The sequence below is a fragment of the Klenkia marina genome (genome assembly GCF_900101025.1).
Classification (GTDB): Bacteria; Actinomycetota; Actinomycetes; order Mycobacteriales; family Geodermatophilaceae; genus Klenkia; species Klenkia marina.
This window is the reverse complement of the sequence record NZ_FMUH01000010.1, coordinates 1-55730: the sequence shown is the minus strand read 5'-3', so window position 1 is coordinate 55730 and position 55730 is coordinate 1. Positions and strand designations below refer to the sequence as shown.

60 protein-coding genes, 2 tRNA genes and 1 pseudogene are annotated in these 55730 nt (G+C 74.9%); 36 read left to right on the top strand and 27 right to left on the bottom strand.

Annotated elements, in window-relative coordinates; all coding sequences use genetic code 11:
* A pseudogene (locus BLP29_RS20480) lies at positions 1-401 on the top strand (cytochrome ubiquinol oxidase subunit I); the annotation flags it as partial.
* Between the two features lie 154 nt (positions 402-555).
* Positions 556-1788: a phosphoserine phosphatase SerB gene (gene serB / locus BLP29_RS20475; protein ID WP_243470142.1), complete on the top strand. Its 1233-nt coding sequence runs from the start codon at positions 556-558 to the stop codon at positions 1786-1788.
* A gap of 1 nt (position 1789) precedes the next feature.
* Here serB and BLP29_RS20470 read toward each other — a convergent pair whose 3' ends face one another.
* On the bottom strand, positions 1790-2368 hold the full coding sequence (locus BLP29_RS20470) for an isochorismatase family protein (protein WP_092808095.1): 579 nt from the start codon (positions 2366-2368) through the stop codon (positions 1790-1792).
* 76 nt (positions 2369-2444) lie between these two features.
* Positions 2445-3728 carry a nicotinate phosphoribosyltransferase gene (locus BLP29_RS20465; protein WP_092808075.1) on the bottom strand — a complete coding sequence of 428 codons (1284 nt, stop codon included), beginning with the start codon at positions 3726-3728 and terminating at the stop codon, positions 2445-2447.
* 25 nt (positions 3729-3753) lie between these two features.
* On the opposite strand from BLP29_RS20465, the gene clpS reads away from it, so the two are divergent.
* Both clpS and BLP29_RS20455 read left to right on the top strand, forming a co-directional pair.
* Complete coding sequence (clpS, locus tag BLP29_RS20460; RefSeq protein ID WP_092808073.1) at positions 3754-4050, top strand: ATP-dependent Clp protease adapter ClpS; 297 nt, start codon at positions 3754-3756, stop codon at positions 4048-4050.
* Complete coding sequence (locus tag BLP29_RS20455) at positions 4047-4529, top strand: DUF2017 family protein (protein ID WP_165839472.1); 483 nt, start codon at positions 4047-4049, stop codon at positions 4527-4529. Before clpS ends, BLP29_RS20455 begins: the two co-directional genes overlap by 4 nt.
* On the opposite strand, the gene BLP29_RS20450 is transcribed toward BLP29_RS20455, so the two are convergent.
* Positions 4468-4827 carry a hypothetical protein gene (locus tag BLP29_RS20450; RefSeq protein ID WP_092808071.1) on the bottom strand — a complete coding sequence of 120 codons (360 nt, stop codon included), beginning with the start codon at positions 4825-4827 and terminating at the stop codon, positions 4468-4470. The two genes, BLP29_RS20455 and BLP29_RS20450, sit on opposite strands and share 62 nt — an antisense overlap.
* 88 nt (positions 4828-4915) lie before the next feature.
* On the opposite strand from BLP29_RS20450, the gene BLP29_RS20445 reads away from it, so the two are divergent.
* The 7 genes from BLP29_RS20445 to ligD all read left to right on the top strand — a co-directional run bounded on the left by BLP29_RS20445 (position 4916) and on the right by ligD (position 10056).
* Positions 4916-5389 (top strand): M67 family metallopeptidase, encoded by a 474-nt coding sequence (locus tag BLP29_RS20445; RefSeq protein WP_091063169.1) that lies wholly within the window; start codon positions 4916-4918, stop codon positions 5387-5389.
* Between the two features lie 157 nt (positions 5390-5546).
* Positions 5547-5822, top strand: coding sequence for a MoaD/ThiS family protein (locus tag BLP29_RS20440; RefSeq protein ID WP_092808069.1), 276 nt, complete (start codon positions 5547-5549; stop codon positions 5820-5822).
* A 27-nt stretch (positions 5823-5849) separates the two neighbouring features.
* Positions 5850-6800, top strand: a complete 951-nt coding sequence (locus BLP29_RS20435; RefSeq protein WP_092808067.1) for a PLP-dependent cysteine synthase family protein — start codon at positions 5850-5852, stop codon at positions 6798-6800.
* 85 nt (positions 6801-6885) lie between these two features.
* Positions 6886-7566 carry an HAD-IA family hydrolase gene (locus BLP29_RS20430; protein WP_092808091.1) on the top strand — a complete coding sequence of 227 codons (681 nt, stop codon included), beginning with the start codon at positions 6886-6888 and terminating at the stop codon, positions 7564-7566.
* A gap of 11 nt (positions 7567-7577) precedes the next feature.
* A complete protein-coding gene (murI, locus tag BLP29_RS20425) occupies positions 7578-8384 on the top strand; it encodes a glutamate racemase (protein ID WP_092808065.1) in 807 nt (268 codons plus the stop codon).
* Entirely contained in the window at positions 8381-9121 is a 741-nt protein-coding gene (locus tag BLP29_RS20420) for an MBL fold metallo-hydrolase (protein ID WP_092808063.1), read from the top strand. The genes murI and BLP29_RS20420 overlap by 4 nt, the downstream gene beginning before the upstream one ends.
* The gene (ligD, locus tag BLP29_RS20415; protein WP_092808061.1) at positions 9121-10056 is read left to right on the top strand and encodes a non-homologous end-joining DNA ligase LigD; all 936 of its coding nucleotides are present in this window, start codon (positions 9121-9123) and stop codon (positions 10054-10056) included. Before BLP29_RS20420 ends, ligD begins: the two co-directional genes overlap by 1 nt.
* Before the next feature lie 98 nt (positions 10057-10154).
* Here the strand turns inward: ligD and gndA are convergent, their stop codons facing one another.
* Genes gndA through BLP29_RS20400 form a run of 3 tightly spaced genes read right to left on the bottom strand, consistent with a single transcriptional unit; the run spans position 10155 to position 12554 of the window.
* Entirely contained in the window at positions 10155-11591 is a 1437-nt protein-coding gene (gene gndA, locus BLP29_RS20410; protein ID WP_092808059.1) for an NADP-dependent phosphogluconate dehydrogenase, read from the bottom strand.
* A gap of 30 nt (positions 11592-11621) precedes the next feature.
* Positions 11622-12107 carry a thioredoxin-dependent thiol peroxidase gene (gene bcp / locus BLP29_RS20405; protein WP_092808057.1) on the bottom strand — a complete coding sequence of 162 codons (486 nt, stop codon included), beginning with the start codon at positions 12105-12107 and terminating at the stop codon, positions 11622-11624.
* Positions 12108-12149: 42 nt separating this feature from the next.
* Complete coding sequence (locus BLP29_RS20400; RefSeq protein WP_092808055.1) at positions 12150-12554, bottom strand: YjbQ family protein; 405 nt, start codon at positions 12552-12554, stop codon at positions 12150-12152.
* 36 nt (positions 12555-12590) lie between these two features.
* On the opposite strand from BLP29_RS20400, the gene rph reads away from it, so the two are divergent.
* Both rph and rdgB read left to right on the top strand, forming a co-directional pair.
* Entirely contained in the window at positions 12591-13313 is a 723-nt protein-coding gene (rph, locus tag BLP29_RS20395; RefSeq protein ID WP_092808054.1) for a ribonuclease PH, read from the top strand.
* Complete coding sequence (rdgB, locus tag BLP29_RS20390; RefSeq protein WP_092808052.1) at positions 13310-13912, top strand: RdgB/HAM1 family non-canonical purine NTP pyrophosphatase; 603 nt, start codon at positions 13310-13312, stop codon at positions 13910-13912. Before rph ends, rdgB begins: the two co-directional genes overlap by 4 nt.
* 18 nt (positions 13913-13930) lie before the next feature.
* On the opposite strand, the gene BLP29_RS20385 is transcribed toward rdgB, so the two are convergent.
* From BLP29_RS20385 to BLP29_RS20375, 3 genes are all read right to left on the bottom strand, one after another.
* Entirely contained in the window at positions 13931-14548 is a 618-nt protein-coding gene (locus tag BLP29_RS20385; protein ID WP_092808050.1) for a hypothetical protein, read from the bottom strand.
* The gene (locus tag BLP29_RS20380; RefSeq protein WP_207798644.1) at positions 14545-17430 is read right to left on the bottom strand and encodes a glycosyltransferase; all 2886 of its coding nucleotides are present in this window, start codon (positions 17428-17430) and stop codon (positions 14545-14547) included. The genes BLP29_RS20385 and BLP29_RS20380 overlap by 4 nt, the downstream gene beginning before the upstream one ends.
* Before the next feature lie 96 nt (positions 17431-17526).
* Positions 17527-17610 (bottom strand) — tRNA-Leu (locus BLP29_RS20375).
* Positions 17611-17664: 54 nt separating this feature from the next.
* Here BLP29_RS20375 and BLP29_RS20370 point away from each other — a divergent pair.
* From BLP29_RS20370 to BLP29_RS20350, 5 genes are read left to right on the top strand one after another with little or no spacing between them, the layout of a single operon-like run.
* Positions 17665-17895 (top strand): DUF3618 domain-containing protein, encoded by a 231-nt coding sequence (locus BLP29_RS20370; protein ID WP_092808048.1) that lies wholly within the window; start codon positions 17665-17667, stop codon positions 17893-17895.
* Between the two features lie 18 nt (positions 17896-17913).
* Entirely contained in the window at positions 17914-18411 is a 498-nt protein-coding gene (locus BLP29_RS20365; RefSeq protein ID WP_092808046.1) for a DUF427 domain-containing protein, read from the top strand.
* A gap of 30 nt (positions 18412-18441) precedes the next feature.
* Positions 18442-18735, top strand: coding sequence for a metal-sensitive transcriptional regulator (locus BLP29_RS20360; protein WP_092808044.1), 294 nt, complete (start codon positions 18442-18444; stop codon positions 18733-18735).
* A 10-nt stretch (positions 18736-18745) separates the two neighbouring features.
* A complete protein-coding gene (locus BLP29_RS20355) occupies positions 18746-18952 on the top strand; it encodes a heavy-metal-associated domain-containing protein (RefSeq protein ID WP_092808042.1) in 207 nt (68 codons plus the stop codon).
* Complete coding sequence (locus BLP29_RS20350) at positions 18949-21153, top strand: heavy metal translocating P-type ATPase (RefSeq protein WP_207798643.1); 2205 nt, start codon at positions 18949-18951, stop codon at positions 21151-21153. Before BLP29_RS20355 ends, BLP29_RS20350 begins: the two co-directional genes overlap by 4 nt.
* 13 nt (positions 21154-21166) lie before the next feature.
* Here BLP29_RS20350 and BLP29_RS20345 read toward each other — a convergent pair whose 3' ends face one another.
* Positions 21167-21787 (bottom strand): TetR/AcrR family transcriptional regulator, encoded by a 621-nt coding sequence (locus tag BLP29_RS20345; RefSeq protein WP_092808040.1) that lies wholly within the window; start codon positions 21785-21787, stop codon positions 21167-21169.
* A gap of 129 nt (positions 21788-21916) precedes the next feature.
* On the opposite strand from BLP29_RS20345, the gene BLP29_RS20340 reads away from it, so the two are divergent.
* Positions 21917-23005 (top strand): EAL domain-containing protein, encoded by a 1089-nt coding sequence (locus tag BLP29_RS20340; protein ID WP_092808037.1) that lies wholly within the window; start codon positions 21917-21919, stop codon positions 23003-23005.
* Between the two features lie 12 nt (positions 23006-23017).
* Here the strand turns inward: BLP29_RS20340 and BLP29_RS20335 are convergent, their stop codons facing one another.
* Both BLP29_RS20335 and BLP29_RS20330 read right to left on the bottom strand, forming a co-directional pair.
* Complete coding sequence (locus BLP29_RS20335) at positions 23018-23602, bottom strand: histidine phosphatase family protein (RefSeq protein WP_092808035.1); 585 nt, start codon at positions 23600-23602, stop codon at positions 23018-23020.
* Positions 23595-24809, bottom strand: coding sequence for an MFS transporter (locus BLP29_RS20330; protein WP_207798642.1), 1215 nt, complete (start codon positions 24807-24809; stop codon positions 23595-23597). Before BLP29_RS20330 ends, BLP29_RS20335 begins: the two co-directional genes overlap by 8 nt.
* A gap of 58 nt (positions 24810-24867) precedes the next feature.
* On the opposite strand from BLP29_RS20330, the gene BLP29_RS20325 reads away from it, so the two are divergent.
* From BLP29_RS20325 to BLP29_RS20315, 3 genes are read left to right on the top strand one after another with little or no spacing between them, the layout of a single operon-like run.
* Positions 24868-25725 (top strand): aldo/keto reductase, encoded by an 858-nt coding sequence (locus tag BLP29_RS20325; protein WP_092808033.1) that lies wholly within the window; start codon positions 24868-24870, stop codon positions 25723-25725.
* Between the two features lie 32 nt (positions 25726-25757).
* Entirely contained in the window at positions 25758-26912 is a 1155-nt protein-coding gene (locus BLP29_RS20320) for an acyl-CoA dehydrogenase family protein (RefSeq protein WP_092808031.1), read from the top strand.
* A complete protein-coding gene (locus tag BLP29_RS20315) occupies positions 26905-27582 on the top strand; it encodes a PaaI family thioesterase (RefSeq protein ID WP_133379341.1) in 678 nt (225 codons plus the stop codon). The genes BLP29_RS20320 and BLP29_RS20315 overlap by 8 nt, the downstream gene beginning before the upstream one ends.
* On the opposite strand, the gene BLP29_RS20310 is transcribed toward BLP29_RS20315, so the two are convergent.
* The 3 genes from BLP29_RS20310 to BLP29_RS20300 are packed head-to-tail and all read right to left on the bottom strand — an operon-like array spanning position 27579 to position 30572.
* The gene (locus BLP29_RS20310) at positions 27579-28649 is read right to left on the bottom strand and encodes an NAD-dependent epimerase/dehydratase family protein (protein WP_092808027.1); all 1071 of its coding nucleotides are present in this window, start codon (positions 28647-28649) and stop codon (positions 27579-27581) included. The two genes, BLP29_RS20315 and BLP29_RS20310, sit on opposite strands and share 4 nt — an antisense overlap.
* Positions 28650-28666: 17 nt before the next feature.
* A complete protein-coding gene (locus tag BLP29_RS20305; RefSeq protein WP_092808025.1) occupies positions 28667-29737 on the bottom strand; it encodes a winged helix DNA-binding domain-containing protein in 1071 nt (356 codons plus the stop codon).
* Between the two features lie 7 nt (positions 29738-29744).
* On the bottom strand, positions 29745-30572 hold the full coding sequence (locus BLP29_RS20300) for an alpha/beta fold hydrolase (RefSeq protein WP_207798641.1): 828 nt from the start codon (positions 30570-30572) through the stop codon (positions 29745-29747).
* An 85-nt stretch (positions 30573-30657) separates the two neighbouring features.
* Here BLP29_RS20300 and BLP29_RS20295 point away from each other — a divergent pair, with 85 nt between their 5' ends.
* Positions 30658-31056, top strand: coding sequence for a VOC family protein (locus tag BLP29_RS20295; protein WP_092808023.1), 399 nt, complete (start codon positions 30658-30660; stop codon positions 31054-31056).
* A gap of 51 nt (positions 31057-31107) precedes the next feature.
* Positions 31108-31821: a uracil-DNA glycosylase gene (locus BLP29_RS20290; protein ID WP_243470141.1), complete on the top strand. Its 714-nt coding sequence runs from the start codon at positions 31108-31110 to the stop codon at positions 31819-31821.
* A 27-nt stretch (positions 31822-31848) separates the two neighbouring features.
* Here BLP29_RS20290 and paaZ read toward each other — a convergent pair whose 3' ends face one another.
* From paaZ to BLP29_RS20265, 5 genes are all read right to left on the bottom strand, one after another.
* On the bottom strand, positions 31849-33906 hold the full coding sequence (gene paaZ / locus BLP29_RS20285; protein ID WP_092808019.1) for a phenylacetic acid degradation bifunctional protein PaaZ: 2058 nt from the start codon (positions 33904-33906) through the stop codon (positions 31849-31851).
* Entirely contained in the window at positions 33903-34505 is a 603-nt protein-coding gene (locus BLP29_RS20280) for a TetR/AcrR family transcriptional regulator (RefSeq protein ID WP_092808017.1), read from the bottom strand. Before BLP29_RS20280 ends, paaZ begins: the two co-directional genes overlap by 4 nt.
* The gene (gene paaK / locus BLP29_RS20275) at positions 34502-35833 is read right to left on the bottom strand and encodes a phenylacetate--CoA ligase PaaK (protein ID WP_207798640.1); all 1332 of its coding nucleotides are present in this window, start codon (positions 35831-35833) and stop codon (positions 34502-34504) included. The genes BLP29_RS20280 and paaK overlap by 4 nt, the downstream gene beginning before the upstream one ends.
* Before the next feature lie 67 nt (positions 35834-35900).
* Entirely contained in the window at positions 35901-36563 is a 663-nt protein-coding gene (locus BLP29_RS20270; RefSeq protein WP_243470140.1) for a dihydrofolate reductase family protein, read from the bottom strand.
* 77 nt (positions 36564-36640) lie between these two features.
* Positions 36641-37174 carry a DinB family protein gene (locus BLP29_RS20265; protein WP_092808015.1) on the bottom strand — a complete coding sequence of 178 codons (534 nt, stop codon included), beginning with the start codon at positions 37172-37174 and terminating at the stop codon, positions 36641-36643.
* A gap of 101 nt (positions 37175-37275) precedes the next feature.
* Here BLP29_RS20265 and paaA point away from each other — a divergent pair, with 101 nt between their 5' ends.
* The 6 genes from paaA to idi all read left to right on the top strand — a co-directional run bounded on the left by paaA (position 37276) and on the right by idi (position 41728).
* The gene (paaA, locus tag BLP29_RS20260) at positions 37276-38226 is read left to right on the top strand and encodes a 1,2-phenylacetyl-CoA epoxidase subunit PaaA (RefSeq protein WP_092808013.1); all 951 of its coding nucleotides are present in this window, start codon (positions 37276-37278) and stop codon (positions 38224-38226) included.
* A complete protein-coding gene (paaB, locus tag BLP29_RS20255) occupies positions 38223-38609 on the top strand; it encodes a 1,2-phenylacetyl-CoA epoxidase subunit PaaB (RefSeq protein ID WP_092808011.1) in 387 nt (128 codons plus the stop codon). Before paaA ends, paaB begins: the two co-directional genes overlap by 4 nt.
* A gap of 94 nt (positions 38610-38703) precedes the next feature.
* Entirely contained in the window at positions 38704-39615 is a 912-nt protein-coding gene (gene paaC, locus BLP29_RS20250) for a 1,2-phenylacetyl-CoA epoxidase subunit PaaC (RefSeq protein ID WP_092808009.1), read from the top strand.
* Between the two features lie 7 nt (positions 39616-39622).
* On the top strand, positions 39623-40120 hold the full coding sequence (paaD, locus tag BLP29_RS20245) for a 1,2-phenylacetyl-CoA epoxidase subunit PaaD (RefSeq protein WP_092808007.1): 498 nt from the start codon (positions 39623-39625) through the stop codon (positions 40118-40120).
* Positions 40120-41187, top strand: a complete 1068-nt coding sequence (gene paaE / locus BLP29_RS20240) for a 1,2-phenylacetyl-CoA epoxidase subunit PaaE (RefSeq protein WP_243470139.1) — start codon at positions 40120-40122, stop codon at positions 41185-41187. The genes paaD and paaE overlap by 1 nt, the downstream gene beginning before the upstream one ends.
* Positions 41188-41197: 10 nt before the next feature.
* A complete protein-coding gene (gene idi / locus BLP29_RS20235) occupies positions 41198-41728 on the top strand; it encodes an isopentenyl-diphosphate Delta-isomerase (protein ID WP_243470138.1) in 531 nt (176 codons plus the stop codon).
* Here idi and BLP29_RS20230 read toward each other — a convergent pair.
* Positions 41725-42666, bottom strand: a complete 942-nt coding sequence (locus tag BLP29_RS20230; protein WP_092808003.1) for an ATP-binding protein — start codon at positions 42664-42666, stop codon at positions 41725-41727. The two genes, idi and BLP29_RS20230, sit on opposite strands and share 4 nt — an antisense overlap.
* Positions 42667-42858: 192 nt before the next feature.
* Between BLP29_RS20230 and BLP29_RS20225 the strand changes: the two genes are divergently transcribed.
* Positions 42859-43602 carry a class I SAM-dependent methyltransferase gene (locus tag BLP29_RS20225; protein WP_092808077.1) on the top strand — a complete coding sequence of 248 codons (744 nt, stop codon included), beginning with the start codon at positions 42859-42861 and terminating at the stop codon, positions 43600-43602.
* A gap of 28 nt (positions 43603-43630) precedes the next feature.
* A complete protein-coding gene (locus BLP29_RS20220) occupies positions 43631-44671 on the top strand; it encodes an FAD-dependent oxidoreductase (RefSeq protein ID WP_092808001.1) in 1041 nt (346 codons plus the stop codon).
* 1 nt (position 44672) lies between these two features.
* Here the strand turns inward: BLP29_RS20220 and BLP29_RS20215 are convergent, their stop codons facing one another.
* Genes BLP29_RS20215 through BLP29_RS20205 form a run of 3 tightly spaced genes read right to left on the bottom strand, consistent with a single transcriptional unit; the run spans position 44673 to position 48861 of the window.
* A complete protein-coding gene (locus tag BLP29_RS20215; protein WP_092807999.1) occupies positions 44673-47045 on the bottom strand; it encodes a SpoIIE family protein phosphatase in 2373 nt (790 codons plus the stop codon).
* Positions 47042-47713, bottom strand: a complete 672-nt coding sequence (locus tag BLP29_RS20210; RefSeq protein ID WP_207798639.1) for a biliverdin-producing heme oxygenase — start codon at positions 47711-47713, stop codon at positions 47042-47044. The genes BLP29_RS20215 and BLP29_RS20210 overlap by 4 nt, the downstream gene beginning before the upstream one ends.
* On the bottom strand, positions 47710-48861 hold the full coding sequence (locus BLP29_RS20205; protein WP_092807997.1) for a PucR family transcriptional regulator: 1152 nt from the start codon (positions 48859-48861) through the stop codon (positions 47710-47712). The genes BLP29_RS20210 and BLP29_RS20205 overlap by 4 nt, the downstream gene beginning before the upstream one ends.
* A gap of 95 nt (positions 48862-48956) precedes the next feature.
* Here BLP29_RS20205 and BLP29_RS20200 point away from each other — a divergent pair, with 95 nt between their 5' ends.
* Entirely contained in the window at positions 48957-49883 is a 927-nt protein-coding gene (locus BLP29_RS20200) for a proline dehydrogenase family protein (protein WP_092807995.1), read from the top strand.
* A gap of 93 nt (positions 49884-49976) precedes the next feature.
* Complete coding sequence (gene pruA / locus BLP29_RS20195; protein WP_092807993.1) at positions 49977-51602, top strand: L-glutamate gamma-semialdehyde dehydrogenase; 1626 nt, start codon at positions 49977-49979, stop codon at positions 51600-51602.
* On the opposite strand, the gene BLP29_RS20190 is transcribed toward pruA, so the two are convergent.
* Positions 51590-52132, bottom strand: a complete 543-nt coding sequence (locus tag BLP29_RS20190; protein WP_092807991.1) for a gluconokinase — start codon at positions 52130-52132, stop codon at positions 51590-51592. The genes pruA and BLP29_RS20190 overlap by 13 nt on opposite strands.
* A 47-nt stretch (positions 52133-52179) precedes the next feature.
* On the opposite strand from BLP29_RS20190, the gene BLP29_RS20185 reads away from it, so the two are divergent.
* Positions 52180-53331 carry an MFS transporter gene (locus BLP29_RS20185; protein ID WP_092807989.1) on the top strand — a complete coding sequence of 384 codons (1152 nt, stop codon included), beginning with the start codon at positions 52180-52182 and terminating at the stop codon, positions 53329-53331.
* On the opposite strand, the gene BLP29_RS20180 is transcribed toward BLP29_RS20185, so the two are convergent.
* Both BLP29_RS20180 and BLP29_RS20175 read right to left on the bottom strand, forming a co-directional pair.
* On the bottom strand, positions 53318-53722 hold the full coding sequence (locus BLP29_RS20180) for a hypothetical protein (RefSeq protein WP_092807986.1): 405 nt from the start codon (positions 53720-53722) through the stop codon (positions 53318-53320). The genes BLP29_RS20185 and BLP29_RS20180 overlap by 14 nt on opposite strands.
* 63 nt (positions 53723-53785) lie before the next feature.
* Positions 53786-53861: transfer RNA gene (locus BLP29_RS20175), tRNA-Lys, on the bottom strand.
* A gap of 170 nt (positions 53862-54031) precedes the next feature.
* On the opposite strand from BLP29_RS20175, the gene BLP29_RS20170 reads away from it, so the two are divergent.
* Positions 54032-55336, top strand: a complete 1305-nt coding sequence (locus BLP29_RS20170; RefSeq protein WP_243470137.1) for a L,D-transpeptidase — start codon at positions 54032-54034, stop codon at positions 55334-55336.
* Positions 55337-55730: the final 394 nt, after the last annotated feature.

The following is a 55730-nucleotide window of genomic DNA, read 5'->3' as shown; positions in this document are numbered from 1 at the left end:
AGGGCATGCCCCGCCGCTACGCCGACTACCTGCCAACTGATGGGTTCACCACCCTGAACACGATCTCCACGATCGGCTCGTTCGTGCTGGGGGCCTCCACCATCCCGTTCCTGTACAACGTGGTGAAGTCCTGGAAGTACGGCCAACTCGCCCTGCGCGATGACCCCTGGGGCCACGGCAACTCCCTGGAGTGGGCCACCAGCAGCCCCCCGCCCCGGCACAACTTCCTGGAGATCCCCCGCATCCGCTCCGAACGCCCCGCCTTCGAGCTGCACTACCCCCACCTGCGCGACCGCCTCGAAGCCGAAGCACACGCAGGCAAGAAGCACGGGCCGTACGCCAGCGAGCTGCTGGACGGCACCGGCAAGCGCGCCGGGGCCAACGACCCCGACCCGCTGTAGACCAGCTCCGCACGACGACGCCCCGCAGGCCACCCGGCCGGCGGGGCGTCGCCGCGTCCGGGGCCGGGGTGGGCGTGCGGGGTGCGCGTGCAGGGTGCGTGCGGGCGCAGGGTGTGTGCGGGGCCGCACCGAGCCGTCGGGCACGATGTCGCCCGTGACCGGCCCCGAGCAGGACGCCCCCGCCCCCGCCGTCCCCCACGCCGGGGCGCTGCTGACCGTCACCGGAGCCGACCGCCCCGGCGTCACCGCCCGGCTCTTCGGCGCCCTCGCGGAGGTCCCCCGGCTCGAGGTGGTCGACGTCGAGCAGGTGGTGGTGCACGGCCAGCTGGTGCTGGGTGTGGTGGTGCACGAGCACGGAGGCGACGACGACGACGCCCTGGTCGCCCGACTGGCCGGCCCGGCCGCAGCGGTGGGGCAGGCCACGGGTGTGCAGGTGCAGGTCGAGCCCGCCGGCGGCGCCCACGGGCTGGCCGACGACGGCGTGCGCCGGCACCACGTGATCGTGCTGGGGCGCCCGGTGCCGCCCGGCGCCGTGGGCGGGGCGGCGCGGGCCATCGCCGAGGTCGGCGGCAACATCGATGCGATCCGGCGGCTCTCGGACTACCCGGTCACCAGCTTCGAGCTCACCGTCTCCGGCGCCGAGGCTGGTGCGCTGCGGGCCGCCCTCGGCGCGGTCGCCGCCGCCACGGGGGCCGACGTCGCCGTCGAGCAGGTCGGGCTGGCCCGGCGCAGCAAGCGGCTCATCGTGCTCGACGTCGACTCGACACTGGTGCGCGGCGAGGTCATCGACGAGCTGGCCGCCCGGGCCGGCCGGGCGGCCGAGGTCGCCCGCATCACCGCGGCCGCGATGAACGGCGAGCTGGACTTCGAGCAGTCGCTGCGGGCCCGGGTGGCCGCGCTGGCCGGGCTGCCCGTGGCCGTGCTCGACGAGGTCCGTGAGCACTTGGTGCTCACCCCGGGGGCGCGCACGCTCATCCGCACCCTGCAGCGGCTTGGCTTCCGCTGCGGCATCGTGTCCGGTGGCTTCACCCAGATCACCGACCCGCTCGCCGCCTCGCTGGGGCTGGACTTCGCCGCCGCGAACACCCTCGAGGTGGCCGACGGCGTGCTCACCGGCGGATTGGTGGGGGAGATCGTCGACCGGCCCGGCAAGGCCCGCGCGCTGGCCCGGTTCGCCGCCGAGCACGGCATCCCGCTGGAGCAGACCGTGGCGGTCGGCGACGGCGCCAACGACCTCGACATGCTCAGCACCGCCGGGCTGGGCATCGCCTTCAACGCCAAGCCGTTCGTGCGGGAGCAGGCGCACACCGCGCTGAACCAGCCCTACCTCGACGCGGTGCTGCAGGTGCTGGGCTTCACCCGCGACGAGGTGCTCGACGCGGTCTGAGTCAGAACCGCTGGGGCTCGCCCTCCAGGGCCACGCCGGCGGAGCTCAGCTGCTCGAGTGCGGCCGCCGTCGTCCCCTCGGCCACGCCCACCGTCAGCGGGAGCAGCACGCGGGTGGCGAAGCCGGCGCCGACCGCGTCGAGCGCGGTGGCCCGTACGCAGTGGTCGGTGGCGATGCCGACGACGTCGACGGCGTCCACCCCGCGCTCGCGCAGCCAGGCCGCGAGGCCGACACCGCCGGCGGCGCCCTCGAAGCCGGAGTAGGCGGCGGCGTGCTCGCCCTTGTCGAACACGGCCTGCAGCAGGCCGCGGTCCAGGTCGGGGTGCAGCTCGACCCCGCCGGTGCCCACCACGCAGTGCTCGGGCCAGGTGTCGACGAAGTCGGGGGAGTCGGAGAAGTGCGCGCCGGGGTCGACGTGGTGGTCGCGGGTGGCCACCACGTGCGCGTACTGCCCGCGCTCGAGGCCCTGACCGGCGTGCACGGTGATCGCGCGGGCGACGGCGGCCCCGCCGGCGACGGCGAGGCTGCCCCCCTCGCAGAAGTCGTTCTGCACGTCGACTACGACCAGGGCGCGGCTCATGCCGCCCATCTTGCCCGTCGGCCCCGTCCGGAGGCTCGCCCGAGGTACGAGGGACGAGGAGGACGGGGTCCTTCCGTCATGAGCTGACGGTGTCGATGGCCGGCTCGCCGCGGGAGAGGGACCACGCCTCGGCCGGCAGAGCCGTGCGGGCACGCTCGTGGTGGTCGCGGGCCGCGCGCAACCGAGCCGCGGGGTCCAGGTCGTCGACCAGCCGGCCGCCGCGCACCAGGGGCACGAGCAGGTCGCGGTCGCCGTCGCGTGCCTGCACCGGATGCGGGGAGACCACCTCGGCGGTGGCGGTGCCGGCCGCGTCGTGCCGGCGGACGGCGTTCTTCCGCCCGCCCACCGAGCGCTTGCCTTCGGCGGTCTTGGCCACCGGCACCCCGTCGCGCTCGACCAGCTTGTAGACCATGCCGGCCGTGGGGGAGCCCGAACCGGTGACCAGCGAGGTGCCCACCCCGTACCCGTCGACCGGGGCCGCGGCCAGCGCGGCGATGGCGTACTCGTCGAGGTCGCTGGTGACGGTCACCCGGGTGCGGTGCGCGCCGAGGGAGTCCAGCAGGGCGCGCGCCTGCACCGCCAGGTCGCCGAGGTCGCCGGAGTCCAGCCGCACGGCGCCCAGCTCGGGGCCGGCCACCTCGATCGCCGTCCGGATGCCCCGCATCGTGTCGTAGGTGTCCACCAGCAGCGTGGTGCCGGTGCCCAGGGTCTGCACCTGGGCGCGGAACGCGGCGGCCTCGTCGTCGTGCAGCAGGGTGAAGGCGTGCGCGCTGGTGCCGGCGGTCGGGACGCCGTAGCGGGCGCCGGCGGCCAGGTTCGAGGTCGACCCGAACCCGACGAGCCAGGCGGCCCGGGCGGCGGCCACCGCGGCTTCCTCGTGGGTGCGCCGGGACCCCATCTCGATGCAGGGCCGACCCCCGGCCGCGCCGACCATGCGTGCCGCGGCCGAGGCGATCGCGCTGTCGTGGTTGAGCACCGAGAGCACCAACGTCTCCAGCAGCACGGCCTGCCCGAACGGCGCGCGCACGCTGAGCACCGGGCTGCCCGGGAAGTACACGTCGCCCTCGGCGTAGCCGTCGACGTCGCCGGTGAAGGCGAAGCCGGCCAGCCGGTCGAGCAGGGCCGGGTCGGTGAGCCCCTGCTCGCGCAGCGCGGCGAGCTCGGCGTCGCCGAACCGGAAGTCGGCCAGGGTCTCGAGCAGGCGACCGGTGCCGGCCAGGACGCCGTAGCGGCGTCCGTGCGGCAGCCGACGGGCGAACACCTCGAAGGTGCAGTCGCGGTCGGCCGTGCCGTCGGCGAGGGCGGCGGCGAGCATCGTGAGCTCGTACCGGTCGGTCAGCAACACCGGGCGGAGGGCCATGGGCAGGCAGCCTAGAGTGGGGCCGATGGCCGGACCGCTCGCCCCCGAGAGGGCCCCCGAGACCACCACGGACGCCGAGCACGAGCTCGACCGTCCGTGGGTGACCGTGGTCTGGGACGACCCGGTCAACCTCATGACCTACGTGACCTTCGTGCTGCAGGAGCTGTTCGGCTACGACGAGCAGAAGGCGACCACCCTGATGCTGCAGGTGCACCACGAGGGCAAGGCCATCGTGAGCTCGGGCCCCCGCGAGCGCATGGAGCACGACACCAGCCGGCTGCACGCCTACGGGTTGTGGGCCAGCTACCAGCGCGACTCGTGACGCCCTTCCGCCGGCGCGGCGACCGCATGGAGGCCGGCTTCGTGCCCGCCGAGTCCGCCGTCCTCACCCTGCTGCTCGACGAGCTCGAGCAGCTGCTCGCCGGGGACGGCGGCGCCGTCGGCGACCCGGTCGTGGCCAGGCTGTTCCCGGCCGGGCACGCCTCGGACCCCGAGCTCGCCCGCGACTACCGCGAGCTCACCGAGTCCTCGCTGCGCGAGGGCAAGGCCGAGGACCTGGCACTGGTGCGGGCGACGATCCCGGTCGAGGGCGGGGCGGTGCGGCTGGACGTCGACCAGGCGCGCTCGTGGCTGCGCACCACCAACGACCTGCGCCTGGCGCTGGGCGCCCGGCTGGGCATCACCGCCGAGGGCGCCCCCGAGGACACCGACGAGGCACAGCTGTCGGTGTACCACTGGCTCACCGCGCTGCAGGGCTCGCTCGTCGACGCGCTCGTGGCCGGCGGGAGCCGCCCGAGGTGAGCACCACGAGGGCGGCCAGCAGCAGGTCCAGCACGAACGCGACGTAGACCAGGCTCGGCACGTCGTGCAGGTCGCGCACCAGCGCCCCGATCGAGGCGACCAGCACCAGGGCCGAGAGCACCAGGATCGCCAGCAGGCCGAGGGTGCGTCCGAGCAGGACGACCACGAACTCCGAGCGGCTGCCGCCGGCGGACCGGACGCTGCGCGGACCGCGGCGGGTCAGCCGACGGGCGCCGAGCACCAGTGCCGGCAGGCACAGCACGACGACACCGGCGGCCATCAGGACGAGGATCAGCACGGGGGCACCACGATCCCGGACCGTACCGGTTCCCCCGTGCAGGCCACCTCGTTCGGCGGCGTCCCGGGCCGCACGTAGACTGCGGCCCGTGCTGCGCATCGACCGGGCGTCCTACGACGCGATCGTCGCGCACGCACGCCGTGACCACCCCGACGAGGCATGCGGCGTCGTGGCCGGCCCCGAGGGCAGCGACCGGCCAGAGCGGTTCATCCCCATGCTCAACGCCGCCCGGTCGCCCACGTTCTACGAGTTCGACAGCGCCGACCTGCTGAAGCTCTACCGCGAGATGGACGACCGCGACGAGGTCCCGGTCGTCGTCTACCACTCGCACACCGCCACCGAGGCCTACCCCTCGCGCACCGACATCAGCTACGCGTCCGAGCCCTTCGCCCACTACGTGCTGGTCTCCACGCGCGAGCACGGCGACCAGACCGGTCTGGTCGGCGACGACGTCGAGCTCCGCAGCTTCCGGATCGTCGACGGCGTCGTCACCGAGGAGGACGTCGACGTCGTCGAGTCCTACCTCTTCGGGCACTCGCCCACCACCGTCGTCTACGACTGAGGAAGGACCCCCTCGCCCCCCACGACGTGCTCCGCACGCCGCGGGACCCTGCGAGGGGGCCGGCGGAATGACGGTCAGGCGCTGACCGTTCCGTCCCGTAGAGACCACCCTCGCTGCGTGCTGCGCGAGGTGACCCCACCCCACGAAAGGCACCGCCATGGCCATCGAGGTCCGGATCCCGACCATCCTGCGCACCCACACCGGCGGCAACAAGACCGTCACCGGCTCGGGCGACACCCTGGCCGCCCTGGTCGACGACATCGACGGCCAGCACCCCGGCATCAAGGGCCGCCTGGTCACCGACGAGGGCAAGCTGCACCGCTTCGTCAACGTCTACGTCAACGACGAGGACGTCCGCTTCACCGGCGCCCTGGACACCGCGCTCAAGGACGGCGACTCGGTCACCATCCTGCCCGCCGTCGCCGGCGGCTGACCCCACCTCTCCCCGGAAGGTCCCCCCGTGGCCCGCTTCTCCTCGCTCGTCGACTCCCTCGGCGGCACCCCCCTCGTGGGGCTGCCGTCGCTGTCCCCGACGGCCGACGTCCGGCTGTGGGCCAAGCTCGAGGACCACAACCCCACCGGGTCGATCAAGGACCGGGCGGCCATCGCCATGATCGAGGCCGCCGAGAAGGAGGGCCGGTTGCACCCCGGTTCGACGATCCTCGAGCCGACCAGCGGCAACACCGGCATCTCGCTGGCGATGGTGGCCCGGCAGCGCGGCTACCGGCTGATCTGCGTGATGCCGGAGAACACCTCGGTCGAGCGGCGCCAGCTGCTGGAGATGTACGGCGCGCGGATCATCAGCTCGCCGGCCGCCGGCGGCAGCAACCAGGCCGTGGCCCAGGCCAAGGAGCTGGCCGGGCAGAACCCGGACTGGGTGATGCTCTACCAGTACGGCAACCCGGCCAACGCCGAGGCGCACTACACCGGCACCGGCCCCGAGATCGTGGCCGACCTGCCCTCGATCACCCACTTCGTCGCGGGGCTGGGCACCACCGGCACGCTCATGGGCGTCGGCCGCTACCTGCGCGAGCACAAGCCCGGCGTCCAGGTCATCGCGGCCGAGCCGCGCTACGGCGAGCTGGTCTACGGGCTGCGCAACATCGACGAGGGCTTCATCCCCGAGCTCTACGACCCCGAGATGCTCGACGGCCGGTTCTCCGTCGGCCCCGACGACGCCGTGCACCGCACCCGCCAGCTGGTCGAGCGCGAGGGCATCTTCGCCGGCATCTCGACCGGGGCGATCCTGCACGCGGCGCTGGGCATCGCCGACAAGGAGGTCGCGGCCGGCCGGAAGGCCGACATCTGCTTCATCGTGTGCGACGGCGGGTGGAAGTACCTCTCGACCGGGGCCTACGCCGGCACCCTCGACGAGGCCACCGCCGCGCTGGAGGGCCAGCTGTGGGCCTGAGGAAGGACCCCCGTGCCCCCCACCGCTCGCACGCTCGCCGCGGGCCCCTGCACGGGGGCCGTACCTGCATGACTGGATGCTCCGCATGACCACCCCCCTGGCCCCCGACCTGCACGTCCCCGCGCGCGGGATCCTGTTCGACAACGACGGGGTGCTGGTGGACTCCCTGCCGGCCGTGGAGAGCGCGTGGTCGCGCTGGGCCCACGCGCACGACCTCGAGCCCGAGCAGGCGCTGTCGATCGTGCACGGCCGTCGGGCGGTCGACACCGTGGCGGCGCTGCTCCCGGCCGAGCGCCGTACGGCGGCCGTCGAGCTGATCGACGCCCTCGAGATCGAGGACGCCGGCATGGTCGCCGCCATGGCCGGTGTCCCCGCCCTGCTGGCCATGCTCCCCCCGGGCACCTGGGCCGTGGTCACCAGCGGCACGCGCGCGCTGGCCACCGCCCGGCTGGGGGCCGCCGGCATCCCCGTGCCCGAGGTCTTCGTCACCGCCGACGACGTCGCCGCCGGCAAGCCCGACCCCGCCGGGTACCTCGCCGCCGCGGCCGGGCTGGGCCTGGCGCCGGCGCACGCCCTGGTCGTGGAGGACAGCCCGAGCGGCATCGAGGCCGGGCAGGCCGCGGGCTGCCCGGTGCTGGGGATCGGCGAGGAGGCGCTCGCCAGCGGTGCCGACGTCGTCGTCCGCGACCTGGCCGGGGCCCGCTGGGCCGGCGACGGACTGCTGCTCCCGGCCGCCACCGTGCTGAGGGGCCCGGGTCGGCACTAGCCTTCCCCCTGATGGGGACCGTGCCGAGCGCTGACGCACCGATCGGGGTGTTCGACTCCGGCGTGGGTGGGTTGACCGTCGTCCGGGCGGTGCTGGACCAGCTGCCGCACGAGGCGGTGCGGTACGTGGGCGACACGGCGAACGGGCCCTACGGTCCGCTGCCGATCGCCGAGGTGCGCCGGCACTCCCTGGCCGTGATGGACGACCTGGTCGAGGCGGGGGTCAAGATGCTGGTGGTGGCCTGCAACTCGGCCAGCGCCGCGTGCCTGCGCGACGCGCGCGAGCGCTACGACGTCCCGGTGGTGGAGGTCGTGCTGCCCGCCGTCCGCCGGGCGACCGCGGCGACCCGCAGCGGCCGGGTCGGGGTGATCGGCACGACCGCGACGGTGACGTCGGGCGCCTACGCCGACGCCTTCGCCGCTGCGCCCCACATCACCGTGACCAGCGCCGCCTGCCCGAGCTTCGTGGACTTCGTCGAGCGCGGGGTCACCAGTGGCCGGCAGCTGCTGGGGCTCGCGCAGGCCTACCTCGAGCCGCTGCTGGCCGCGGACGTGGACACCGTGGTGCTCGGCTGCACCCACTACCCGCTGCTCACCGGCGTGCTGTCGCTGGTGCTCGGCCCGGAGGTGACGCTGGTGTCCAGCGCCGAGGAGACCGCCCAGGACGTCTACCGGGTGCTGACCGGGGCCGACCAGCTGCGCCCCGACGACGCCCCGCCGCCGCAGCACGCCTTCCTCGCCACCGGTGACCCCGAGCCGTTCGCCCGGCTGGGCCGCCGTTTCCTCGGCCCGGTCGTGGACACGGTGGTGCCGGCATGAGGCTCACGGTCATCGGCTGCTCGGGCTCCGGGCCCGGGCCGGACTCCCCGGCGTCGTCCTACCTGGTCGAGCACGAGGGGTACCGGCTGGTGCTCGACCTGGGCAGCGGCGCGTTCGGGGTGCTGCAGCGGGTGCTGCCGCCCGACGAGGTCGACGCCGTGCTGCTGTCGCACCTGCACGCCGACCACTGCCTGGACGTCGCGCCCTTCACCGTGTGGCGGCGGTACTCGGGCCTGGCCACCCGGGGCCCGGTGCCGCTGTACGCCCCGGTCGGCGCCGACCGGCGGCTGCGGTTGGCCTACGACCTGTCCGACGGCCCCCTCGACGACGTGTTCGAGGTGTTCGGCATCGGCGCGGGTTCCTTCGAGCTCGGCCCGTTCCAGGTGCAGACGGCCCGCACCGCCCACCCGGTCGAGTGCTACGCCTTCCGGCTCACCGCGGGCGGACGGTCGCTGGTCTACACCGGCGACACCGGCGCGTGCCCGGGCGTCGTCGAGCTGGCCCGCGGCGCCGACGTCCTGCTGGCCGAGGCCGCGCACCCCGACGTCCCCGGCCTGCCGCCGGACCTGCACCTGACCGGCCGCGAGGCCGGCGAGCACGCCCGGGACGCCGGCGTCGGCCGGTTGCTGCTCACGCACGTGCCGTCGTGGGTCGACCCGGCCGCGCAGCTGGCCGACGCCACGGCGGTCTTCGCGGCCAGCGAGCTGGTCGCCCCGCTCGGGGTGTACGAGGTCTGATGGACGGCGTCACCTTCTCCTCGCTCGACGACGAGCTCGGTGACGGCCTGGGGGTGACCAAACGGGCCCTGGTGGAGCACTACGACGCCTTCGCCGACCGCCTGGTGCCGCTGCTGTCGGGGCGGCCGCTCACGATGGTGCGCATCCGGCCGCGGGCGGCGGCGTTCGTGCAGCGGGACATCCCGAAGGGGGCGCCGGACTGGGTGCGCACGGTGGCCACCTGGTCCGACCGCACGCGGCGCGAGGTGCACCAGGTGCTGGTGGAGGACCGGCGCACGCTGCTGTGGCTGGCCAACCAGCGGGCCGTCGAGCTGCACGTGCCGTTCTCCCCGGTGGTCGACGGCGCGTTCGCCGCGCCGACCGGGCTGGTGCTCGACCTGGACCCGCCCGACGACGGACCCTTCTCGCAGGTGGTGGCGGTGGCCCAGCTCGCCCGCGAGGCGCTGGCGGCGGTGGGGTTGGCGGCCGCGGTGAAGACCAGCGGGTCGCGCGGGCTGCACGTCGTGGTGCCGGTGCAGGGCTCGCCGCACGAGGACGTCGCCGCGGCCACCCGGGCGCTGGCCGCCCGCACGGCGGCCCTGGACCCCGACGTCGCGACGACGGAGTACGTGGTGGCCGACCGGGGAAGCCGTGTGTTCGTGGACTCCACCCGATCGGGGCGGGGCACGATCGCGGTCGCCTGGTCCCCCCGGGCGCGCCCCGGCCTGCCGGTCTCCGTGCCGGTCGCGTGGGATGACCTCGACGAGGTCACCCCGCAGGGCGTCACCGTCGCCGACGCGGCCGCCCGGTTCCCCGACGACCCCTGGACGGCGTCGCTGCCCGCCCCGCAGGAGTTGCCCGCCGACCTGGTCGCCGAGGGCCACACCATCCCGGTCGCCCGGGTCGCCGCGATGCACGAGGGCAAGCGCCGCAAGAAGGCCGCCGAGGGCGGCTGACCCGCCCGGACGTCCGGTCGAGTGTGCAGGTGCGGTCGTTCCTGTCGGCGCGGCGGCGCGTGTCGGCGACCGCAACTGCACAGCCGGGGCGCGCGAGGTCAGGCCTCGACCTCGCTGCGGTCCTCCGACCACGTCGTGTGGAACGAGCCCTCGGCGTCGACCCGGCGGTACGTGTGCGAGCCGAACCGGTCGCGCAGCCCCTGGATCAGCGCGGCGGGGGAGCGCTCGGCCCGCAGCCCGTCGTAGTAGGCCAGCGCGCTGGCGAAACCGGGTGCCGGCACACCGTGCCGTGCGGCGCCGGCGACGACCTGGCGCCAGCCCTCCTGCGCCTCGGCCACGGCGTCGCGGAAGTACTCGTTGGTCAGCAGCGTCGTGAGGTCGGGCTCGTCGGTGAACACCTGCCGCACGCGGTCCAGGAAGGCCGCCCGGATGATGCACCCGTCCCGCCAGATCGCGGCCAGCGCGGCCCGGTCGACGTCCCAGCCGTGCTCCTCGGCCCCGCGGGCGATCTGGTCGAAGCCCTGCGAGTACGCCACCACCTTCGCCGCGTACAGCGCCTGCCGCACCGACTCGGTGAACGCCTCGCGGTCGGCGACCTGGTCGTCCCAGTCGCGCCCCGGGCCCGGCAGCACCTTCTGCGCGGCCTCGCGCTGCTCGCGGTGACCCGACAGCGCCCGGGCGAACACCGCCTCCGCGATGCCCGACACCGGGGTGCCGAGGTCGAGGGCGGACTGCACCGTCCAGCGGCCGGTGCCCTTCTGCTCGGCCTCGTCGAGCACGACGTCGACGAAGGGCTGACCCGTGCGCTCGTCGGTGTGCCGCAGCACGTCGGCGGTGATCTCGATCAGGTACGACTGCAGGTCGCCCTCGTTCCAGGTGGCGAACACGTCGCCGATCTCGGCGGGCGTCATGCCCAGCCCCTGCCGCAGCAGGTCGTAGGCCTCGGCGATGAGCTGCATGTCGGCGTACTCGATGCCGTTGTGCACCATCTTCACGAAGTGGCCGGCGCCGTCGGTGCCCACGTGGGTGCAGCACGGCTCGCCGTCGACGTGCGCGGAGATGTCCTCCAGCACCGGCCCCACGATCGCGTACGCCTCGGCCGAGCCGCCGGGCATGATGCTCGGCCCGTTGAGCGCACCCTCCTCGCCGCCGCTGATGCCGCAGCCCACGAAGTGGATGCCGCGCTCGGCCAGCTCACGCGTGCGCCGGATCGTGTCGGTGTACCGGGCGTTGCCGCCGTCGACCAGCACGTCGCCCTCGGCCAGCAGCGGCGCCAGCTCCTCGACCACGGCGTCGGTCGGGTCGCCGGCGGCGACCATGATGATGACGGTGCGCGGCTGGTCGAGGGCGTCGACGAGCTCCTGCGGGCTGGCAGCGGCGACGAAGTCGCCCTCGTCGCCGTGCGCCTCGAGCAGGGCGTCGGTGCGCGCCTGGGTGCGGTTGTGCACCACCACCTGGTGGCCGTGCCGGGCGAGGTTGCGGGCGAGGTTGGCGCCCATGGTCGCGAGGCCGGTGACCCCGATCTGTCCGCTCATGCGTTCGGTCGTGCCCGACCGAACGTCGGGCTAACCGAGACCGAGGTCTCGTCGCAGCTTGGCGACGTGCCCGGTGGCCTTGACGTTGTAGGCCGCCTTCTCGATGCGGCCCTCGGCGTCGACCACGAAGGTCGACCGGATCACGCCGACGACCTCCTTGCCGTACAGCTTCTTGGGCCCGTAGGCGCCGTAGGCCTGCAGGACCGACGTGTCCTGGTCGGACACCAGCGTGATCGACAGCGACTCCTGCTCGCGGAAGCGCTGGAGCTTCTCGGGGGCGTCGGGGGAGATGCCGATGATGTCGAGCCCGGCCTCGGCGAACTCGCCGGCCGCGGCGGTGAAGTCGACCGCCTGGGTGGTGCAGCCCGGCGTCAGCGCGGCGGGGTAGCAGTACACGACCACCCGGCGCCCGCGGTAGGACGACAGCGACACCTCGGTGCCGTCGGGACCGGGCAGGGTGAAGTCGGGCGCGGGGTCACCGGGGGACAGGCGGGTGGCGGCAGCGCTCTCGGTCATGCGGGCATGGTGGCAGACCCCACCGACACCGACGGCGCCCGGTCAGCCGCGCAGGAAGCTGAACCGCACGTGCCGCGTGGGGTTGTCGCCGTTGGTGTCGACGAAGCAGATGCGCTGCCAGGTGCCCAGCGCCAGCCGCCCCTCCAGCACCGGCACGGTGGCGTGCGGCGGCACGAACGCCGGCAGCACGTGGTCCCGGCCGTGCCCGGGGGAGCCGTGCCGGTGCCGCCACCGGCCGTCGGTGGGCAGGAGGACGTCGAGCTGGGCGAGCAGGTCGTCGTCGCTGCCGGCGCCGGTCTCGATGATCGCGATGCCCGCCGTGGCGTGCGGCACGAACACCTGGAGCAGGCCATCGCCCTCGGCCCGCACGAAGTCGGCGCACTCGTCGGTCAGGTCGACGACGGCCGGGGCGCCGCCGGTGCGCAGCTGGCGCAGTTCTGATCGCATGGGACCAGTCTTCCCCGCCCACTACCCTCGATCCACGTGACCCGCCCCGACGGCCGCAGCGCCGACCAGCTCCGCCCGGTGACCATCACCCGCAACTGGCTCGACCACGCCGAGGGCTCGGTGCTGGTCGAGTTCGGCCGCACCCGCGTGCTCTGCGCGGCCAGCGTCACCGAGGGCGTGCCGCGCTGGCGCCGTGGGTCGGGCCTGGGCTGGGTGACCGCCGAGTACTCGATGCTGCCGCGGGCCACCCACACCCGCAGCGACCGCGAGTCGGTCAAGGGCAAGATCGGTGGCCGCACCCACGAGATCAGCCGGCTCATCGGCCGCTCGCTGCGCGCCTCGATCGACCTCTCGGCGCTGGGCGAGAACTCGATCGCCCTGGACTGCGACGTCCTGCAGGCCGACGGCGGCACCCGCACAGCGGCCATCACCGGTGCCTACGTGGCGCTGGCCGACGCCGTCGCCCACCTCGGCGAGCGCGGCAAGCTGGCCAAGGCCCAGCCGCTGGTGCAGTCGGTCGCCGCGGTCAGCGTCGGGGTGATCGACGGTGAGCCGCGCCTGGACCTCGCCTACGAGGAGGACGTGCGCGCCGGCACCGACATGAACGTGGTGTGCACCGGGGACGGCGGGTTCGTCGAGGTGCAGGGGACGGCGGAGGGCGCGGTGTTCGACCGGGCCACCCTCGACCAGCTGCTCGACCTCGCCGTCGCCGGCTGCGCCGAGCTCACGCTCGCCCAGGCCGAGGCGCTGGCGAAGTGAGCCGGCTGCTGCTGGCCACGCGCAACGCCGGCAAGCTCACCGAGCTGCAGCGGCTGCTGGAGACCGCCGTCCCCGGGGTCGAGGTGGTCGGGCTGCGCGACGTCCCCGAGTACCCCGAGGCGCCCGAGACCGGCGCGACGTTCGAGGAGAACGCGCTGCTCAAGGCGCGCGAGGCGGTGCGGTGGACCGGGTTGCCCTCGGTCGCCGACGACTCGGGCATCGCCGTCGACGCCCTGAACGGCATGCCCGGCATCCTGTCCGCCCGCTGGTCGGGCCGGCACGGCGACGACCCGGCCAACACCGCACTGCTGCTGGGGCAGCTGGCCGACGTGCCCGACGAGCGGCGCGGCGCGGCGTTCGTCTGCGCCGCGGCGTTGGTGCTGCCCGACGGCACCGAGCGGGTGCTGCGCCGCGAGTGGCGCGGGGTCGTGCTCCACGAGCCGCGGGGCAGCAACGGCTTCGGCTACGACCCGGTGTTCCTGCCCGACGGCCTCGACCGCACGTCGGCCGAGCTCGAGCCCGCCGAGAAGGACGCCGCCAGCCACCGCGGCCAGGCGTTCGCGGCCCTGCTCCCGGTGGTGGCCGAGCTGCTGGGCTGACCGCCCGGCGCCGGCGGGTCAGCGGTGGGCGGTCCAGGTGATGAACGCGATCGCCGCGGTGACGAACACCGGCGGGAAGGCCAGCACCAGGAAGGCCGCGACCACCCGGTCGGTGCGCCACCGCACCGCGAGCCGCGACGGCAGCGAGGTCGGCGCGGAGCTGCTCAGCGCCCGCTGACCTGCCTCGCCCACCGGGGCCGAGCGCACCGCCTGCCAGGCCTCGACCCGCGCCCACCCGGGCGCCAGCCCGCAGACCACGGCCATGACGGCCAGGGCCAGCAGCGCCGGCGCCAGCCAGCCGGGCTCCAGGACGACCACGCCCGCCGCCCCGGCCCCCGCGGCGAACCCGGCGATGGTGATGGCGCCGAAGCAGAAGACCAGGCCGAACACCACGACGGTCGACAGGCACATGCCCACGCCCAACAGGTGCGGGGGCACCCCGACCAGGACACCGGCGACCAGCTCGGCGACCAGCACCGCCAGCACGGCCAGCAGCACGACGCCCATCCGCACGCGGATCGGCTCCCGGGGGGCGGCGACGGCACCCGGGACGGCGACGGCAGCCGGGACGGCGACGCCACCCGGGACGGCGACGGCACCCGGGACGGCGCTGCTGGGGGACAGCGACGCGCTCACTCGTCCGGCCCCCGGTCCAGCCAGGACAGCAGACCGCGACCGGCCGGGGCTGCGTTGGCGGCGTGCCGGGCACGCCGGGACGCGGCGGGGGCGGCGGGGGTCGGCGCGGGAGCGGGCGGGGCGGGCACGGCGGGCAGCAGCCGCACGACGGTCATCCCCGGGACCGGGGGGCGCCCGGTCGTGGGGCGGGCCTCGTCCGACCCGACGGCCGGGGGCGCGGCGGGCTGACGGGTGGGGACCACGGCCGGCAGCGGGCCCCGCCGGCGGGCCGGCCGGTCGACCGGGGCCGGCACGGCGGGCAATGCCCGCACGGGGGGCCGCGTCGGCGGCTCCGCGGTGAGCTGCCCGGGGACCTGCCCGACGGCGGCTGCGGCGACCCGGTCGACGGCGGGTCGCCGGGGAACGGGACGGAGCGGGGGCAGCGGACGGCGCGCACGGCGGGCGGGGACCGGCGGGACGCCAGGTGCGCGGTCCGGGCCACGGTCCGGTGCACGTTCCCGCGCACGGTCCGGTGCGGGGGCCGCTGGACGGTCGGGCACGAGGCCAGGGGCCAGCTCGGCGATCAGGTCGCGTTCGTCGAGCACCTCGAGCTCGGCCTGCAGCACGGCCAGGTCGTCCAGGTCCAGGGGGCGCATCAGGTCCTCGGCGGGGTCGGGGTGGGGGACGTGGTCCGGCGGCGGGGCCGCACCGGGTGCGACCGGGGCGTGGGTGCCGCCCGGCACGGAGGCGGTGGCGCGCGGCTCGTCGCGCCGGGGCGCGGCGGCAGCGCCGGCGGCCGGGGGGACGGCGACCGGGGGGACGGCGGCAGGGGCTGCCAGCTCGGCCAGCGCCTGGGCGGTGGGGACGCGCCGGTGCGCCGAGGCCACGGCGGCCACCGTGGCCGAGGCGGCCGACGACCCGGCGGGGAGCTCGGCCGGGCGGGTCGTCGTCACCGCCGCCGCGCCGTCCTCGCCGTCCTCCTGGGTGTGGCTGGTGAGCCCGTGCTGGGTCTTCTCCCAGTAGAAGGGCTTGGTCACCAGCTGCCAGGCGGCCTTGTAGGAGGCTACCGAGTGCAGCATCCAGTACAGCGGCGACAGCAGCGCGTAGGCCACCAGGCCGTAGCTGCGGCGCTTGAACCCGGCCAGCAGGCTGAGGTAGACGATGAGGCCGTTGCCCACGAGCAGGTTGGCCAGGCTGACGTACTGCAGCCAGGGCGGGAGCGCCGGGCTGAACTGGTGCGGGAAGGCCAACCAGAGGATGAACAGCACCCACAGGATCGGCGTCAGCAGGAACGTGGCCGGGGTGCCGCCGATGGTCAGCAGGAACCCGATCGTCTGGCGCAGCCCGATCGCCCGCACGAGCTTGAGCGGGTGCCGGCTGTGCACCAGGAACGTCTGCATGTAGCCCTTGATCCAGCGGCTGCGCTGCCGGATCCAGTTGCCGACGGCCATGTTGGCCTCTTCGTAGGTGGTCGAGTTGACCACCGCCACGCGCCCGCCGCGGGCCGAGGCGCGCACGCCCAGGTCGGCGTCCTCGGTGACGTTGAAGGGGTCCCAGCCGCCGAGCTCGCGCAGCATGTCCGCGCGGAAGTGGTTGCTCGTGCCGCCCAGCGGGATGGGCAGCCGCATGGCGTCCAGGCCGGGCAGCGTGTAGTCGAACCACGAGCTGTACTCGAGGGTGAACATGCGGGTGAGCAGGTTCTCCTCGGCGTTGAAGTAGTTCAGCGCCGCCTGGACGCAGACCAGTTCCTCGCCGCCCTTGGCGAACGCGACCACCGACTTCTTGAGCTGGTCGGCGTCGGGGCGGTCCTCGGCGTCGTAGATGACCACGAGCTCGCCGCGGGCGAAGGACAGCCCGACGTTGCAGGCCCGGGGCTTGGTCTTGGGCATCGAGTGCGGCACGACGAGGATGCGCACGATGTCCGGCGGTGCGGCGGCCAGTGCGGCCTGCAGCGTCTCGGGGTCGTCCTCCTCGAGCAGGAGCAGGATCTCCAGCTTCTCGCGCGGGTAGTCCAGCGCCGACAGGTTGCGCATGAGCAGCCCGACGATGCCGGCTTCCTTGTAGACCGGCACGAGGATCGTGTAGCGCGGCAGCTCGGCGTCGGTGAGCGCCGCGACCTCGGCGTCGGTCACCTGCTCCACGGTCTCCGACGCGGTGCCCACGGTGCTGATCAGCGCCTTGGCGCCGACGGAGAGGCCGATGGTGACGTTGATGATCGCCAGCAGCACGACGACGGTGGTCGGGAAGTCGAGCACGAGCCCGACCACGACGGCGAGGACGGCGAGCACCGCGCTGAGCACCTGGGGCCAGGTGAACACGGTCGACGCCGACTCCTCGGGCCGGCGCTCGGCCAGCGAGGACACCGCCTCGTGCACGACCTCGTCCCGCCACACGGTGCGCAGGGCGCGCTGGACGTCCCAGTCGGTGGTCACCTGCTGGTGCACGCGGCTGATCCCGGTGCGCTCGAGCACCTCGCGCTCGACGTCGGCGCTCGGCCGCCCGGAGGACGCGACGACCACCTGCAGCTCGCCGTCGTCGGTCCGCTCGGTGCGCAGCGGCACCCACATCTCGCGGGCCAGCATCGGGTAGGGGAACAACTGGGCCAGGTCGGTGTCGACGTCGACCGGGTCCACGAAGGCCATCTCGGCGCCCCAGACCTCCGCGAGGGCGACGTAGAGCTGACGACGGGTGATCCACTGCTTGGCCAGCAGCACCGAGCCCAGCGGCTCGCCCACCCGGCGGGCCTGGGCGAGGCCGGCGTCCAGCTGCTCGGCGGTGATGGTGCCGTTGTCGCGGAGCACGTCGCCGAGCCGGCGCTCGGCGACCGCGGGTCGCGCGGTCGGCGCAGCCCCGGTGGGGCCCGCAGCGGGTGCTCCGGTGTCGTGGTCCAGTCCCGTCGTCACACAGGTGGACTCGGCAGGGGGCCGGCGGTGGACCAGCCCGACCCGGGTGCCGTCACCCGCCCGGGTGACACCCGGGGGGAACCGTGGGGGGAACCGTGGTGCGGGAGAGGGGAGTCGAACCCCTACGCCCGAAGGCACCAGGACCTAAACCTGGCGTGGCTGCCGTTACACCACTCCCGCGCACGGGGGAGTCTAGGAGCGGTGGGACGGCGGCGGACGTGGCAGGCTGTCGGCGTGCCACGCAGCCCCGAGCAGATCCAGCAGGAGATCGACGCCGCCCGTGAGTCCCTGGCGGCCACGTTGGACCAGCTGGTCTTCCGGGGCAGCCCGGGCCGGTTGAGCGACCAGGCCAAGGCGCGCGTACAGCTGTGGCTGACCAGCCCGGCCGGTCAGGCGACGCTGGCCGCGGCCGGGCTGTTAGTGACGTTCGTCGTCGTCCAGAAGGTCCGGCACCGCAACCGGTAGGCGGGCACACTGGGGCGGGTGAGGCACCCGCACCCCGACCCCGTCGGCCCCGGTCAGGAATCGGTCTGGGACTACCCCCGCCCGCCCTCGGCCGACGTCACCCCGCGGCGCATCGAGGTGGTGCTCGGCGGCCAGGTGGTCGCGCGCACCGACCGGGCGGCCCGGGTCTGCGAGACCAGCCACCCGCCGGTCTACTACGTCCCCCGCGAGGACGTCGCCGACGGCGTGCTGCAGCGCGCCGAGGGCGCGAGCTGGTGCGAGTGGAAGGGCGTGGCCACCTACTGGGACGCCGTGGTCGACGGCGTCCGCCACCCGGCCGTCGGCTGGTCGTACGAGAACCCCACCGAGGGCTACCGCCACCTGCGCGGGGCCGTGGCGTTCTACCCGTCCAAGGTCGACCGGGCCACGGTCGACGGCGAGGTCGTGCGCGCGCAGGCCGGCGACTTCTACGGCGGGTGGATCACCGACGAGGTGGTGGGCCCGTTCAAGGGCGAGGCCGGCACCCGCGGGTGGTAACCCCTACCCCCTAGGGGTACCTTCGACCGCATGGCCGGTTACGAGGGCAACAAGGAGCAGGTGCTCGCGCGGTTGAAGCGCGTCGAGGGCCAGGTGCGCGGCATCTCCCGCATGGTCGAGGAGGACACGTACTGCATCGACGTCCTCACCCAGGTGTCCGCGGCCACGAAGGCCCTGCAGGCCGTCGCCCTCGGGTTGCTCGACGACCACCTCGGCCACTGCGTGCGGCAGGCCGTCGCCAGCAGTGCCGAGGACGACGGCGCCGCCGCCGACGCCAAGATCGCCGAGGCCTCCGCCGCCATCGCCCGGCTCGTCCGATCCTGAGGGGGACCCCATGACCACGCTCGACTACACCGTCACCGGCATGACCTGCCAGCACTGCGTCGCCTCGGTCACCGAGGAGGTCTCCGAGGTCGCCGGCGTCACCGACGTCGACGTCGACCTCGACACCGGATCGCTGCGCGTCACCGGCTCGGACGTCGACCCCGCGCAGGTGCAGGCAGCCGTGGTGGAGGCCGGGTACTCCGCCACCCCGGCATGAGCACCACCGCCGAGCCGACCGAGGTCCGGCTCGACATCACCGGCATGACCTGCGCCAGCTGCGCCAACCGCATCGAGCGCAAGCTCAACAAGGTCGCGGGGGTGCAGGCCAGCGTCAACTACGCCACCGAGGCGGCCACCGTCCGGTACGACCCGGGCACGGTCGACACCGGCACCCTGCTGGCCACCGTGTCCGCCGCCGGGTACACCGCCCGCCTCCCCGCGCCCCCGGCCGACGACGCGCCGGCCACCGAGGGCGAGCCCGCCGAGGACCGCGACCTGCGGCAGCGGCTGGTCGTCTCCGCCGCCCTGGCCCTGCCGGTGCTCGTGCTGTCGATGGTCCCGGCGCTGCAGTTCGAGAACTGGCAGTGGCTGGCGCTCACCCTGGCCAGCCCGGTCGCGGTGTGGGGCGCCTGGCCCTTCCACCGCGCTGCGGTGGTCAACGCCCGGCACGGCGCCAGCACCATGGACACCCTGGTCTCGATCGGCATCGTCGCGGCCTACCTGTGGTCGCTCTACGCCCTGTTCCTCGGCGGGGCCGGGATGCCCGGCATGCGCATGCAGTTCCACCTGCTCGCCGAGCAGGGCGCCGGCTCGGGCGAGATCTACCTCGAGGTCGCCAGCGCCGTCACGGTGTTCCTGCTGGCCGGGCGGTACGCCGAGTCCCGGGCCAAGCGCCGGTCGGGCGAGGCCCTGCGCACGCTGCTGGCGATGGGTGCCAAGGACGCCGCGGTGCTGCGCGACGGCGTCGAGGTGCGGGTGCCGGCCGAGCAGTTGGTGGTCGGCGACCGCTTCGTCGTCCGGCCCGGGGAGAAGATCGCCACCGACGGCGTCGTCGTGTCCGGGTCCTCGGCGGTCGACGTGTCGATGCTGACCGGCGAGCCCGTACCGGTGGAGGTCGGCGAGGGCGACCGGGTCACCGGGGCCTCGATCAACTCCGGCGGCCGGCTGGTGGTGGAGGCCGACCGCGTCGGCGAGACCACCACGCTGGCCGCGCTCGGTCGCCTGGTCACCGCCGCGCAGAGCGGCAAGGCGCCGGTGCAGCGACTGGCCGACCGGGTGTCGGCGGTGTTCGTGCCGGTGGTACTGCTCGTCGCGCTGGCCACCCTGGTGGTCTGGTTGCTGGTCACCGGCGACGTCGCGGCGGCCTTCACGTCCGCGGTCGCCGTCCTGGTCATCGCGTGCCCGTGCGCGCTCGGGCTGGCCACGCCCACCGCGCTGCTGGTGGGCACCGGCCGCGGGGCGCAGCTGGGCATCGTCATCAAGGGCCCCGAGGTGCTCGAGTCCACCCGGGCCGTCGACACCGTGGTGCTGGACAAGACCGGCACCGTGACGACCGGGCGCATGTCCCTGCTCGAGGTGCTCGGCGACCCCGCCGCCCTGCGCCTGGCCGCCGCGGTCGAGGCGGCGTCCGAGCACCCCATCGCCCGAGCGGTCGTCGCCGGCCACCCGGATCCGCTGCCCGAGGTGACGGGCTTCGTCGCCGAGGCCGGGCACGGCGTGCGCGGCACCGTGGAGGGCCACCGGGTGCGCGTGGGCCGAGCCGCGGCACCGGCCGAGCTGGCCGGGGCCGTGTCGGCCGCGGAGGCCGCCGGCCGCACCGCCGTCGCGGTCGAGGTCGACGGTGCGGTGCGGGCGGTGCTCGTCGTGGCCGACACCGTGCGGCCGACCAGCCGGGCAGCCGTGGCCGAGCTGCGGTCGCTGGGGTTGGCGCCGGTGCTGGTCACCGGCGACGCCGCCGGCCCGGCCGCGGCCGTCGCCCGGGAGGTCGGGTTGGACCCCGACGCCGGCGAGGTCGTGTCCGGCGTCCTGCCCGAGGGCAAGGTCGACGTCGTCCGCGACCTGCAGGCCCGCGGCCGGGTGGTGGCCGTGGTCGGCGACGGCGTCAACGACGCCGCCGCGCTGGCGACCGCCGACCTGGGCCTCGCGATGGGCACCGGCACCGACGTCGCCATCGAGGCCGGCGACGTCACCCTGGTGCGGGCCGACCTCGCCGCCGCGGCCGACGCCGTGCGGTTGGCCCGGCGCACGCTGTCGACCATCAAGGTGAACCTGGTCTGGGCGTTCGGCTACAACGTCGCGCTGATCCCGCTGGCCGCGCTGGGGTACCTCAACCCCCTGCTGGCCGGGCTGGCCATGGCGGCCTCGTCGGTGCTCGTGGTCGCCAACAGCCTGCGGCTGCGCCGGTTCGGCCGGCCCTGAGGGCCGGCCGGCCTCACCCGGGAGCGCCCGCCCGGGCCAGGGGCAGGACGACGGTGTCCAGCACGGTCTCGACGTAGGCCTCGTCGAGGGGCTCGCCGGTCAGCAGCCAGCGCTGCACGACCAAGCCGGACGCGGCCTGGGCGACCGCGGAGGACGCCGCGCCGGGGGCGACCTCACCGCGGGCCTCGGCGCGCCGCCAGACCTCGGCGAGCCCGTCGCGCCACTCCGCGAGGGGGCCCTCGCGGAAGGCCTGGGCCAGCGCCGGCTGGTGGGGGAGCGTGGACAGCAGCGACAGCGACGCGGCGCCGGTCGGCCCGTTCACCACGTCGACCAGCGACCGGAGCATCACGCGGAGGTCCTCGGCCAGCGAGCCGGTGTCGGGGGTGGGCGTGCCCTCGCGGCTCATCTCGGCGATGGTGTCGACGACGAGGTCGGACTTGGTGCGCCACCGGCGGTAGATGGTCGCCTTGCCGACACCGGCCTCGGCGGCGACGGCGTCCATCGTGAGCGAGTTGTAGCCCACCTCGGCGAGCAGGCGCAGGATCGCGGCGCGGATGACGCCGTCGCGGGAGGGGTCCCGCGGCCGGCCGCCGCGGTTGGGACGGCCGGCCTGCTGCATGGTGGGTGTAGCCATGCCAAGACTTTAGACCGTTGACTGTTGGGCACGAGGAGGTTGTGGTCGGCCTTTACGGTTGAGTTCCGGTACCTGGCGACTCCTGCGCGCCTGTGGCGCCCCCCGCCCCGGGTGCGCGATCCTCGGCTCGTGTCCGTCGGCCACGCGGTGCCCGCCCCGCGCTTCCCGCTCCCGGGTCGGGTCGCACGGCTCCTGCTGGCCAGCCCGGTGGAGCACGTGCTGCCGGTCGTCGTCCGCGCCGCCACCGAGCTCGGGCTCAACGCCGAGCGCGCGCCGGGCCTGGTCGACGTCGTCGACGACAGCAGTCCGCTGGACGCCGGCCGCTTCGACCGGCTGCTGGCCCGGCTGGCCCGCGAGCTCAGCGTGGCCGAGACCGACGTCGTCCGGGTGGCCACCGACCCCGGCGACGACGACGGCATCGCCTTCGCCGCCCAGCTCATGGCCGCCCCCACCCTGTCGGTGGAGCTGGCCCGCCGCGGGGTCACCGCCGAGGTCGGGTTGCTGACCGAGGCCGAGCTGTTCCCCGTCTACCAGCCGGTGGTGGACCTGGCCGACGGCCGCACGACCGGGTACGAGGCGCTGCTGCGGGGGCGGGTCGACGGCCGCGAGGTCGGTGGCGGGGACCTGTTCTTCCTGGCCGCCGCGGCCGGGTGGGGCGACCGGCTGGACCGGTTCGCCCGTGAGGCCGCCGTCGTCGGCGCCGCGCCGTGGCTGGGGCCGGCCGACCTGTTCGTCAACAGCAGCCCCGAGGCGGTCTACCGGCCCGAGGTCTGCCTGACCGGCACCGTGCAGGCGGTGCGCGCGGCCGGCATCGCCCCGCACCAGGTGGTCTTCGAGGTGGTGGAGGCGCACGCGGCCCGCGACCGCGGCCACCTGCTGGCGGTACTGGAGCACCACCGGGCCCAGGGCTGGCGGGTCGCCCTCGACGACGTCGGCGTCGGGTGGTCGAGCCTGGCGCTGGTCTCGGCGCTGCGCCCGGACGTGGTCAAGCTCGACAAGGCGCTGGTGGCCCGGCTGGACAGCGGCGCCGCCCGGGCGGTGGTGGGCGGGCTGGTGGAGGTGGCGCACTCGCTCGGGGCGGTCGTGGTCGCCGAGGGCGTCGAGACCCAGGCGAGCGCCGACCGGGCCCGCCAGCTCGGCGTCGACCTGGGCCAGGGCTGGCTGTTCGGCCGCCCCGCCCGCGCTGCCGACCTCGTCCCCGAGCCGCTGGCCGGCTGAGCCGGGCCCCGGTCAGCCGGCCTGGTTCCAGCCGGACAGCACCGGGCGGTCGTGCTCGTGGCCCAGCGCGCCGAAGGACCCCGCGTGCAGGGCGAACATGGCCCCGGCCTCCGGCGCCAGGCCCAGCCAGCGGGCGGTGAGGATGCGCAGCACGTGCCCGTGCGCGACCAGGGCGACGTCGCCGTCGGCCAGCAGCGGGCGCACGCGGTCGAGCACCCGGTCGCAGCGTGCGGCCACCTGGGCGAGTGTCTCGCCGGGGGTGTCGCCGGGCTCGGTGCCGTCGGTCCACAGCGACCAGGTGCGGCCCAGCTCGGCGGAGATGTCCGGGGTGGTGCGGCCCTCCCAGCGGCCGTAGTCGACCTCGACCAGGTCGTCGTCCACGGTGTCGGTGGGCAGCCCGGCCAGCTCGGCCGTCGTGCGGGCGCGCAGCCGGGGGCTGACCCGCACCTGCACGAACCGGCGTCCGGCCAGCGGGCCGCGCAGCGCCCGGGCCTGCTGCTCGCCCTCGGGCAGCAGCGGCAGGTCGGTCACCCCCGTGTGCTGCCCGGACAGGCTCCACTCCGTCTGCCCGTGCCGGACGACGACGACCTCACCCACGGGAGCTCCTCTCCTCGGTGCGGCCACCGGCGGACGGTCCGCCGGCCACCGCCATGACCACGATCGCACCCAGCACCACCAGCATCGGCACCGTCCAGGCACCCGAGACGTCGTGCGCGGCCCCGACGACCAGCGGGCCGGTAGCGGCGACCGCGTACCCGCCGCCCTGCACCATCGCCGAGGTCCGCCGGTTCTCGGCGAGGTCGCGCGAGCGGGCCACGATCGCGATGAACACCACCGTCAGACCACCGCCCTGGGCCACCCCGGCCAGCGCGCACCACAGCGGCCACAGGCCGGGCGCCGCGAGCAGCCCGACCGGCAGGGTGGCCCACGTGGCCGTGACGGCCAGCAGGACCGCCGACGGACGGCGCCACCACGCCACCAGCGCGGGGACGGCGAAGGCCCCGGCGACGGCGAACACCTGGAACAGCGAGCTGCTCACCCCGGCGGCGCTGCGGGACAGGCCCTGCTCGTCGGCCAGCAGCGTGGGCAGCCAGGCGGTGACCCCGTAGTAGCTGAAGGCCTGGGCGGCGAAGGCCAGCGTCAGGCCCCACACCGCCGGCTGGCGCCAGACCGGCCGGGCGTCGGCGGGGGGTGGCGGGGGCGGTGGTGCCCCGCCCGCGCGGGCGGCCTGCCGGCGCAGTCCCGCCGTCCAGACCAGGCAGGCGACCCCGACCAGCAGCCCCCACGAGGCCAGTGCCCACCGCCAGCCCACCAGGTCGGCCAGCGGGGCGGTGAGGGTGGTGGTCAGCGTCGCGCCGAGGTTCAGGGCCGAGGTGTAGGCCGCGGTCACCACGTGCGTGACGCCCGGGAAGTCACGGCCGATGACGACGGGGACGACGACGTTGCCCACGGTGATGGCCAACCCCAGCACCACCGTGCCCGCCAGGGCGGTGCGGACGTCGCCCACCGAGCGCAGCAGCGTGCCGGCCAGCACACCCAGCATCGCCAGCAGCACCGCGCGGTGGGTGCCCGCGCGGGCGATCACCCACGAGGCCAGCGGGGCGGCCAGCCCGAACAGCAGCACCGGGATCGAGGTGAGCAGCCCGACCGTGCCCGCGCCGACGGCGAGGTCGTCGCGCAGCTCGCCGGCCACCGGGGCGACCGCGATCAGCGGGCCGCGCAGGTTCAGCGCGACCAGGAGCACCCCGGCCAGCAGCAGCCCCGGCACCGCGGCGCGCGCCGTCGTCCGAACCCCCGTGCCCACCCGGACAGCTTGCCCCCCGCCGGGAACACCGGCGCCCCCGGACGGTGCTGCACCCACCATGACCTCCTCCACCACCCACCCCGCGACGTTCGCCCTGGGCGGCGACCTGACCGTGCACCGCCTCGGCTACGGCGCCATGCAGATCACCGGCGACGGCGTCTGGGGTCCGCCGGCCGACCGCGAGGGCGCCCTCGCCGTGCTGCGCGCCGCCGTCGAGCACGGCGTCGACTTCATCGACACCGCCGACTCCTACGGCCCGCAGGTCAGCGAGCAGCTCATCCACGACGCGCTGCACCCCTACGCCGACGGCCTGGTCATCGCGACCAAGGCCGGGCTGACCCGCACCGGCCCGGGCGTCTGGCCGCCGGTGGGCCGCCCGGAGTACCTCACGCAGCAGGTCGAGCTGTCGCTGCGCAACCTCGGTGTCGAGCGCATCGACCTCATCCAGCTGCACCGCATCGACCCGCAGGTGCCCCTGGCCGACTCCCTCGGCGCGTTCGTCGAGCTCAAGGAGCAGGGCAAGGTGCGGCACATCGGCGTCAGCGAGGTGTCGCTGGAGGAGCTGAAGCAGGCGCAGGAGATCACCGAGATCGCCAGCGTGCAGAACCTCTACAACCTGACCAACCGGCAGTCCCAGGACGTGCTCGACCACGCCACCGCCGAGGGCATCGCGTTCATCCCGTGGTTCCCGATCGCCACCGGTGACCTGGCCAAGCCCGACAGCCCGGTGGCCGACATCGCCCGCGAGCTCGGGGCATCGCCCTCGCAGGTGGCGCTGGCCTGGCTGCTGCAGACCTCGCCGGTCGTGCTGCCGATCCCGGGCACGAAGTCGGTCGACCACCTGACCGAGAACCTCGGCGCGGCGCAGCTGACCCTGTCGGCCGAGGACGTCGCACGCCTGGACGCCCTGGCCTGATCGGCCCGCGCCGGCCTGGTAGACCTGCGGGCATGGACGCCGACGTCTTCGCCCAGGTCCGCACCGCCGTCCGCGAGCTCGTCCGGGAACGGGTGGTCCCCCTCGAGGAGCAGATCGAGGAGACCGACGCCGTCCCGGACGAGCTGCGCCGGGCCGCCGCCGACATGGGCCTGTTCGGCTACGCCCTGCCCGAGGAGTTCGGCGGCCTCGGCGTCACGATGAGCGAGGACGTGCAGCTGGCCTTCGAGTTCGGCTACACCTCGCCGGCGTTCCGCTCGCTGTTCGGCACCAACAACGGCATCGCCGGCCAGGTCATCGCCCGGTTCGGCGACGACGAGCAGAAGAAGGCGTGGCTGCCGGGCCTGGCCGCCGGCGACCTCATCGGCTCGTTCGCCCTGACCGAGGCCGAGGCCGGCTCGGACCCCGCGGGTCTGCGCACCACGGCTCGCCGGGACGGCGAGGACTGGGTGATCAACGGTGGCAAGCGCTACATCACCAACGCACCGATCGCGGACCTGTTCGTGGTGTTCGCCCGCTCCGAGCCCGAGCAGACCGGCGGGCGGGGCATCTCCACCTTCCTGGTCCCGGCCACCACCCCCGGGGTCACCGTGGGGCCGCACGACCGCAAGACCGGCCAGTCGGGTGCCTGGACCGCCGAGGTGTTCCTCGACGACGTCCGAGTGCCGGCCGACGCCCTGGTCGGCGAGCAGGGCCGCGGCTACAGCAAGGCGCTCACCGTGCTCTCCCGCGGCCGGCTGCACGTCGCCGCGCTCTGCGTGGGCATGGCGCAGCGGGTGCTCGACGAGTCGGTCGCCTACGCCGCCACCGCCAAGCAGGGCGGGGCGCCGATCGGCCGGTTCCAGCTGGTGCAGGCCCTCATCGCGGACATGCACACCGAGCTGCTGGCCGCCCGGGCGATGGTGGTCGACGTCGCCGCCCGCTACGACACCGGCGAGGACACCTCGATCGGTCCGTCGGCGGCCAAGCTGTTCTGCTCGGAGATGGTCGGCCGGGCCACCGACCGGGCGGTGCAGGTGCACGGCGGCCTGGGCTACCTGCGCACCACACCGGTGGAGCGGTTCTACCGCGACGCCCGGCTGTACCGGCTCTACGAGGGCACCAGCGAGGTGCAGCGGGTCATCGTCGGTGGCGGGCTGCTGCGGGCTGCAGGGATGCCGCGTGGCTGAGCTGCTCACCGGGCCGGCCCGGGACGAACGGCGGGCTGCCGTGGCCGAGCTCGGGTCGGCGCTCCGGGAGCTGGTGGACGCCGCGGTGCGCACCGAGGTGCCGGCTGCCGACCTGGCGGCCGCCGCCGCGACCGCCCGGGAGCTGGCCGCGGCGCTGCGGGTGGGCGGGCGTGGCCTGCTCGACGTCGCCGCCGTCGACGACCCGGTCGCCGGCGAGCGCTGGTACTCACCCGTCTACGGGCCGGGCAGCCCGGTGGCCCCGCCGCTGCTGGTCGACAGCGAGGGCGGCGGTCGGGTGACCGCACGGGTGACGGTGCCCAAGGCCTTGGAGGGTCCACCCGGGTTGGCGCACGGCGGCACCATCGCCACGGTGCTCGACCACGTGCTGGCCCGGGCGCTGCGCTCGGCCGGTCGGGGTGGGCTCACGGCGACGCTGACCGTGACCTACCGCCGGCCGGTGCGCCTCGGCGTCGAGCACGTGCTGCACGCGGAGGTCGCCGCCACGGAGGGACGACGCTCCACCGCCCGGGCCCGCATCACCACCGCCGAGGACCCCGACACGGTGCTGGCCGAGGGCGAGGGCCTCTTCGTGGCCCTGCGCCCCGAGGCCGCGGCCGCCACCTTCGCCGGCGTCGACCACGCCCCGGAGGCCTGGACGGCGCGGCCCTAGGGCTGCAGCAGCGGGCCCTGGCCGCCGTCGCCGCGGCCGAGCGCCGCCACGAAGTCGGCCAGCAGGTGGTCGCCGCGGTGCCTCGGCGACCACCCCAGCACCTCGCGGGCCCGGGTGGTGTCCAGCGCCGGGACGCCGAGGCCGAGGTCGAGCCAGCCGGGTTCGGTGGGCACCAGTCGTGCGTGGAAGGCCGCCGACAGCCCGGCCCGCAGCACCGCTCGCGGGACCGGCACCCGCCTCGAGCCCAGGGCCGCGGCGAACCCGGCAGGGTCGAGCACCGGCTCGGCGGACAGGTTGAACGCGCCGTCGGCCCGGCGGTCGATGATCCGCAGCAGGGCGTCGGCGACGTCGTCGGCGTGCACGAGGCCCAGGTGCAGGTCGTCGGGCAGGGGCAGCGGCACCGCGCCCGCGACGGCCCCGGGCAGGGCGCGGGCGCCGCGCAGCAGCAGCGGGCCCAGGAAGTAGCGGCCGATCTCGCTGGCGGCGTCGGGCTGCAGCACCAGCGTCGGCCGGACGACGGTGACCGCCACGTCGGGGTGGGCCGCGGCGAACTCGCGGGTGAGCTGCTCGACGGCCACCTTGTCGCGGCTGTACTGCGAGCTGGGCACCCCGCTGGTCGGCCAGCTCTCGTCGACCCGGTCGGCCGGGTTGCCCGGGGCGTAGCTGCCCAACGACGACATGACCACGACGTGACCGACGCCGGCGTCGGCCGCGGCGGCGAGGACCCGCCGGGTGCCGTCGACGTTGACCTGGGCCAGGCGGTCGGGTTCACGGCCCGGCTGCAGCGCCCAGGCGAGGTGGACGAGGGTCGTCGCGCCGTCGAGGAACTCCCGCAGCGGACCGGCCGACCCCGGGGTGCCCAGGTCGGTGTGGGTCCAGAAGACCGAGCTGTAGGGAGCGGTGTCCGGGGGCTGTCGACGTGCGAGTCCGCGCACCTGGTGCACGCCGGTGAGGCCGAGCTGGCGCAGGAACGCGGTCCCGACGTTGCCGGTGCCGCCGGTGACGGCGACGGTCTGCCCGTCGAGGTGGCCGGGGTCGGCTGAGGTGGTCGACGGTTCTGTGGTCACCGTGTCGCCCTACCCGCTCACGTCGCGGTCACGCCGCCGGGGCGCAACCCGCGCGCGGCCGCCATGGCCTCGGCCTGTTGATCGACCGCTGACCGGTCGAAGGACCGCCACCGGGTCACCGTCAGCGCCAGCCGGCCGCCCTTGGTGCTGGGCCGCCAGGTGCCCGCGACCTCGCCGTCGACCAGGACGGCGCCGGGGCGGCCGAGCACCGGCCACAGCTCCTTCACCGGCCGGTCGGGCACCAGCAGCTCGCGGTCGCGCACCTGCAGGTAGGGGTCGAAGGGGGCGAGCAGCCGGGTGGTGCGCACCCGGTCGGGTGGCCGGGTGCCGGCCAGCACCCACCGCTGCTCACCCGCGACGTCGACCGGCTCGGCGTCCTCGGGCCAGTGACTCTTCACCTCCGCCACGGTGGAGTCGACGTAGGCGGCCACCTGCTTCGGCGTGCCTGGGCCGTGCAGTCGCAGGTACGCCCGGACGACGTCCAGCTGGTCGGGCACCTGGTCGGCGGGCGCGGTGCCGGTCTGCTCGAGCACCGGGGGCGAGGTGCCCGGGCGCAGCACCAGCCCGGCGTGCAGCGCGGCCAGCCGGAAGGTCTGCTCGTAGGCGTGCACCGCGTCGCAGGGCGTGCAGAACCGCAGGTATGGCTCGGGCAACCGGTCGCGCAACGCCCCGGACATGTCGCCCTTCACGGTCGGGGTGGTGGCCACCGCGCGCATCTCGTCGGCGACGTGGGCGAGGGCGTCGAGCACCGGGATGCCCGCTGCCTTCAAGGGGCGGGCGCCGTCGAAGATGCGCTTGGCGGCGTCGGCCTCCGACCACGGCCAGGTGGCTGCCGCGACCCCGGCGAGGTCGGTGCGACGGTAGGTGTGCGGGGCCCCGCGCAGCGTCCAGGCGGTGGCCAGCTCGGCCCCGTCGGGGTCGACCAGCCCCCGGACGGCCAGGGCCCAGCGGGCCGCACCCGCCGGGCCGGTGTCCTGCACACCCAGGTCGAGGACGGCGGTGTCGGCCACCGTCCCCCCGGCGTCGCGGTCGAGCTGCTGGGCCCGGACCCGGTGGGCCAGGACGTCGGCGCGGCTCCAGCTGGTCACGACGAGGTCATCCCCCCACGTGCCCGACGACGAGGTCGGCGAGCCGGTCGCCAGCGGTCTCGGGCACCCAGTGGCTCACCCCGGGCAGCACCTCGAGGCGGTAGTCGCCGGTGACGTACTGCTCGGTGGCCTCGGTGCCGGCCCGACCCAGGAAGCCGTCGCGGTCGCTCCAGACGTGCAGGGTGCGGACCGCGACCCGGCCCACCGGGTCCGCGGCCCCCAGCGGCAGGGCGCGGTACCAGTTCAGGGCCGCCGTCAGGGCGCCGGCCGGGCGCAGCCGGGTGACGGTCTCGGCGGCGTCCGCCCGGGGGAGCCCGGCACGCACCAGCAGGTCCCGGAGGAATGCCCCGTTGCCGCGGGTGAGCAGCTTCTCGGGCACCACCGGGAGCTGGAAGAACGCCATGTAGGCCGACTTCGCGGCCTGCGTGCTGGTGAGGAAGGACTTCGCGAACGCGGCCGGGTGCGGCACCGAGACCGCGGTGAGGCTGGAGACCCGGTCGGGGTGCCAGGCCGCGGTCGCCCAGGCCACCATCGCGCCCCAGTCGTGGCCCACCACGTGGGCGCGCTCGAGGCCCGCGGCGTCGAGCAGGGCGCGGACGTCGTCCACCAGCTCGCGGACGACGTAGGCGCGGCGGCCGGCGGGGCGGGCGGCCGGGGAGTAGCCACGCTGGTCGGGCGCCAGGGTGCGCAGCCCGGCGGCGTGCAGACCGGGGACCACGCGGTCCCAGCTGCCGGCGTCCTGGGGGAACCCGTGCAGCAGCACGACCGGCTCGCCGTCGGCCGGCCCGGTGTCGCGCACGTCGAAGGTCAGTCCGGAGCGGGTGAAGGAGTCCACGCCCGACAGCATGCCCGCTGCCTCCGACACGGATGCGTCCGCGCGCACCCGGTTGAGCACCGCCGGATCGGGCACCACCCCATCCATGCCGATCACACCCACGGGGTACGCCCACATCCGCCTGACCGTCACCGACATCGCGCGCTCCAAGCAGTTCTACGACTCGGTGTTCGGCCTGCCGGTGGCCGTCGACGGGCAGGACGGCGAGCCCGACTTCGCCTTCGGTGGGGTCATCTACGCCATCGACCCCGCGACGCTGCTGGGCCTGCGCCCGGTGTCGGAGGACCGCTTCGACGAGGACCGCACCGGCCTGGACCACCTCGCCCTCAAGGTCGGCTCCAAGCAGGAGCTGGACGACGCGGCGAACCACCTGGACTCCCTGGGCATCCCGCACGAGGGCGTCAAGGACATCGGCCAGGGCTGGATCCTGGAGTTCCGCGACCCCGACAACGTCGCCCTGGAACTCATGGCCCCCGCCTCCTGACCCGCTCCGCTCCCGCTGCCCGCGCCCGGCACCCCTCGTAGGGTGCCGGGCGTGGGTGCGTTGAGCGGGCTGGTCGGCAAGGGACTCATGGCGCCGGACTGGGCGGAGGCCATGGCCCCCGTCGACGAGCAGATCGCGGCGATGGGCCGGTTCCTGCGCGACGAGGTCGCTGCCGGCCGGCCCTACCTGCCGCACGGCGACCACGTCTTCCGGGCGTTCCGGGCACCGCTGGCCGACGTCCGGGTGCTGGTCGTGGGCCAGGACCCCTACCCGACGCCCGGGCACCCCATCGGGCTGAGCTTCGCCGTCGACCGGCAGGTGCGCTCGCTCCCGAAGTCGCTGGTGAACATCTACAAGGAGCTGCGCGACGACCTCGGCATCGAGCCGGCGCCGCACGGTGACCTCACCCCGTGGCGCGACCGCGGGGTCATGCTGCTCAACCGGTCACTGACCGTGCAGCCGGGCGCGCCCGCCTCGCACCGGGGCAAGGGCTGGGAGCACATCACGGCCCACGCCATCGGGGTGCTGGTCCAGCGCGCTGCCGCCGGCCAGCCGATGGCGGCGATCCTGTGGGGCAAGGACGCCCAGGGTCTGGAGCCGCACCTGGGCCCGGTGCCGTTCGTCGCCTCCCCCCACCCGTCGCCGCTGTCGGCCAGCCGCGGCTTCTTCGGCTCGAAGCCGTTCAGTCGGGTCAACGCCCTCCTGGTCGAGCGCGGCGGGGACCCGATCGACTGGACCCTGCCCCCGCCCGACCAGCTCCCCTGACGCGCCGCGCCGCTCGGTGGTGACGGGTCAGGAGGCGGAGGCCGGCGGCCACTCCTTCGCGACCATGGTGAGCACGTCGTAGGTGGCCACCGGGCTCCCCGAGGAGTCGACGACGACGGCGTCCCAGCGCACCTCGCCGTGGTCGGCGCCGCCGCGCGGGGTGATCTGCTTGCAGGTCAGCGTCACCGTCACCTGCTCGCCGGGCTTGACCGGGGTCAGGAAGCGCAGGTTGTCCACCCCGTAGTTGGCCAGCACGGGGCCCGGGTCGGGGTCGACGAACAGCCCCGCCGCCCAGCTCACGATCAGGTACCCGTGTGCGACGCGGCCGCCGAACAGCGGGTTGGCCGCGGCCGCCGCCTCGTCCATGTGCGCGTAGAACGTGTCGCCGGTGAACTCGGCGAAGTGCTCGATGTCCGCGAGCGTGATCTCCCGCGGGCCCGCCGTCACCGAGTCCCCGATCCGCAGCTCGGCGAGGGACTTCCGGAAGGGGTGCACGCCGTCGTCGTTCCTGGTCGCCCCGGTGACCCAGCGGTTGCCGACGCCGGTGAGCACGTCGGGGGAGCCCTGGACGGCGGTGCGCTGCATGTGGTGCAGCACGCCGCGGACCCCGCCGAGCTCCTCGCCGCCGCCGGCGCGCCCCGGGCCGCCGTGCACCAGCACCGGCAGCGGGGAGCCGTGCCCGGTGGACTCGCCGGCGTCGTCCCGGTCGAGCACGTGGATGCGGCCGTGCGCCGACCCGGCGCCCAGCACGAACCGCCGGGCGACGTCGGGGTCGTGGGTGACCAGCGAGGCCACCAGCGAGCCCTGGCCGCGGCGGGCGAGCGCCACGGCGTCGTCCAGGCCGTCGTAGGTGAGCACGGTCGACACCGGGCCGAAGGCCTCGACGTCGTGCGGCTCGGGGGCGGCCGGGTCGTCGCAGCGCAGCAGCATCGGCGGCAGGAAGGCACCGCGCCCGCGGTCGGCGCCGACCACGTCGAACCGGTCGGGGTCACCGACCACCAGCGAGGCGTGGGTGCGCAGCCGCTCGACGGCGCGCAGCACCTCGGCGACCTGGTCGCGCGAGGCCAGTGCGCCCATGGTCACGCCCTCGGCGCCCGGGGCCCCGACGACGACGTCCGAGAGCTTCGCCCGCAGCGCCTCGACGACGGCGTCGGCGTGCTCGCGGGGCACGATCGCGCGCCGGATCGCGGTGCACTTCTGCCCGGCCTTGACCGTCATCTCGGTGACCACGCCGTCGACGAACAGGTCGAACTCGGGGGTGCCCGGGCCCGCGTCGGGGCCGAGCACCGAGCAGTTGAGCGAGTCGGCCTCGGCGTTGAACCGCACCGCCCGCTCGGTCACCGCGGGGTGCGAGCGCAGCAGCGCGGCGGTGGACGCCGAGCCGGTGAACCCGACGAGGTCCTGGCCGTCGAGGTGGTCCAGCAGCCCGGACGCCGAGCCGGCCAGCAGCTGCACCGACCCCTCGGGCAGCAGCCCGGTCTCCACGATCGCCCGGAAGACCGCCTCGGTGAGGTAGGCGGTCTGCGAGGCCGGCTTCACGATCGTCGGCATCCCGGCCAGGAACGCCGGCGCCAGCTTCTCGAGCATGCCCCAGACCGGGAAGTTGAAGGCGTTGATCTGCACCGCGACGCCGGTGAGCGACGTGTACACGTGCTGGCCGAGGAACGTGCCGCCCCGGCCCAGCGGGGTCGGCGGGCCGTCGAGCACGAGGACGTCGTCGGGCAGCTCGCGGCGGCCGGTGGAGGCGTAGGAGAGCAGCGTGCCGAACCCGCCGTCGACGTCCACGAGGTTGTCGCCGTCCGTGGCGCCGGTGCGGTGCGACAGGGCGGAGAACTCGTCCTTGCGGCCCATCAGGTGCAGACCGACGGCCTTGAGCAGCGCGGCCCGCTGGTGGAACGTCAGCTCGCGCAGCGCCGGCCCGCCGACGGTGCGGGCGTGGTCGACCATCGCGCCGACGTCCAGGCCTCGGCTGCCGATGCGGGCCACGGTCTCGCCGGTGACGGCGTCGGGCAGCGGGGTGCCCTCGTCGGCCGAGGCCCACCAGTGGCCGGCGACGTAGCTCTCGAGCAGCGGGGCAGCGGTCACGGGGTGCTCCTCAGTCCGGAGAACAGGGTGGTGACCAGGCCGTCGGCCAGGTCGTCGGCCGAGAGGTCGCCGCCGGGGCGGTACCACTCGGTGAGGGAGTTGACGGTGCCGAACAGCAGCCGGCTGGTCAGGGCGGGGTCGACGTCCGGGCGCACGGAGCCCTCGGCGACGCAGGCGCGCACCAGCTCGGTGACCACCCGGTCGAACTCGCGGCGGCGGCCCAGCGCGTGCGACTCGACGGGGGAGTTGCCGCGCACCCGCAGCAGCAGCGTGACGAAGGGCAGCTCGGCCACCAGCACGCCGACCGACCCGCGGACGACGGACTCCAGGCGGTCGATGGCCGGGCCGTCGTCGGCGGCGGGCAGGACGGCGAACAACCCGTCCAGCGCCCGGTCCAGCGCCAGCTCCAGCAGCTCGACCTTGGACCGCACGTGGTGGTAGATCGCCGACTTGGTGACCCCGAGCCGTTCGGCCAGGGTGTCCATCGAGGTGGCCTCGTAGCCGCGCTCGTTGAACACCGCGACCGCGGTGTCCAGCAGCGAGTCCAGCGAGTGACCCGGCCGACCGCGCCGGACCTGGGTCGGGACGGGTGCGGTCACCGGCTGCGCCGGTCGGTCAGCCGCTGCAGCTTGCCCATCGAGCGCGGCAGGGTCTCGGGGTCGACGACGACCACCTCGACGCTGGTGCCGACGGTCTCCTTGAGCCCGACCTGCACCTCGGCGGCCGCCGGGGAGCGGCGGTCGGGCGGGCAGTCGGGGCGGGCCTCGACGCTGACGACCAGGTGGTCCATGCGGCCGCGGGTGGAGAGCTCGAGCGCGAAGTGCGGCGACAGCCCGGGGGTGCGCAGCACGACCTCCTCGATCTGGGTCGGGAAGAGGTTCACCCCGCGCAGGATGATCATGTCGTCGGTGCGGCCGGTGACCTTCTGCATGCGTCGCATGCCCGGGCGGGCGGTGCCCGGCAGCAGCCGGGTGAGGTCGCGGGTGCGGTACCGGATGATCGGCAGCGCCTGCTTGGTGAGCGAGGTGAACAGCAGCTCGCCCTCCTCGCCGTCGGCCAGCGGCGCGGCGGTCAGCGGGTCGACGACCTCGGGGTAGAAGTGGTCCTCCCAGACGTGCAGGCCGTCCTTGGTCTCCACGCACTCCTGGCTGACGCCGGGGCCCATGACCTCGCTCAGCCCGTAGATGTCGACCGCGTGGATGTCGAGGCGCTCCTCCATCTCGCGGCGCATCTGCTCGGTCCACGGCTCGGCACCGAAGATGCCGATCTGCAGGCTGCTCGACCGGGGGTCCACACCCTGCCGCTCGAACTCGTCGACCAGCGCGAGCATGTAGCTGGGCGTGACCATGATGATCCGCGGCCCGAAGTCGCCGATGAGCTGCACCTGCCGCGGGGTCATGCCACCGGAGATGGGGACGACCGTGCAGCCCAGCGCCTCGGCGCCGTAGTGCGCGCCCAGCCCGCCGGTGAACAACCCGTAGCCGTAGGCGTTGTGCAGCATGTCACCGCTGCGCCCGCCGGCGGCCCGGATCGAGCGGGCCATGACGGTGGCCCAGGTGTCGATGTCCTGCCGGGTGTAGCCGACGACGGTGGGCTTGCCGGTGGTGCCCGAGCTGGCGTGCACCCGGGCGACCTGGTCCTTGGGGACGGCGAACATGCCGAACGGGTAGTTCTCCCGCAGGTCGGCCTTCGACGTGGTGGGGAACCTCGCCAGGTCGGCGAGGGAGCGGCAGTCGTCGGGGTGCACGCCGTGGGCGTCGAAGGACCGGCGGTAGTGCGGCACGTTCTCGTAGGCGTGCCGCAGCGTCCACTGCAGCCGTTCGAGCTGCAGGGCCCGCAGCTCGTCGATGCCCATGCGCTCGGCCGGGTCGAGCAGGGCCGGGTCGGGGGCCTCGCCGAGGCGCTGCGGTGCGGACGTCGTCGTCACGTGGTCTCCCGGGCTCGCGGATTACTGACCGTTCGGTCAGTCATGCAAGACCCGAGGGCGACGACTGTCAACCCGTGGTCATGTCGCCCGTCGCGGGGGTGCCCTCGAGCAGGCCGTAGCGCAGCAGGACGCTGCCGGCGGGGGTCGCTGCCGGTGGGTCCAGCAGGCGCAGGTTCGTGGGCACGGCGCCGTCGGCGAACACCTTCTTGCCGGTGCCGAGGGTGATGGGGTGCAGCCAGAGGTGCAGCTCGTCGAACAGCTTCTCGCGCAGCAGCGTCTGCACCAGGTCGAGGCTGCCGACCACCTTCACCACCTCGTGCCGGTCGCGCACCTCGCGCACGGCGGTGGGCAGGTCCGGGCCCAGCTGGCTCGACCCGGCCCAGGCCAGGTCGGGAGTGCCGCGCGAGGCCACGTACTTGGGGACGGCGTTGAACAGCTCGGCGAACGGACCGTCCTCGTGCGGCCAGTACGCGGCGAAGATGTCGTACGTTCGCCGGCCCAGCAGCAGCGCGTCGGTGCCGCGGTAGGACGCCTGCACCTGCGCACCCCCCTCCTCGTGCATGAGCGGCGCCTGCCAGCCGCCGAAGCCGAAGCCCCCGCTCGGGTCCTCGTCCGGACCGCCGGGAGCCTGGCCCACCAGGTCGAGGGTGGCGAACAGCTCGAGGTGGATCTGGCCCATGGCGTGCTCCCGGGTGTCGGCGGTGTCGGGGTGGGGGACCGCCGACAGCACCGGAACTCATCGCCGAGTGCACGACTGCGGTGGCCGGGCGACCGTCGAGACCACCGCAGTCGTGCGCTCGGCTGAGGTCACTCGCCGGTCCGGCCGTCGACGGCTTCGCGGAGGAGGTCGGCGTGCCCGTTGTGCCGGGCGTACTCCTCCACCAGGTGCACGAGCAACCACCGGAGGCTGAGCGGGCCGCGCTCGTCGGGGACCACGGTCGTCACGTCCAGGCCGCCGCCCGCCATCGCCTCCGCGACGTGGGCCCGGGAGAGCTCGACGGCGGCGGTCCACCGGTCCCGGACCTGGGCGGGTGACAGGTCGGCCGCCAGGTGCCAGTCGGCGTCCGGGTCGGCCGCCCAGTTCACCGTGTCCCACGGCGCGACGGGTCGGCGGCCGTGCAGGCGGTACGTCGTCCACTGGGCCTCGACCCAGCTGAGGTGGACCAGGATCCCGCCGAGCGTCATGGACGACGGCCCGACGGTTGCCCGCAGCCCCTCGTGGTCCAGACCGGCGGTCTTCCAGGCGAGGGTGGCGCGCTGCCACTCCAGGAAGCCGATCAGCGTGCTGGCCTCGTCGCCGCGCGGTGGTGGCTCCGGGCGGCCGTGCTCGTCCGTGCTCATGCCCTCACACCCTGGCCCCGCGCGGGGTTGTGGGGAAGCGGATTCCGGGGCACACTCATTACCGACCGCTTGGTCAGTAATTGCCGCTGGAGGTTCGCCGGATGTCCGCACCGACCGCTGTCCGCCCGACCGAGGACGAGCTGCAGGCGCAGTTCGACGCCACCATCGCCGCCGACCGCCGCATCGAGCCGCGCGACTGGATGCCGGAGAAGTACCGGGCCGGCCTGGTGCGCCAGATCGCCCAGCACGCGCACTCGGAGATCATCGGCATGCAGCCCGAGGGTGACTGGCTGCTCAAGGCCCCGTCGCTGCGCCGCAAGGCCGTGCTGCTGGCCAAGGTGCAGGACGAGGCCGGCCACGGCATGTACCTGTACTCGGCGGCCGAGACCCTCGGCGCCGACCGGGCCGACCTGACCGACAAGCTGGTCAACGGCAAGCAGAAGTACAGCTCGATCTTCAACTACCCGACGCTCACCTACGCCGACTGCGGCGTCATCGGCTGGCTGGTCGACGGTGCGGCCATCTGCAACCAGGTGCCGCTGTGCCGGTCCAGCTACGGGCCCTACGCCCGCGCCATGATCCGGGTCTGCAAGGAGGAGTCCTTCCACCAGCGGCAGGGCTACGAGCTGCTCATGACGATGATGCGCGGCACCGACGCCCAGCGGGCGATGGTGCAGGACGCCGTCGACCGCTGGTGGTGGCCCTCGCTCATGATGTTCGGTCCGCCGGACGACGACAGCCCCAACTCGGCGCAGTCGATGGCCTGGGGCGTCAAGCGGCACAGCAACGACGAGCTGCGCCAGCGCTTCGTCGACATGTCGGTGCCGCAGGCGGCCGCGCTCGGCGTCACGCTGCCCGACCCCGAGCTGGCCCTCGACGAGACCACCGGCCGGTACCGGTTCGGCCAGATCGACTGGACCGAGTTCAAGCAGGTCATCTCCGGCAACGGCCCCTGCAACGAGGAGCGGGTCACCCGCCGCCGGGCCGCCCGCGACGACAACGCGTGGGTCACCGAGGCCGCCACCGCCTACGCCGCGAAGCACTCGGCATGAGCGACCCGACGACCGAGACGACCGCCGAGGGCGGGCACGGGGCCGTCCCGACCAGCCCCGAGGTCCCCAGCGGTGCGCATCCCTCGCCCTCGGGGGCGGCCCGCAAGGACTGGCCGCTCTACGAGTGCTTCGTGCGCGGCAAGCGCGGGCTCAACCACGTCCACGTCGGCTCGCTGCACGCCCCCGACGACGAGATGGCCGTGCACGCCGCCCGCGACCTGTTCACCCGCCGCAACGAGGGCGTGAGCATCTGGGTGGTACGCGCGTCCCACATCACCGCGTCGAGCCCCGACGAGAAGGACCCTATGTTCGCCCCGTCCGGCGACAAGGTCTACCGCCACCCGACGTTCTACGAGATCCCCGAGAACGTCCCGCATATCTGAAGGACCCCGTCTCCCCCCACGACTCGCAAGCTCGCCGCGGGGCCCTGAGACGGGGCCGGCCGCTGGGCACGACCTGAAGAGAGGTGCGGTTGGCATGGCGCACGAGGAGACCGTCTACGACGCGTTGGACCACGCCCACGGGGGCGAGGGCCAGTGGGCGTTCGGCACCGGGTTCGACGACCCGCTGGCCGGCGTCGACACCACCGTCCCGGACGGCGTCGACCCCGCCGACCTGGGCGCCTACTGCCTGATGCTGGGCGACGACGCCCTGGTGCTCTGCCAGCGGCTCACCGAGTGGGCCACCCGGTCGCCCGAGCTCGAGGAGGAGGTCGCGATCGCCAACTGCGGTCTGGACCTGCTCGGCCAGGCCCGGCTGCTGCTGGCCCGCGCGGGCAGCTGCGGAGTGCTCGGCAGGTCCCGCCGGCACGCGACCGACTCCATCCCCGACGAGGACGCGCTCGCCTACTTCCGCGACGCCGACGAGTTCGTCAACCACCACCTGGCCGAGACCGACGGCGGCGACTTCGCGCAGACCATGGTGCGGCTGCTGGTCGCCAGCACCGCCCGGCTCGCCCTGTTCGCCCGGCTGCGGGACTCGCGCGACCCGGTGGTCAGCGCGATCGCGGCCAAGGGCGTGCCCGAGCTGACCTACCACCGCGACCACGCCGCGCGCTGGGTGCTGCGCCTGGGTGACGGCACCGAGGAGTCCCACCGCCGGGCGCAGGCGGCCGTGGACGCCGTGTGGCCGCTGACCGCCGACCTGTTCACCGCCACCGACGTCGAGCGCCGACTCGTGGAGCAGGGCGTGGCGGTGGACCCCGCGACCACCCGCGACGAGGTGCGCGACGTCCTCACCATGGTCGTCGAGCGGGCCACCCTGGCCGTGCCGTCGTGGCCGGCCGACCGGCCCAGCCCGGGTCGCGCGGGGGAGCACACCGACGAGCTGGCACCCCTGCTGGCCACCCTGCAGGGCCTGGCTCGCGAGCACCCGGCGGCCACCTGGTGAGCCGGCCGTGAGCACGCTGACCGACCCGCGGGCGGTCGCCGAGACCGTCACCGACCCCGAGCTGCCCATGCTCACGCTGGCCGACCTCGGGGTGCTGCGCGACGTGCGCACCGAGGGCGAGCAGGTGGTCGTCGAGATCACGCCCACCTACTCGGGCTGCCCGGCGATGGGCGTCATGCGCGCCGACCTCGTGCACGCGCTGCACCGGGCCGGGTTCGCCGACGTCGACGTCCGCACCGTGCTGTCCCCGCCGTGGTCCACCGACTGGATCAGCGACGAGGGCCGCCGCAAGCTCGCCGCGGGCGGCATCGCGCCGCCCGGCGCGGCCACGAGGCACACCGGGCCGATCCCGCTGAACCTCGGACCCACCCGCCGGACGGCCACCTGCCCGCTGTGCGGCTCGGCCGACACGGAGGAGCTCAGCGAGTTCAGCGGCACCGCCTGCAAGGCGCTGCGCCGCTGCCGCACCTGCCGAGAACCGTTCGAGCACGTCAAGGAGATCTAGTGGCGCGCACCCGTCCGACCTTCCACCCGCTGACGGTGGCCCGGGTCGAGCAGCTCACCGACGACGCCGTCGCGGTCACCTTCGACGTGCCCGACCACCTCGCCGAGGACTACGCCTTCGCCCCCGGGCAGGCGCTCACGCTGCGCCGGGTGGACGGCGACCGCGACGAGCGCCGTTCGTACTCCATCTGCGCGCCGGTGGGCGAGGCGCCGCGGGTCGGCGTCCGCGAGGTGCCCGGTGGCTACTTCTCGGCCTGGCTGGTCAACGAGGTGCGCCCCGGCCAGCAGATCGACGTCCTGCCGCCGAGCGGCACCTTCACCGCCGACGTGTCCACCCCGGCCGACCACGTGTTCGTCGTCGCCGGGTCGGGGATCACCCCGGCGCTGAGCCTGGCCGGGTCGGTGCTGCGCGACGGCGAGTCCACGGTCACGGTGTTCTACGGCAACCGGCGCACCAACACGGTGATGTTCGCCGACGAGCTGGCCGACCTGAAGGACCGCTACGGGCAGCGGCTGCAGCTGGTGCACGTGCTCTCCCGCGAGCCCCGCGACGCCGAGGTCACCAGCGGCCGGCTCGACGGCGAGCGGCTGCGCACCCTGGTCGGCGCGCTGGTCGACGTCCCCGAGGTCGAGCACTGGTGGCTGTGCGGGCCGCACGGCATGGTCACCGAGGCCCGCGACCTGCTCGCCGAGCTCGGCGTGCCGCGCGAGCGGGTGCACCAGGAGCTGTTCTTCGTCGACGACGCCCCGCCGGAGCCGGTGCGCGGCGACGAGCAGACCGTCGACGGCCCCTCCAGCCAGGTGACGATCGTGCTCGACGGCCGCTCGACCACGCTGGCCCTCGAGCAGGGCGTGCCCGTGCTCGACAGCGCGCAGCAGGTGCGCTCGGACCTCCCCTTCGCCTGCAAGGGCGGGGTCTGCGGCACCTGCCGGGCCAAGGTCACCTCCGGCGAGGTCGAGATGCGGCGCAACTACGCCCTGGACCCCGACGAGGTCGCCAAGGGCTACGTGCTCACCTGCCAGACCCTGCCCGTGTCCGCCGAGGTGACCGTGGACTTCGACGCCTAGCCTGGGGCACGTGCCGGAAGAACTCATCGTGCTGGTGGACGACGACAACCAGCAGATCGGCGTGATGCCGAAGCCCCTGGTGCACCACGGCGAGACGCCGCTGCACCGCGCCTTCTCGGCCTACCTCTTCGACGCCGAGGGCCGGCTGCTGGTGACCCGCCGAGCCCTGGACAAGCAGACCTTCCCCGGCATGTGGACCAACACCGTCTGCGGGCACCCCGGCCCGGGCGAGGCCGACGCCGACGCGATCGCCCGTCGCGCGTCCGACGAGCTGGGGCTGCGGGTGTCCGACCTGCGGCCCGCGTTGCCGGACTACCGCTACCGCGCCGAGCTGCTCGGCATCGTCGAGAACGAGATCTGCCCCGTCTACCTGGGCGTCTTCCACGGCGAGCCGGTGCCCGCGGCCGGCGAGGTGGGGGAGTGGGAGGTGCTCGACTGGGCCGCCTTCCGCGCCCGGCAGGACACCGAGGGCGACGCCTGGTCGCCGTGGTGCCGGGAGCAGGCCCGGTTGATCGAGGCGACGGGCCTGCTCGCCGGCTAGCGCCGGGGGTCGATGGTCAGCCGGACGACGCAGCCGTCGCCGCCGTCCAGCGGGCTCGTGGTCATGCGGTCGACCGCCCGCCGGGCCAGCCACAGGCCCATCCCGCCGACGCTGAGGTCCGTGCCGTGGGCGGGGCCGTAGCCGGCCAGCGGCTCGTCGAACCCCGCCCCGCGGTCGGCGACGGCGCACAGCACCCGCTGCGCGGTCACCCACAGCCGGACGTCGACCGGGGGGACGCCGTGCTCGGCGGCGTTGGACACCACCTCGTCGATGGCCAGCACCAGGTCCTCGGCCTCGTCGGGGTGCAGGGGGCCGTCGGCCAGGCTGGCGGTGAGGGCGCGCCGCAGCTCGCGCATGCTCCCGACGTCGTCGATCGAGAGGGTCGGCGGGGTGGCCTCGACGGGGTCGGGGCCGGGATCGGTCCACAGCGACCGGAGCACCTCGGCGGGTTCGCGGAAACCGGGGTTGACGGCGGGGCTGCCGTCGGCGAGCCGGAGGGGGTGGCAGGCCAGCGCGGTGGGCAGGTCGTCGCCGAGCTGGCGCGGGTCCACCACGCAGTAGTGGTCGACCGCCCGGTCGGCGAGCACGTGGTTGAGCAGTGCCTCGGTCTGCAGCCAGGCCACCACTCCGGCCTTCGCCTGGCACACGCTGTCGGTCACCAGCTGCAGCCGGCTGCCGTCGAGGGAGAGCCGGTCCAGCAGGGCGGTGTAGCCGGCCAGCGCGTCGGGTGCCCGGCCGGCCAGCTCGTCGGGGTCGATCACGTGCACGGGGTCGCCGGTCAGCTCCGTCTCCAGCCCGGCTCGCAGCTCGGAGGAGCAGGCGAGCACCACGGGCGACCCGGCGGCGAGCCCGGCGCGCAGCGCAGGCAGCAACGCGGCACCGGAGGACGCATCGGGTCCACCGGTACCGGCGACGTGCCGGTACCCCTCCAGCGCCACGACGTCCCCCGCTCCACCGGTCGACCCTTGCTGGTCGACCTGCGCTCGTTGTGCCCCGCAGAAGCCGCCGCACACATCCGACCGGGAACGTTCCCCGTGGGGATTGACACCCCCGCACGGCGGGCAGCCGGTGTCGACGACGCCGCCGGGGTGCGCGGTGCACGACAGGACGGGGTGGACGCCGTGAGCGCGATGGACGACGAGTTCGACGTCGTGGCCGCCTGGACGGAGGAGGCGGCCCGGGCGCTGGGACCCGGGCACGCCGTCCCCGCCGGCTGCCGCGGGTCGGGCAGCGTGGGCTCGTTGAGCTGGTTGGCCGACCGGCTCGACCTGCGCCCGGGGACGCGGTTGATCGACTCCGGCGCCGGCGTGGGCGGGCCCGCGGCGTGGTTGGCCGGCGAGCGCCAGGTGCAGCCGGTGTGCGTCGAGCCGATGGCCGGGGCGGTGCACGCCTCGCGGCGGTTGTTCGGCCTGCCCACCGTGCTCGGCGACGCGCAGGCGCTGCCGCTGGCCGACGGCACCGCCGAGGCCGCCTGGTGCCTGGGCGTGCTGTGCACCCTGCCGGACAAGGCCGCCGCGCTGCGCGAGCTGCACCGGGTGCTCGTCCCCGGTGGCCGGCTGGGCCTGTTGGTGTTCGCGCAGACCGGGCCGCTGCGCACGGCGCCGCCGGAGGGCAACTCCTTCCCCGCCGCCGACGGGCTCGACGACCTGCTGACCGCCGCCGGCTTCGCGGTGCGCGACCGGGCGGTCGCCGACCTGCACGACAACCCGCCGGCCTGGGCGGAGGCCGTCGACGCCGTCGAGGCCGAGGTGGCACGGAGGCACGGCGCGGACCCCCGGTGGGCCCGGGCGGACGAGCAGTCGGCCCGCATGGGCGCGCTGGTGGCCTCCGGCGACGTCCAGCCGGTGCTGGTGGTGGCCGACCGCGGGGCATGACCGGCCCACCCGGGGTGTTCAGCCGGGTGTGCACGCGGACGTGGTGGTCATCGGGGCCGGTCAGGCCGGGCTCTCGGCGGCCCACCACCTGCAGCGGGCCGGGGCCGACTTCGTCGTGCTCGACGCCGACGCCGCACCCGGCGGGGCCTGGCAGCACCGCTGGGACTCGCTGCGGCTGGAGCGGGCCAACGGCATCGCCGACCTGCCCGGCCTACCGCTCACCGGCGACCCCGAGGAGAAGGCCTCGGTGGTGTTGGCGCGCTACTTCGCCGAGTACGAGCGGCACTTCGCGCTGCCGGTGCGCCGCCCGGTCGCCGTCCGCCGGGTGACCCGCACCGACGACGGCTTCGCGCTGGGCACCACCGCCGGGCCGTGGACGGCGCGCGGGTTGGTCAACGCGACCGGCACCTGGACCCGGCCGTTCTGGCCCGCCTACCCGGGGCGGGAGACCTTCGGCGGCCAGCAGCTGCACGCCGCGCAGTACCCGGGGGCGGCGGCGTTCGCGGGTCAGCACGTGCTGGTGGTGGGCGGCGGGATCTCGGCGCTGCAGCTGCTGCTGGAGATCGCCGAGGTCACCCGCACCACGTGGGTGACCCGGCGCCCGCCGGTGTGGCGGAGCACCGACTTCGACCCCGACGCCGGGCGCGCCGCCGTCGCGCTGGTCGACGAGCGGGTCCGGGCCGGCCTGCCGCCGGGCAGCGTCGTCTCGGTGACCGGCCTGCCCGTGACGCCCGAGGTCCTGCGGGGGCGTGAGCGCGGCCTGCTCGACCCGCTGCCGGCGTTCGCCCGGATGACCCCGACCGGGGTGGCGTGGGACGACCCCGCCCGCAGCCTGGACGTCGACGTCGTGCTGTGGGCCACCGGTTTCCGCGCGGCGCTGGACCACCTCGCCCCGCTGCACCTGCGCGCCCCCGGCGGCGGCATCGCCGTCGAGGGCACCCGGGTGGTGGGCGAGCCACGCCTGCACCTGGTGGGCTACGGACCCTCGGCGTCGACCATCGGGGCCAACCGGGCCGGCCGCACCGCTGTGCGCGAGCTGCTGACCACGCTCGGCACGGCGGCGGCGTGACTCAGCGGTCGGGGCGCGGGCGGTCCTGGCGGTGCAGCCGGACGGCGACGAGCGCGACGTCGTCCTCGGCCCGCTCGGGCAGCAGCGTGCTCAGCAGGCCGTCGACGAGCTGCTCCACCGGCTGGCCCGACAGCTCGGTCAGCTGGTGCTGCAGGGCCGTGATGCCCTCGTCGAAGACCTGGTCGCGGCGCTCGACCAGGCCGTCGGTGTAGAGCAGCACGGTGGATCCGCGGGGCACCTCGGCCTCGTGCTGCTGGCGCCTGATCTGCGGGTGGACGCCCAGCAGGAGGTCGGGGGTGGCGGTGGTCAGCAGTCGCGTCGAGCCGTCGGGGTCCAGCACCACGGGCGGCAGGTGGCCGGCGTTGGACCACACGACGCGGGTCACGCCCTCGTCGAACTCGTCGCCGGTCTGCTCCAGCCGGGCCACCAGCACCGAGGCCATCGCGTCGATGCGCAGGCCGGCGATGGCCCGGTCGAGCCGGGCGAGCACCTCGGCCGGGCCGGCGTCGCTGTCGTAGGCGATGCCGCGCAGCACACCGCGCAGCTGCCCCATGACCGCGGCGGCCTCGGTGTCGTGGCCCACGACGTCGCCGATGACCAGCACGGTCGCCCCGTCGGGCTGGGTGAACACGTCGTACCAGTCACCGCCGACCTGGGCCTCGCGGGCGGCCGGCACGTAGCGCACCGCCATCTGCAGGTGGTCGGGCTGGGCCGGCTCGGACAGCATGCTGCGCTGCAGCGTCTCGGCGGTGCGCGCGACTCGGCGCGACCGGGCGTACAGCGCCTCGAGCAGGTTGTGCCGCAGCTCCTTGGCCTCGCCCAGCTCGGCCCCGGTCCACGGCTCGGACCGGCCGCGCACGGTCTCCTCCCAGCGGGCGAAGGACTTGCGCGGGGAGATCCGCACGTGGTCGCCCTCGACCACCACCTCGGCCTTGCGGGAGGGGTCGCCGCCCCACTCGACGGTGCGGATCTTCTCCTGCCGGGCCCACAGCACGTACTGGCCGTCGGGCAGCGGCACGACCAGCGCCCCGCACGCGACCTCGGTGGGCACGCCGAGCTCGGGCGCGTCGTGCACCAGGCTCTCGGTGGAGGCCACCTCGGCGCCCCGGTCGGCGGCCCAGTCGGCCACCGCGGCGTGCACCTCGGCGTCCAGCGGGGCACCGCGCACGGCGGAGTGCCCCTGCAGGTCGACCACGACCGTGTCGGCGTCGACGAGGTCGAGCAGGTCGGGGGTGCCCAGCAGCGCGTCGGCCAGCGGGCGGTCCTCGTCGAGGGTGGCTGCGGTCAGCCAGGCCAGGGTCGACCGGGCCCGGAGGGCGCGGCGCACCTCCTCCTCGGCGGCCCGGTCGACCAGGCGCAGCGAGAGGGTCGAGCCGAGGAACTCCGCGGCCGCCCGGGTGGCGTAGGGCGGGGCGTGCGGGCCGCTGTAGTGGTGGCAGGCGATGAGGCCCCAGAGCTTGTCGTCGCGCAGCAGCGACAGCGACATCGAGGAGGTCACGCCCATGTTGACCAGGTACTCGACGTGGATCGGGGAGACGCTGCGCAGCGTCGAGAAGGTGAGGTCCAGCGGCTGGCCGGTGGCGGGGTGGTCGACCGGGTGGATGGGGGAGGGCGTGTACGGCACCTCCGAGATCAGCCGGATCCAGTTCTTCTCGTACAGCGCGCGGGCCTGCGCGGGGATGTCGGAGGCCGGGTAGTGCAGGCCGAGGAAGGTGTCGAGACCGCCGTGCTGGGCCTCGGCGACGACCTCGCCGTTGTACTCGGCGTCGTAGCGGTAGAGCATCACGCGGTCGAAGCCGGTGAGGTTGCGCACCGCCTGCACCGTGATGTCGTACAGCTCCTGCAGGTCCGTGGTGCGGTTGAGCTCGGCGATCGTGCTGCGCACCGCCTGGTAGGTGTTCGGGAAGCTGAAGGGGCGCGGGCCGATCGCCGGTTCGAGCTCGACCACCAGGCTGGTCGCCGGAGGCGTGCCGACGCCCTCCCCGGGGTGGGTGGTCGCCCCGGCCGGGCCGTGCACGGCGCGGTGCAGGATCGCGTCGACCGGCACCGGGGTGCCGTCGAGGTCGAGGGTCAGCTCGACCGGGTTGCGCTCGCGCAGGTCGCCGAAGGCCGACGCGCTGCGGGCCACCGCCTGGGCCGGCACCGTGCCGAGCACCTCGGCCAGCGACCGGCCCAGCGCCTGCTCCCACGGCATGCCCGTGACGTCGGCCAGGTTCGCCGAGACCTGCTCGACGACGAGGTCGGGCTCGCTGACCGCGATGAGCACGCCCCGGGGCTGGATGCTGCCGGGGACGTGGATGGGTTCGCGTTCGCAGTTGGACAGGTCGACCGGGGTGTCCGGCGTCAGCCACTGCACGGGCTGGGTCTCCGTCATGCGGGGACACCTCCGCCGGGATGGGTGGTGGATGCGGTGGTGGGCGACGCGCTCTGCTGGACGTCGCGGCACCAGGCCGCCATGGATCGGAAAGTACGTCCCGCTGCCGACACGACGGCGTCGGCGTCGCCGCCGCCGTGGGCGACGTGGTCGCGGGTGGCGCGCCGGAACGCGGCCCAGCGGGCGCCGGTGCGCTCGCCGTAGGGGCTGAAGGCGGCCAGCGGGCCGACCCCGGCCAGCGCGGGCAACGCGGCGAGGTGGCGGTCGATGAACACCCCGCCCAGCGTCGACCCCTCGAGCACGTACAGCGTGCCCAGGGCCTCGTCGGTGCCCGCCGGCGGCCCCACGTCGGTCGGCCGGTCGGGCAGCGGGGCGGCGCCGAGCGCCGCCAGGTCGGCGGTGAACAGGTGGGTGCGGCGGCGGGCGGCCCAGTCGAGCGCGGTCGCCGCGGCCGGGTGCGCCGCGGCCCAGGCGTCGAGCCCTGCCTCGACGGCGGCCCAGTACGCGTGCATGCGTTGCAGCACCGCGGCCAGCCGGCCGGGGGTCAGGTCGGGGGAGAGCAGGTCGAGGGTGTCCTCGAGCTGCTGGTGCTCGGGCGCGGTGGCGGTGCGCAACCGCAGCATCACGTCGACCGGGGACAGCACGTCGGTGCCGGGCTGCCTCGTCATGGGACCGTCGACCCTAGATCACCGCGGGCCACCGGCCGCGCGCCCCGCCCCGCAGCGTCCAGCCGGGCGCTGCGCAGGGCCAGGTGCAGCGCCAGCCGGTCGCCGCCGTCGGCGAGGTCGAGCCCCGTGAGCTCGGCGATGCGGCCCAGCCGGTAGTACAGCGTCTGCCGGTGCACGACGAGCTCGGCCGCCGCACGCCGGGGTGAGCCGGCCCGGTCCAGCCACACCTCGGCCGTGCGGGCCAGCACGGGGTCGGCGAGCAGGGCGGCGAACGCGGGGTCGGGCCCGGGCAGGAGCACGACCTGCCGCCACGCACCGAGCTCGGCCCACGACGCCACCGGCGCCAGGGTCGGCTCCACCGCGGCCACCCGGGCGGCGTCGACGGCCTCGCGCCACTGCGCCGGCAGGTCGTGGCACCCGGCGCGGGGGACGGCGACCCCCGCCGTGCTGCCGGGCGGGAGCCGGTGCAGGGCGGCCGCCGACAACGCCACCGCGGGGCGGTCGTCGTCGACGTGCGGCACGGGCAGCAGGACGGCGACCAGCGGGCCCACCGGTGCGCTGACCGCCCCGGCGCCGGGGGAGACCCAGCCGTCCGGCAGGCCCTCGGGGCCCGGGCGCAGGGCGACCACGGCCACGGGGGTGTCCCGGCCCAGGCGCCCGGTCAGCCGGTGCGCGGCGGCCTCGTCGCCGGTCAGGGCCGCCCGCAGGTCGTCGGCGGTCCCGCCGGTGGGGCGGGTGGCCAGCAGCGCGCCGGCCCGGTCGGCCAGCTCGCGCGCGGCCGCGAGCCCGGGCGGGTCGGGCTGCCCGAGGTCGGTGCGGCCCTCGTCGAGCAGCCACAGCCAGCCGTGCAACCGGCCGCGGTGCCGCACCGGCAGGCACAGCCGGGTCAGGACGCCGGCCACCGGGTCGGCGGGCGTGCGCAGCGGCTCGGTGGCCTCGTCGATCCCGAAGCCGGTGAACCAGCGCCGGGTGTCCACCGTCGAGCCGCGGGTCAGGATCGACCGCGTGCGCACGGCGTCCAGGCCGGTGAGCACCTCGTCGCCCTGGGCGCAGAAGGCCAGCAGCGTGAACTCGGTGTCCTCCAGCGTCGCGGGCGCGCCGAGCAACCGGGACACCTCGTCGACGAGGTCCTGGAGGTCGTCCCGCATCAGACGATCGTACGAAGGAGTCCGGACAGCTGTCGCTGGTGACCGCCAACACCCCACTCCTACGGTCGAGCCACCCACTGCTCCCGGAGGTCCCCGTGCTCGGTCAGGCCCTGCTCGTCGCGTCCCGCCGGCCCGGTCTGCGCCGCGTCGTCGTCGGCACCCCGGTCACCCGTCGCGTGGTCGACCGCTTCGTCGCCGGCGAGCAGCTGCCCGACGCGCTGACCGCCGTCCGGGCACTGCAGGCCGACGGCATCGCCGTCACCCTCGACCACCTCGGCGAGGACATCACCAGCCGGGCCGAGGCCGTGGCCTCCCGGGACGCCTACCTCGCCCTGCTCGACGGGCTGGCCCCGCTGCAGCTCGGCCGGGCCGCCGAGGTGTCGGTCAAGCTCTCGGCCTTCGGCCAGGCGCTGCCCGGCGGGCACGACGTCTGCACCGAGCTGGTGCGCCCGGTCGCCGAGGCCGCGACGGCGCTGGGCACCACGGTGACCCTCGACATGGAGGACCACACCACGGTCGACTCCACCCTCGCCGTCCTCGCCGAGCTGCGCCGCGACCACCCCGGCACCGGCGCGGTGCTGCAGTCGGCGCTGCACCGCACCGAGGCCGACGCCGCTGCCCTCGCCGTCGCCGGCTCGCGGGTGCGGCTGGTGAAGGGTGCCTACGCCGAGCCGCGCACCATCGCCTTCACCGAGAAGTCCCAGGTGGACGCCTCCTACCTGCGCTGCCTCGAGATCCTGTTCCGGGGCGGTGGCCACCCGATGGCCGGCACCCACGACCCGGCGATGATCGCGCGGGCGCTGGAGCTGGTCGCCGAGACCGGCCGCGCCGCCGACAGCTACGAGTTCCAACTGCTGTACGGCATCCGCACCGGTGAGCAGCAGCGGCTGGCCCGCGAGGGGCACACCGTGCGCGCCTACGTCCCCTACGGCGCCGACTGGTACGGCTACTTCATGCGCCGCCTGGCCGAGCGCCCGGCCAACCTGCAGTTCTTCCTCCGCTCCCTCGTCACGACCTCCTAGAAGGACCCCCCTTCCCCCCACGACTCGCACGCTCGCCGCGGGCCCCTGAAGGGCGGCCGCACCACCTACTCGATCCAAGGAGCTGACTCTCTCGTGGACGGCATCACCCAGGTCCCCGCCCCGCGCAACGAGCCGGTGCTCGACTACGCGCCCGGCTCGCCCGAGCGCGCGCAGCTGCAGGCCGAGCTCACCCGTCTGGCCGGCTCGCCCGAGGAGCTGACCGCCACGATCGGCGGGCGGCAGCGGATGGCCGGCGGCGCACCGTTCGACGTCGTCGCCCCGCACGCGCACGCGCAGACGCTCGGCACCTCGGCCCACTCCACCGGCGACGACGCCCGCGACGCGCTCGCCGCCGCGAAGGCCGCCGCCCCCGGCTGGGCCGAGCTCTCCCAGGACGACCGCGCCGCGGTGTTCCTCAAGGCCGCCGACCTGCTCGCCGGCCCCTGGCGGCAGACGCTGAACGCGGCCACCATGCTCGGCCAGTCCAAGACCGCCCAGCAGGCCGAGATCGACAGCGCCTGCGAGCTGGCCGACTTCTGGCGCTACAACGTGCACTTCGCCCGCCAGATCCACACCGAGCAACCGGTGAGCTCGCCCGGTGTGTGGAACCGGGTGGACCACCGCCCGCTCGAGGGCGTCGTCTACGCGGTCACCCCGTTCAACTTCACCGCCATCGCCGGCAACCTGCCCACCGCGCCCGCGCTCATGGGCAACACGGTGGTCTGGAAGCCCTCGCCCACCCAGCAGTTCGCCGCCCACCAGCTGATGCGGCTGCTCGAGGCGGCCGGCCTGCCCGACGGGGTCATCAACATGCTGCCCGGCGACGGCGTGGCGGTCTCCGACGTCGTGCTGGCCGACCGCGACCTGGCCGGCATCCACTTCACCGGCTCGACCGCCGTCTTCCAGCACCTGTGGCGCACGGTGGGGCAGAACATCGCCGACTACCGCACCTACCCCCGCATCGTGGGCGAGACCGGCGGCAAGGACTTCGTCTTCGCACACCCGTCGGCCGACCTCGAGGTGCTGCGGACGGCGCTCGTGCGCGGCGCGTTCGAGTACCAGGGCCAGAAGTGCTCGGCGGCCTCGCGGGCCTACGTGCCGCGCTCGCTGTGGAACCGGCTGCGCGACGACCTCGCCGGGCTGGTCGACTCGCTGCCGATGGGGCCGGTCACCGACTTCTCGAACTTCATGGGCGCGGTCATCGACGCGAAGTCCTTCTCGAAGCTGTCGGGCGTGCTGGAGCGGGCCCGCACCGACGACGCGCTGACCGTGGTCGCCGGCGGCACCGCCGACGACACCGAGGGCTACTTCGTCCGGCCGACGGTCATCGAGGGCACCGACCCCGGGCACGACGTGTTCCGCACCGAGTTCTTCGGCCCGGTGCTCGCCGTGCACGTCTACGACGACGCCGACCACGACGCCGTCCTGGCGCAGATGGAGTCGGTGGCCCCCTACGCCCTCACCGGCGCGGTCATCGCCCAGGACCGCGCGGCCATCGCGCACGCCTCGCGGGTGCTGCGCAACGCGGCCGGCAACTTCTACGTCAACGACAAGCCCACCGGTGCCGTCGTCGGCCAGCAGCCCTTCGGCGGTGCCCGGGCCTCGGGCACCAACGACAAGGCCGGCGCCGCGCAGAACCTGCAGCGCTGGACCAGCACCCGGGTGATCAAGGAGACCTTCGCCCCGCCGCGGGACCACCGCTACCCCTACATGGGCTGAGGGCGCTCGGCCCGGAGCTCGGCCAGCAGACCGTCGACGGTCTGCTGCGCCGAGCCCTGGCCGGAGTACGCGTGGCCCGGCTCGTCGTCGGCCAGCGGCTCGAGGGTGGCCAGCTGGCTGTCCAGCAGCGAGCCGGGCATGTAGTGGCCCGTGCGCTTGCGCAGCCGCTCGACCAGCACGTCGTGCGGGGTGTCGATGTGGGCGAACCACACCGACGGGTGCCCCTCGCGCAGCAGGTCGCGGTAGCTGCGCCGCAGCGCCGAGCAGGTGATCACGAGGTCGGTGCCCGCGGCTTCGTGCTCGCCGACCGTGGCCGCCACCGCCCGGAGCCACGGCCAGCGGTCCTCGTCGGTGAGCGGGGTGCCCGAGCGCATCTTCTCGACGTTCGCGGCCGGGTGCAGGTCGTCGCCCTCCACGAAGTCGCAGCCCAATGCCTCGGCGATGCCCACCCCCACGGTGGACTTGCCGGTGCCCGACACCCCCATGACGACGACGGAGACGGTGGTCGGCGGGGGAGCGGTGTCGGCCATGCCCCGACCGTAGGGGTCCCGGGCCGGGCAGGCAGGATCGACCGGACATGGTGACGGGGGAGCAGCAGACGGGGTCGGTGTGGCGGGTCCCGGCCATCCGCGCCCTGGTGGCGGCCACCGCGCTGGGGTTCACCAGCTTCGCGGTCACCCTCTCGGCGCTGCCCGTCCAGGCCGCGGCCGGCGGGGCGTCGCTGTCGGCGGCCGGACTGGTCACCACGGTCTTCCTCGTCGTCACCGTCGCGACCCAGGCAGCGGTGCCCCGGGTGGTCGCCCGGTGGGGGCTCGGGCCGGTGCTGGCGGGTGGACTGCTCGCCCTGGGCGCCCCGGCGCCGCTCTACCTGGTCGACGACTCGCTCGGCTGGTTGTGCGCGGTCTCCGGCGTGCGCGGGGCCGGGTTCGGGGTGCTCACCGTCCTGGGCTCCACCATCGCGGCCCGCGCCGTCCCGGTGGAGCGGCGCGGGGAGGCCCTCGGGGTCTACGGCCTGGCGCTGGGGTTGCCCACGCTGGCCGCCACCCCCGGTGGTGCCGCGCTGGCCCTGGGCGGCCACGTCGAGGTGGTGGCGCTGCTGGCCGCGGCTCCGGTGCTCGGGCTGCTCGTCGTCCCGGCCCTGGTGCGGGCCGTGCCGGTCGAGGTCACGGCCGCCTCCGGGACGCCGTCCGGGCCGGCTGCGCGGGCCGCCGCGGCGCCGTCGGCGGTGCTGTTCGTCGTCACCCTCGCCAGCGCCGGGTTGGTCACCTTCCTTCCCCTGGCCCGGCCCGACGGGTCGGTGGCCACGCTCGCGCTGCTGGCCTTCGGGGTGCTCGCGGCCCTCGCCCGCTGGGGCGGTGGAGTGCTGGTCGACCGGGTGGGCGCGCGCGTGCTGCTGGTGCCGGCACTGCTGGTCGCGGCGGCCGGGCTGGTGCTGCTCGGGGTCGGGCTGGGGTCCGACGCCGTCGTCGTGCTGGGTGCGGCGGTGTTCGGTGCCGGCTACGGGGGCACCCAGAACACCACCCTCGTCGTCGCGATGGCCCGGGCCGGCGACCGCGGGACGACGGCGGCCAGCGCGGTGTGGAACGCCTCGTTCGACGCCGGCACCGGTCTGGGTGCACTGGTGGTGGGTCTGCTGACCGCGACCCTCGGGCCGGGCTGGAGCTACGCGGTGCTGGCCGTGGCGGTCGCCGCGATGCTGCCGGCGGCGGTGCGGGTCACCCGCCGCTGACCGGCTCCCCGCCGTCGGCCCCGTGCTCGCCGCCGTCGGCCCCGGGCGCGCCCCGGGCTGCGCGGGCAGCGGCCAGGGCCTGCATCTCCTGCACCAGAGCGGCCTCGCGGGCCAGCGCGTGCAACCAGGGGCGCAGAGCCTGCGGGTCGCGACCGGCGGCGTCGCGCTGGGCGGACAGGCGCATGTGCCGGCCGGTGGCCTGGGCGCGCTGGGCGGGGGACAGCTCGCGGGCCCCGCTGCGCGACAACGCGGTGAAGGCCGCGCCCAGGTAGGTGATGGCGGCGAGGTCGGTGGCGGTGCCGAGGACGGCGTCGGCGTCGTCCTGGCGGCCGGCGGCGACCAGGGCCAGGTGCTCCTCGGCGCGGCGGCGCCCTTCCTCAGCGGTGCTCATGGCGCCCCTTCCCGGGTCCGGACAGCAGAACGGCCCCGCCGGTGGGGGCGGGGCCGTTCTGGGTGGTGCGCCATCAGGGACTTGAACCCCGAACCCGCTGATTAAGAGTCAGCTGCTCTGCCAATTGAGCTAATGGCGCGGCGCCACCGCGTTGCGGCGACCGGGAGAACACTACACGGCCCCCGGTCGGCCGTGCGACCCGGGCCCACGTGTCGTGCATGACAGCAACTTGTCAGACCCGAGGGGCACACTGGGCGCCGACGGTCGGAGGCACTCCTGCGCCCCGGCCCGGTGAGGGGGAAGTCCTAGGTGGTCCTGCAGATCGATCGTCGTTCCGTTCTCGCGCTCGGCGCAGCCGGGGTGCTGCTGGTGCTGGCCGGTTGCGGGCCCGACGCCGACGGCGGAGGGGGCTCGGCCGCGGCCACCACACCGCCCGCCGAGCCCGCTGTCGTCACGCTGTCCGTCGTCGACGGCGCCACCGAGGTCTCCCCGGCCACCCTGCTGCAGGCCACCGTCGTCGGCGGGTCGGTCACCGACGTCACCGTGACCGACGCCGCCGGTGCCACCGTGGCCGGCACGCTGGCCGAGGCGCCGGCCGCCGCCCCGTCGTCCGCCGCCCCGTCGTCCGGTGCGGCCAACTCGGGTGCTGCGTCGTCGGGGGCCTCCTCGACCGCGGCCGACCCGGCCGCCGCGCCGGCGGGAACCACGAGCACCTGGACGCCGTCGGCACCGCTGGCCTACGGCACCACGTACACGGTGAAGGCCGTGGCCGAGAACGCCGACGGCATGGAGGCCGACGCGAGCGGGTCCTTCACCACGGTGGCCCCGGCCTCGGTCAGCACCCCGTCGATCGGCCCCCTCGACGGCACCACCGTGGGGGTGGGCATGCCGATCCGGGTCTTCTTCGACCAGGCGGTGGTCAACAAGGCCGACGTCGAGCGCAACCTCGTGGTCACCAGCAGCACGCCCACCGATGGGCGGTGGAACTGGATCAGCGACGAGGAGGTCCACTTCCGCCCCTCGACCTACTGGCCGGCCAACACCCAGGTGACGCTGGACGCCAACCTCTACGGCGTCGACATGGGCAACGGCATCTGGGGCGAGAAGAACCGCTCGGTGTCCTTCGCCGTCGGCGAGAAGCACGTCTCGGTGGCCGACGCGGCCACGCACACCCTCACCGTCTCCTCCGGCGACCAGGTCGTGCAGACCTACCCGATGAGCGCGGGCAGCAACGCCAACCCGACCCGCAACGGCCCGCACGTCGTGCTCGAGAAGTTCGCCGACATCACGATGGACTCCTCGACCTTCGGGCTGGCCGTCGACGCCCCCGGTGGCTACCGCACCGACGTCCAGTACGCGACGCGCATCTCCAACAACGGAGAGTTCGTGCACGCCGCGCCGTGGTCGGTGGGCCAGCAGGGCTCGTCGAACGTGTCGCACGGCTGCATCAACCTGTCCACCGAGCGCGCGCAGTGGTTCTACCAGTTCTCGCAGCCCGGTGACGTGGTCGAGATCGTCAACTCGGTCGGCCCGACCCTGTCCCGCGCCGACGGCGACATCTACGACTGGGCCATCCCGTGGGACCAGTGGGTGGCCGGCAGCGCCCTGAACTGAGCCGGTGATGCGACAGGCCCCCGATCCGGAGCGGATCGGGGGCCAGTCGGCGTTCTGGGGTGAGTGACGGGACTTGAACCCGAGCGGGGGCGCAGGTCCGGACGGTGCGGCCCGCTGACCTGCGGCGTAGCCGTGGGCACAGACGCGCCGGGTCGTGTTGCCAAGCGTTCCGTGTTGACCCGGTCAACACGCGGTGGTGTCCACCTTCCTGATCGTGTCGGTCCGGTACCGTCCGGCCACCACATCACCACGGGGGACCACCATGCGCCGCGCAGTCCTGTTCGCTCCTGTCCTTCTGATCGTCGCCGCGTGCGGGAGCTCGACGGCCGGCACTCCGACAGCGCAAGAGACCCTGGCTCCCTACACGCAGGGCCCCGCCGTCGCGTCCGCCGTC

Coding starts and splice junctions, on each gene's coding strand:
- BLP29_RS20470 (WP_092808095.1), bottom strand. CDS start 2,368: ATGAGCCGCGCCCTGGTCGTAGTCGACGTGCAGAACGACTTCTGCGAG.
- BLP29_RS20465 (WP_092808075.1), bottom strand. CDS start 3,728: ATGGCCCTCCGCCCGGTGTTGCTGACCGACCGGTACGAGCTCACGATG.
- clpS (WP_092808073.1), top strand. CDS start 3,754: ATGGCCGGACCGCTCGCCCCCGAGAGGGCCCCCGAGACCACCACGGAC.
- BLP29_RS20440 (WP_092808069.1), top strand. CDS start 5,547: ATGGCCATCGAGGTCCGGATCCCGACCATCCTGCGCACCCACACCGGC.
- BLP29_RS20430 (WP_092808091.1), top strand. CDS start 6,886: ATGACCACCCCCCTGGCCCCCGACCTGCACGTCCCCGCGCGCGGGATC.
- murI (WP_092808065.1), top strand. CDS start 7,578: ATGGGGACCGTGCCGAGCGCTGACGCACCGATCGGGGTGTTCGACTCC.
- BLP29_RS20420 (WP_092808063.1), top strand. CDS start 8,381: ATGAGGCTCACGGTCATCGGCTGCTCGGGCTCCGGGCCCGGGCCGGAC.
- ligD (WP_092808061.1), top strand. CDS start 9,121: ATGGACGGCGTCACCTTCTCCTCGCTCGACGACGAGCTCGGTGACGGC.
- gndA (WP_092808059.1), bottom strand. CDS start 11,591: ATGAGCGGACAGATCGGGGTCACCGGCCTCGCGACCATGGGCGCCAAC.
- bcp (WP_092808057.1), bottom strand. CDS start 12,107: ATGACCGAGAGCGCTGCCGCCACCCGCCTGTCCCCCGGTGACCCCGCG.
- BLP29_RS20400 (WP_092808055.1), bottom strand. CDS start 12,554: ATGCGATCAGAACTGCGCCAGCTGCGCACCGGCGGCGCCCCGGCCGTC.
- BLP29_RS20360 (WP_092808044.1), top strand. CDS start 18,442: ATGGCCGGTTACGAGGGCAACAAGGAGCAGGTGCTCGCGCGGTTGAAG.
- BLP29_RS20355 (WP_092808042.1), top strand. CDS start 18,746: ATGACCACGCTCGACTACACCGTCACCGGCATGACCTGCCAGCACTGC.
- BLP29_RS20350 (WP_207798643.1), top strand. CDS start 18,949: ATGAGCACCACCGCCGAGCCGACCGAGGTCCGGCTCGACATCACCGGC.
- BLP29_RS20345 (WP_092808040.1), bottom strand. CDS start 21,787: ATGGCTACACCCACCATGCAGCAGGCCGGCCGTCCCAACCGCGGCGGC.
- BLP29_RS20325 (WP_092808033.1), top strand. CDS start 24,868: ATGACCTCCTCCACCACCCACCCCGCGACGTTCGCCCTGGGCGGCGAC.
- BLP29_RS20320 (WP_092808031.1), top strand. CDS start 25,758: ATGGACGCCGACGTCTTCGCCCAGGTCCGCACCGCCGTCCGCGAGCTC.
- BLP29_RS20295 (WP_092808023.1), top strand. CDS start 30,658: ATGCCGATCACACCCACGGGGTACGCCCACATCCGCCTGACCGTCACC.
- BLP29_RS20265 (WP_092808015.1), bottom strand. CDS start 37,174: ATGAGCACGGACGAGCACGGCCGCCCGGAGCCACCACCGCGCGGCGAC.
- paaA (WP_092808013.1), top strand. CDS start 37,276: ATGTCCGCACCGACCGCTGTCCGCCCGACCGAGGACGAGCTGCAGGCG.
- paaB (WP_092808011.1), top strand. CDS start 38,223: ATGAGCGACCCGACGACCGAGACGACCGCCGAGGGCGGGCACGGGGCC.
- paaC (WP_092808009.1), top strand. CDS start 38,704: ATGGCGCACGAGGAGACCGTCTACGACGCGTTGGACCACGCCCACGGG.
- BLP29_RS20225 (WP_092808077.1), top strand. CDS start 42,859: ATGGACGACGAGTTCGACGTCGTGGCCGCCTGGACGGAGGAGGCGGCC.
- BLP29_RS20215 (WP_092807999.1), bottom strand. CDS start 47,045: ATGACGGAGACCCAGCCCGTGCAGTGGCTGACGCCGGACACCCCGGTC.
- BLP29_RS20210 (WP_207798639.1), bottom strand. CDS start 47,713: ATGACGAGGCAGCCCGGCACCGACGTGCTGTCCCCGGTCGACGTGATG.
- BLP29_RS20205 (WP_092807997.1), bottom strand. CDS start 48,861: ATGCGGGACGACCTCCAGGACCTCGTCGACGAGGTGTCCCGGTTGCTC.
- BLP29_RS20190 (WP_092807991.1), bottom strand. CDS start 52,132: ATGGCCGACACCGCTCCCCCGCCGACCACCGTCTCCGTCGTCGTCATG.
- BLP29_RS20185 (WP_092807989.1), top strand. CDS start 52,180: ATGGTGACGGGGGAGCAGCAGACGGGGTCGGTGTGGCGGGTCCCGGCC.
- BLP29_RS20180 (WP_092807986.1), bottom strand. CDS start 53,722: ATGAGCACCGCTGAGGAAGGGCGCCGCCGCGCCGAGGAGCACCTGGCC.